At 71.5% G+C, this 57,671-nt stretch carries 44 protein-coding genes and 2 pseudogenes (2 of these 46 cut by a window edge); 19 read left to right on the top strand and 27 right to left on the bottom strand.

All coding sequences use genetic code 11. The features are described 5' to 3' along the window. Positions 1 to 342 carry the 3' end of an NAD(P)/FAD-dependent oxidoreductase gene (locus tag H4W80_RS11975; protein WP_192785162.1) on the top strand. Its footprint begins 591 nt before the window's first position, so 342 of the gene's 933 nt are visible here — the last part of the coding sequence; its start codon lies off the left edge, out of view; the stop codon is at positions 340 to 342. 43 nt (positions 343 to 385) lie between these two features. Here the strand turns inward: H4W80_RS11975 and H4W80_RS11980 are convergent, their stop codons facing one another. The 9 genes from H4W80_RS11980 to H4W80_RS12020 are packed head-to-tail and all read right to left on the bottom strand — an operon-like array spanning position 386 to position 19,723. Next, on the bottom strand, positions 386 to 2,332 hold the full coding sequence (locus H4W80_RS11980; protein WP_192785163.1) for a condensation domain-containing protein: 1,947 nt from the start codon (positions 2,330 to 2,332) through the stop codon (positions 386 to 388). Then, a complete protein-coding gene (locus H4W80_RS11985) occupies positions 2,329 to 3,639 on the bottom strand; it encodes a class I SAM-dependent methyltransferase (protein WP_192785164.1) in 1,311 nt (436 codons plus the stop codon). The genes H4W80_RS11980 and H4W80_RS11985 overlap by 4 nt, the downstream gene beginning before the upstream one ends. Next, the gene (locus H4W80_RS11990; protein WP_192785165.1) at positions 3,629 to 4,900 is read right to left on the bottom strand and encodes a class I SAM-dependent methyltransferase; all 1,272 of its coding nucleotides are present in this window, start codon (positions 4,898 to 4,900) and stop codon (positions 3,629 to 3,631) included. The genes H4W80_RS11985 and H4W80_RS11990 overlap by 11 nt, the downstream gene beginning before the upstream one ends. Positions 4,901 to 4,925: 25 nt before the next feature. Beyond that, on the bottom strand, positions 4,926 to 6,347 hold the full coding sequence (locus tag H4W80_RS11995; RefSeq protein ID WP_192785166.1) for an ABC transporter ATP-binding protein: 1,422 nt from the start codon (positions 6,345 to 6,347) through the stop codon (positions 4,926 to 4,928). Further along, positions 6,344 to 7,126: an ABC transporter permease subunit gene (locus H4W80_RS12000; protein ID WP_192785167.1), complete on the bottom strand. Its 783-nt coding sequence runs from the start codon at positions 7,124 to 7,126 to the stop codon at positions 6,344 to 6,346. The genes H4W80_RS11995 and H4W80_RS12000 overlap by 4 nt, the downstream gene beginning before the upstream one ends. After that, on the bottom strand, positions 7,123 to 8,058 hold the full coding sequence (locus tag H4W80_RS12005; RefSeq protein WP_318786822.1) for an ABC transporter permease: 936 nt from the start codon (positions 8,056 to 8,058) through the stop codon (positions 7,123 to 7,125). Before H4W80_RS12005 ends, H4W80_RS12000 begins: the two co-directional genes overlap by 4 nt. A gap of 16 nt (positions 8,059 to 8,074) precedes the next feature. Further along, positions 8,075 to 9,586 (bottom strand): ABC transporter substrate-binding protein, encoded by a 1,512-nt coding sequence (locus H4W80_RS12010; protein ID WP_192785169.1) that lies wholly within the window; start codon positions 9,584 to 9,586, stop codon positions 8,075 to 8,077. Between the two features lie 19 nt (positions 9,587 to 9,605). Further along, on the bottom strand, positions 9,606 to 16,040 hold the full coding sequence (locus H4W80_RS12015) for a type I polyketide synthase (RefSeq protein ID WP_225963378.1): 6,435 nt from the start codon (positions 16,038 to 16,040) through the stop codon (positions 9,606 to 9,608). After that, entirely contained in the window at positions 16,037 to 19,723 is a 3,687-nt protein-coding gene (locus tag H4W80_RS12020) for a non-ribosomal peptide synthetase (protein WP_318786823.1), read from the bottom strand. Before H4W80_RS12020 ends, H4W80_RS12015 begins: the two co-directional genes overlap by 4 nt. A 405-nt stretch (positions 19,724 to 20,128) precedes the next feature. On the opposite strand from H4W80_RS12020, the pseudogene H4W80_RS64505 reads away from it, so the two are divergent. The 6 genes and pseudogenes from H4W80_RS64505 to H4W80_RS12050 form a co-directional block, all read left to right on the top strand. Continuing rightward, positions 20,129 to 20,826 (top strand): annotated as a pseudogene (locus H4W80_RS64505) (transposase); the annotation flags it as partial. A gap of 491 nt (positions 20,827 to 21,317) precedes the next feature. Beyond that, positions 21,318 to 22,232, top strand: coding sequence for an SDR family NAD(P)-dependent oxidoreductase (locus tag H4W80_RS12030; protein WP_192785170.1), 915 nt, complete (start codon positions 21,318 to 21,320; stop codon positions 22,230 to 22,232). A 205-nt stretch (positions 22,233 to 22,437) separates the two neighbouring features. Then, a complete protein-coding gene (locus H4W80_RS12035) occupies positions 22,438 to 23,814 on the top strand; it encodes an LVIVD repeat-containing protein (RefSeq protein WP_225963380.1) in 1,377 nt (458 codons plus the stop codon). 90 nt (positions 23,815 to 23,904) lie between these two features. After that, entirely contained in the window at positions 23,905 to 24,888 is a 984-nt protein-coding gene (locus H4W80_RS12040; RefSeq protein ID WP_318786824.1) for an AraC family transcriptional regulator, read from the top strand. 102 nt (positions 24,889 to 24,990) lie between these two features. Continuing rightward, complete coding sequence (locus tag H4W80_RS12045; protein ID WP_192785172.1) at positions 24,991 to 26,214, top strand: styrene monooxygenase/indole monooxygenase family protein; 1,224 nt, start codon at positions 24,991 to 24,993, stop codon at positions 26,212 to 26,214. Beyond that, the gene (locus tag H4W80_RS12050; RefSeq protein WP_192785173.1) at positions 26,211 to 26,708 is read left to right on the top strand and encodes a flavin reductase family protein; all 498 of its coding nucleotides are present in this window, start codon (positions 26,211 to 26,213) and stop codon (positions 26,706 to 26,708) included. Before H4W80_RS12045 ends, H4W80_RS12050 begins: the two co-directional genes overlap by 4 nt. Positions 26,709 to 26,756: 48 nt before the next feature. Here H4W80_RS12050 and H4W80_RS12055 read toward each other — a convergent pair whose 3' ends face one another. The 4 genes from H4W80_RS12055 to H4W80_RS12070 are packed head-to-tail and all read right to left on the bottom strand — an operon-like array spanning position 26,757 to position 33,070. After that, positions 26,757 to 28,130 carry an NAD(P)/FAD-dependent oxidoreductase gene (locus H4W80_RS12055; RefSeq protein ID WP_192785174.1) on the bottom strand — a complete coding sequence of 458 codons (1,374 nt, stop codon included), beginning with the start codon at positions 28,128 to 28,130 and terminating at the stop codon, positions 26,757 to 26,759. After that, a complete protein-coding gene (locus H4W80_RS12060; protein WP_192785175.1) occupies positions 28,127 to 29,407 on the bottom strand; it encodes an MFS transporter in 1,281 nt (426 codons plus the stop codon). Before H4W80_RS12060 ends, H4W80_RS12055 begins: the two co-directional genes overlap by 4 nt. Then, positions 29,404 to 31,065: a hydantoinase B/oxoprolinase family protein gene (locus tag H4W80_RS12065; protein ID WP_192785176.1), complete on the bottom strand. Its 1,662-nt coding sequence runs from the start codon at positions 31,063 to 31,065 to the stop codon at positions 29,404 to 29,406. Before H4W80_RS12065 ends, H4W80_RS12060 begins: the two co-directional genes overlap by 4 nt. A 1-nt stretch (position 31,066) precedes the next feature. Further along, positions 31,067 to 33,070, bottom strand: a complete 2,004-nt coding sequence (locus tag H4W80_RS12070) for a hydantoinase/oxoprolinase family protein (RefSeq protein WP_192785177.1) — start codon at positions 33,068 to 33,070, stop codon at positions 31,067 to 31,069. Positions 33,071 to 33,146: 76 nt separating this feature from the next. On the opposite strand from H4W80_RS12070, the gene H4W80_RS12075 reads away from it, so the two are divergent. Next, the gene (locus H4W80_RS12075; protein ID WP_192785178.1) at positions 33,147 to 34,934 is read left to right on the top strand and encodes an ABC transporter substrate-binding protein; all 1,788 of its coding nucleotides are present in this window, start codon (positions 33,147 to 33,149) and stop codon (positions 34,932 to 34,934) included. A 314-nt stretch (positions 34,935 to 35,248) separates the two neighbouring features. Here the strand turns inward: H4W80_RS12075 and H4W80_RS12080 are convergent, their stop codons facing one another. The 6 genes from H4W80_RS12080 to H4W80_RS12105 form a co-directional block, all read right to left on the bottom strand. Next, the gene (locus H4W80_RS12080) at positions 35,249 to 36,502 is read right to left on the bottom strand and encodes an SGNH/GDSL hydrolase family protein (RefSeq protein WP_192785179.1); all 1,254 of its coding nucleotides are present in this window, start codon (positions 36,500 to 36,502) and stop codon (positions 35,249 to 35,251) included. Positions 36,503 to 36,688: 186 nt separating this feature from the next. After that, positions 36,689 to 37,099: a MarR family winged helix-turn-helix transcriptional regulator gene (locus tag H4W80_RS12085; RefSeq protein ID WP_192785180.1), complete on the bottom strand. Its 411-nt coding sequence runs from the start codon at positions 37,097 to 37,099 to the stop codon at positions 36,689 to 36,691. 4 nt (positions 37,100 to 37,103) lie between these two features. After that, complete coding sequence (locus H4W80_RS12090; RefSeq protein WP_192785181.1) at positions 37,104 to 38,123, bottom strand: hypothetical protein; 1,020 nt, start codon at positions 38,121 to 38,123, stop codon at positions 37,104 to 37,106. A gap of 256 nt (positions 38,124 to 38,379) precedes the next feature. Next, on the bottom strand, positions 38,380 to 39,555 hold the full coding sequence (locus tag H4W80_RS12095) for a GDSL-type esterase/lipase family protein (protein WP_225963381.1): 1,176 nt from the start codon (positions 39,553 to 39,555) through the stop codon (positions 38,380 to 38,382). Positions 39,556 to 39,561: 6 nt separating this feature from the next. Beyond that, on the bottom strand, positions 39,562 to 40,146 hold the full coding sequence (locus H4W80_RS12100; RefSeq protein WP_192785182.1) for a TetR/AcrR family transcriptional regulator: 585 nt from the start codon (positions 40,144 to 40,146) through the stop codon (positions 39,562 to 39,564). Between the two features lie 165 nt (positions 40,147 to 40,311). Continuing rightward, on the bottom strand, positions 40,312 to 41,220 hold the full coding sequence (locus tag H4W80_RS12105; RefSeq protein ID WP_192785183.1) for an alpha/beta hydrolase: 909 nt from the start codon (positions 41,218 to 41,220) through the stop codon (positions 40,312 to 40,314). A gap of 110 nt (positions 41,221 to 41,330) precedes the next feature. On the opposite strand from H4W80_RS12105, the gene H4W80_RS12110 reads away from it, so the two are divergent. Then, complete coding sequence (locus tag H4W80_RS12110) at positions 41,331 to 41,747, top strand: MarR family winged helix-turn-helix transcriptional regulator (protein ID WP_192785184.1); 417 nt, start codon at positions 41,331 to 41,333, stop codon at positions 41,745 to 41,747. Positions 41,748 to 41,757: 10 nt separating this feature from the next. After that, complete coding sequence (locus H4W80_RS64510) at positions 41,758 to 42,075, top strand: DUF2255 family protein (RefSeq protein ID WP_378526107.1); 318 nt, start codon at positions 41,758 to 41,760, stop codon at positions 42,073 to 42,075. Positions 42,076 to 42,363: 288 nt separating this feature from the next. On the opposite strand, the gene H4W80_RS60590 is transcribed toward H4W80_RS64510, so the two are convergent. The 4 genes from H4W80_RS60590 to H4W80_RS12130 form a co-directional block, all read right to left on the bottom strand. Then, the gene (locus H4W80_RS60590) at positions 42,364 to 42,930 is read right to left on the bottom strand and encodes a zinc-binding dehydrogenase (RefSeq protein WP_318786825.1); all 567 of its coding nucleotides are present in this window, start codon (positions 42,928 to 42,930) and stop codon (positions 42,364 to 42,366) included. 100 nt (positions 42,931 to 43,030) lie between these two features. Then, positions 43,031 to 43,174 (bottom strand): alcohol dehydrogenase catalytic domain-containing protein, encoded by a 144-nt coding sequence (locus H4W80_RS62635; RefSeq protein ID WP_318786826.1) that lies wholly within the window; start codon positions 43,172 to 43,174, stop codon positions 43,031 to 43,033. Between the two features lie 34 nt (positions 43,175 to 43,208). Continuing rightward, positions 43,209 to 43,631, bottom strand: a complete 423-nt coding sequence (locus H4W80_RS12125; protein WP_192785185.1) for a (4Fe-4S)-binding protein — start codon at positions 43,629 to 43,631, stop codon at positions 43,209 to 43,211. A gap of 30 nt (positions 43,632 to 43,661) precedes the next feature. After that, positions 43,662 to 43,970 carry a GNAT family N-acetyltransferase gene (locus H4W80_RS12130; protein ID WP_192785186.1) on the bottom strand — a complete coding sequence of 103 codons (309 nt, stop codon included), beginning with the start codon at positions 43,968 to 43,970 and terminating at the stop codon, positions 43,662 to 43,664. Positions 43,971 to 44,380: 410 nt separating this feature from the next. Here H4W80_RS12130 and H4W80_RS12135 point away from each other — a divergent pair, with 410 nt between their 5' ends. Continuing rightward, positions 44,381 to 44,848 (top strand): MarR family winged helix-turn-helix transcriptional regulator, encoded by a 468-nt coding sequence (locus tag H4W80_RS12135; RefSeq protein WP_192785187.1) that lies wholly within the window; start codon positions 44,381 to 44,383, stop codon positions 44,846 to 44,848. Between the two features lie 359 nt (positions 44,849 to 45,207). Here the strand turns inward: H4W80_RS12135 and H4W80_RS12140 are convergent, their stop codons facing one another. Further along, positions 45,208 to 45,840, bottom strand: a complete 633-nt coding sequence (locus tag H4W80_RS12140) for a TetR/AcrR family transcriptional regulator (protein ID WP_225963382.1) — start codon at positions 45,838 to 45,840, stop codon at positions 45,208 to 45,210. Positions 45,841 to 45,877: 37 nt separating this feature from the next. On the opposite strand from H4W80_RS12140, the gene H4W80_RS12145 reads away from it, so the two are divergent. Both H4W80_RS12145 and H4W80_RS12150 read left to right on the top strand, forming a co-directional pair. Beyond that, positions 45,878 to 46,831: a zinc-binding dehydrogenase gene (locus H4W80_RS12145; protein ID WP_225963383.1), complete on the top strand. Its 954-nt coding sequence runs from the start codon at positions 45,878 to 45,880 to the stop codon at positions 46,829 to 46,831. A gap of 166 nt (positions 46,832 to 46,997) precedes the next feature. Then, positions 46,998 to 47,388 (top strand): annotated as a pseudogene (locus H4W80_RS12150) (IS5/IS1182 family transposase); the annotation flags it as partial. On the opposite strand, the gene H4W80_RS12155 reads toward H4W80_RS12150, so the two are convergent. Then, positions 47,346 to 47,615, bottom strand: a complete 270-nt coding sequence (locus H4W80_RS12155; protein ID WP_192785189.1) for a hypothetical protein — start codon at positions 47,613 to 47,615, stop codon at positions 47,346 to 47,348. The pseudogene H4W80_RS12150 and the gene H4W80_RS12155 overlap by 43 nt on opposite strands. Before the next feature lie 556 nt (positions 47,616 to 48,171). Here H4W80_RS12155 and H4W80_RS12160 point away from each other — a divergent pair. The 6 genes from H4W80_RS12160 (at position 48,172) to H4W80_RS12185 (ending at position 54,719) form a co-directional block, all read left to right on the top strand. Further along, entirely contained in the window at positions 48,172 to 48,687 is a 516-nt protein-coding gene (locus tag H4W80_RS12160) for a hypothetical protein (protein WP_192785190.1), read from the top strand. A 45-nt stretch (positions 48,688 to 48,732) separates the two neighbouring features. Beyond that, on the top strand, positions 48,733 to 48,969 hold the full coding sequence (locus H4W80_RS12165; RefSeq protein ID WP_192785191.1) for a hypothetical protein: 237 nt from the start codon (positions 48,733 to 48,735) through the stop codon (positions 48,967 to 48,969). A 12-nt stretch (positions 48,970 to 48,981) separates the two neighbouring features. Further along, positions 48,982 to 51,570: a lantibiotic dehydratase family protein gene (locus H4W80_RS12170; RefSeq protein WP_192785192.1), complete on the top strand. Its 2,589-nt coding sequence runs from the start codon at positions 48,982 to 48,984 to the stop codon at positions 51,568 to 51,570. Next, the gene (locus H4W80_RS12175; protein WP_192785193.1) at positions 51,563 to 52,624 is read left to right on the top strand and encodes a lantibiotic dehydratase C-terminal domain-containing protein; all 1,062 of its coding nucleotides are present in this window, start codon (positions 51,563 to 51,565) and stop codon (positions 52,622 to 52,624) included. The genes H4W80_RS12170 and H4W80_RS12175 overlap by 8 nt, the downstream gene beginning before the upstream one ends. Then, entirely contained in the window at positions 52,621 to 53,697 is a 1,077-nt protein-coding gene (locus H4W80_RS12180) for a thiopeptide maturation pyridine synthase (protein WP_192785194.1), read from the top strand. The genes H4W80_RS12175 and H4W80_RS12180 overlap by 4 nt, the downstream gene beginning before the upstream one ends. A 536-nt stretch (positions 53,698 to 54,233) precedes the next feature. Further along, the gene (locus H4W80_RS12185; RefSeq protein ID WP_192785195.1) at positions 54,234 to 54,719 is read left to right on the top strand and encodes a hypothetical protein; all 486 of its coding nucleotides are present in this window, start codon (positions 54,234 to 54,236) and stop codon (positions 54,717 to 54,719) included. A gap of 364 nt (positions 54,720 to 55,083) precedes the next feature. On the opposite strand, the gene H4W80_RS12190 is transcribed toward H4W80_RS12185, so the two are convergent. Both H4W80_RS12190 and H4W80_RS12195 read right to left on the bottom strand, forming a co-directional pair. Next, positions 55,084 to 55,536 (bottom strand): hypothetical protein, encoded by a 453-nt coding sequence (locus H4W80_RS12190; RefSeq protein ID WP_192785196.1) that lies wholly within the window; start codon positions 55,534 to 55,536, stop codon positions 55,084 to 55,086. 473 nt (positions 55,537 to 56,009) lie between these two features. Continuing rightward, positions 56,010 to 57,671, bottom strand: partial view of an RHS repeat-associated core domain-containing protein gene (locus tag H4W80_RS12195; protein ID WP_192785197.1) — the end only. 4,461 nt of this gene lie beyond the right edge of the window; the window shows 1,662 of its 6,123 coding nt (coding positions 4,462-6,123); its start codon lies off the right edge, out of view — the gene reads right to left on this strand; it ends in the stop codon at positions 56,010 to 56,012.

The following is a 57,671-nucleotide window of genomic DNA, read 5'->3' on the forward strand; positions in this document are numbered from 1 at the left end:
GAGGTACGCGGCGAGTTCGGCGCTCTTGAGCTGCGCCTGGAAGGCGGGCGGCCGCTCGCCCGCGGCGCGGTGTTCCACCGGACACGCATCAGGCAGCACTCCGACCTGGCCGAGCGCCTCGGCTGTGAGTTGCTGCCGGACGGGTGCGTGCGGGTCGACGAATTCCAGCAGACCTCCGTACGCGGGGTGTACGCCGCGGGTGACATGGCCCGGCTGGAGGCACTGCCGGACGCGATGACCTTCGTGGTCATGGGGGCAGCAGACGGCGCCAGAGCCGCCATATGGGTGGACCAGGAGCTGTTCCGGGAGGACGCCGGGCTGCCCGCCCCGAACGCGAGCTGAACGATGGCACGGCCCGGCGGCACGCGGCCGCCGGGCCGTCAGGTCAGCGCTTCGTGCGGATGGCCGCGGCCAGGCCGGCGACGGTGGGCGCAGTGAGGAAGGCCCGGGGTGTGACGTGCGGGAGTCCTGAGCGGGCCAGGCGGGTGAGCATCCGGATGGCGATGAGTGAGTCCCCACCGAGCGCGAAGAACTCCGCCGCCCGGTCGACTGGATGGTGCTCCGGCAGGTCGAGGAGCTCGCGCCAGCAGTCGGCCACCGCCTGTTCCAGCTCGTCGCGCGGCGGGCCGCCGTCCTGCCCGGCGGTCACACGGGGTTGGGCACCGAGCCGGAGGCCGCCGTCCGGGTCCACTGCCCCCGGTAGGTCACAGCTGCTCTCCCAGCCCTCCGGCGTTTCCAGGGATCGCAGGAGCGCGGTGAACGTGGCGAACAGCCGCTCCACGTCGGCGGCGTGGAAGAGCTCCTCCACCAGCGACAGCACGATCACCAGCTCGCCCCTGGCCTCGTACAGGCGCCCCTCCATGGCCACCTGCGGGGTGCGCAGCTCCTGCCGGTGGTCCGCCAGGTCGATGCGGCCCAGCGGTCCGGCCTCCTCCGGAATCGAGCTGCCCATGGCCGCGTCGACCCCCAGCGTGCTCTGGAAGACGACGGGCGCGACCGGCCGGGTCGTACCCCGTCGGCGGGCGAGCTCTCGGGACACCTCGACGCCTGAGACGAGGTTGTGCGCGAGCGCCTCGCCGGTGAGCGTCTGAAGATTGCGGGCGAGGTCGGCGAACGAGGCCTGCTCCGGCAGTTCGACCGGCAGCAGCACGGTGGAGGAGAACGCGCCCACCATTCGGTGCACGTCGGGGTGCAGCGGGAGCCGGTTGAGCTGGAGGCTGTTGAGCAGGAAGCGCCGGTGCCCCGCGGCACGCGCGAGCGCGACGGCGTAGGCGGCCAGGGCCGCGGCGGACGGCGTCACCTCGTGTGCGCGGCACAGCTCCTGGACGCGGGCCCAGCGCTCGGGAGCCAGCCGCGCTTCGAGGCTGCGCATCACGTCGGCCCGTACGGCGTCCGGCTCGGCCGCGAGCGGCAGCGCGGGCGGCTGGGGGAAGGCGTCGAGCCGCTGCCACCACCAGTCGCGGTCGGCCTGCCACTGCGGTGTCTCCGGCAGCCGTTGGACGGCGGTGACGTAGTCGCCGAAGTCGATGTCCAGCGGCGCGAGCACGGTGTTCCAGTCGGCGGCGAACGCGAAGAGGTCGCGGTAGAAGACGCCGGACGACCATCCGTCCACCAGGAGCAGGCTCATGGAGGAGTGCAGCCTGCCGCGCCCGTCCGGCAGGAGGCTGAGGCGCAGGTCGATGCCTGGTCCGATGGCCGGGTCAGGGCCGTGCGCGCGCATGCCGGCGCGGAGCCCGGCCAGTTGCCGGGCGGCCTCCTCGGGGTCGAGTGCGCGCCAGTCGTGGACGGTCAGGGACGGGATCGCGCCGGACGCGTCCAGGTCGAGGATGCGCTGGCTGCCGTCGGGCAGAATGCGTGCCCGCAGCGCGGGCTGGTGTGCGGCGAGCCGGTGCAGAGCGTCGCTCAGAGCCTCGGCGGCCTCGTCGCCGTCCACGCCGGTCAGGCCGAGGTCCGCGTAGTGGTGCGCGGACTCGTACGACAGCTCCCAGCCGTCCTGCTGGCCGACGAAGTAGCCCTGCTGGAGCGGCAGCAGGGGGAACGGCGCGAGCGGGTCGTCCCGGCGGGCCACCTTGAGGTCGGGCACGTCGGCACCGCGTACAGAGCCGCGCTCGCGGACGACGGCGGCGAGGTCGGCGAGCGTGTGCTGCACCGGGAGGTCGGACATCGCCAGCACCACCCCCAGCCGCCTGCGGACGAGGGCGGCGGTGCGGACGGCGAGCACGGAGTCGCCGCCCAGGGAGAGAAAGCTGTCACCCGGAGAGATGCCGCTCTCGGGGAGGTCGAGGATGTCCGCCCAGATCCGGCGCAGCGTGGGTTCGAGGTCTAGGGTCACGGGCGGTGGCTCCGATCTGTGATGAGGGCGTCGACGGTGTGGATCTCGCGAGGGACGAGGTGCGGCGGCAGCGCCTCGGCCGCCTTGGACAGCAGCGGAGCGGGGGGCGAGTGGCGGTCGCCGCGTACGGCGGTGAAGACGTACTGTCCGGCCGCGGCGAGCGGGTCGCCGGGAGCGGGCTCGACGCGCGCGTCCCGGTACCCGGCCGCCGCGAGCTGCCGGATCCATTCGGTACGGCCCAGGAACACGCGGTCCTGGTCCTGCCGGACGTCGGCGAAGCCGGGCAGGAGCGCATCGGCCCGCGGGGACATGAGGAAGTGCATCGAGGCCGACACCAGGTGGTGTTCGACGCACGACTCGATCAGCACGAGCGTGCCGCCGGGTGCCAGCAGCTCGCGGATCGCGGCCAGAGTGCGGCCGGCGTGGCGGGCGTTGTGCAGGACGTTCGCCGCCAGGACGACGTCGAACGGCTGCTCGTCCAGCGCCATCGGGACGTTGACGTCCAGGAGGGCGTAGCGCAGTCCCGGCCGGTGCGCGAAGCGTTCGCGCGCGGCGTCCAGGAAGAACGCGGAGACGTCGGTGAACAGGTAGTCCACCTCGCCCACGGCGGCGAGGACCGCGTCAGTGGTGGCGCCCACCCCCGCGCCGATCTCCAGCACCCTGGCGGGGGCGCGTGCCGCCACGGCCTCGGCCGCCGCCCTGTTGAGGTGGCGGCTGATCAGGTTGTCGCGGTAGTTGCCCCGGGCGGTGGTCATGCCTCCGCCGGCGAAGAGCAGGGACTGCAGACTGATCTCGTCACGCACGAGCCGCGGCAGGCTGCGCAGCGCAGTCTGGAAGAAGCGGCCCATCTCGGCCGGGTATCCGAGCTTCTGGCGGGCGGCGTCGAGGTCCCGCATGGCGCGGGTCAGCTCCTGGCGGGACGGGGGCACCGGCAGGTTCTCGGAGGCGAGCGCGGCCAGCCAGCGGCGGACGATCCACCGATGGCGGGGGGCGGCTCCGAGCGCGTCCGCGCTGTCGCTCAACGACCCCATGGTGTGCACGGTGTGGGCGATGGCCAGCACGGCCGCCCGTTCCATGGCCGCCAGGCAGCCTGGCACGACCTGCGTCTCACCATTGCCGAGCCGTGCCGGTGGCAAGGCGGCGACCGTGGGTTCCGGCAGCGGGCGGCCGTCGGAGACCAAGGCTGACACGGCCGCCCTGGGGCCGTCGGCGATGAGGAGGACCTCCGCCTCGCCCACGCCGGGCAGGGCTTCGAGAGTGCAGCGGACCAGCCGGAGATCCTCGTACGAGGGCAGATCAACGGACATCGCCGGGCGCCTCCTCCACGCCTATGACAGGAAGCGGCGTGCCGGGAAGGGCCGCACGCAGGTGGTCGTACAGCACCTCGGGCAGCCGCCGGGCCACGAAGGCGGTCATGGGCTCGTGCGCGAGCCGGCCGGGTTCGACGCCCTCGGCCAGGGCGGCGACGCTCTCGGCCGTGAACCGCCCGGCCGACGCAGGACGGGCCACGGCCAGCCGGGCCGGATCGACGAGATCGAGCAGGACCGATCCTTCAATGCGCAGGGCGTGGGGGGTGCTCGCGCCCGGGGAGTCGTCCAGGAGCGCGTTGGGGAGGCCGTCGCGCAGCCCCGAGCCGGGCCAGCCGGGAGCCTGCTCTGCGTCGGCGTGCAGGACGAGGTCGTAGCGGTAACGGGTGAGCTCGGTGTCGTCGGCCATGGTGCGGGCGTGGGCCGACACTGCGACGGGCCGGCCCGCCTCCAGGCCGATGCGCGCGATCGTGCGCGGGTCGAGCAGCATCTCCTCCTCCTGCGCGGCCCGTCGCGCTGCCCGCCGCTCAATCTCGGCTGAGTCCGCTTCGGGGTCCTTGACGCGTTCGACCCAGCGGCAGTAGTGGCCGAGGAGCCCGGCGTGCCGGATGTCGCCGACGATCACCGTGCCGCCGGGGGCGACCAGGTCGAGGGCGTCGAGCAGCACGGCCCGCAGGTAGCCGAGGTGGGGGAAGCACTGGGTGACGGAGTTCAGCAGGACGCAGTCGGGCCGGGCCTGTGGCCCCATGGTGCCGGCCAGCGCCCTCGTCACCTGTTCTGAACGGGCCTCGTGAGCTGCGGCGCGGACGACCGCGACCCTTGATGTGGTCACCGGGCCGAGCCGCTCGACGGCGGCGGCGGAGACATCGGTGCCGACATATGCGGTCAGGTGCTCGCGCAGCGCGTGCAGCAGAAGCCCGCTGCCGCAGCCGAGTTCGAGCACGCGTGAGGGGCGGCAGCTCAGCACCAGGTCGACGGTGCACCGGAGCCAGTCGGCCATGTGCTCCTCGGGCAGCGGCCGGCCGGTGTCGGAGGCGCGCCAGCCGGAGAAGTCGGGCTCGCCGGGCTTGGGAGAGCCTTCGTACACCCAGTCGTAGACGTCTCCCCAATGCTCCAGGAACTCGCGCAGCAGCGCTCCCGGGCGGGGGCGCGCTTCGAGCGTCTCGGGACGCGGGCGCACCAGGATGCCCTGGGGGCCGCGGCGTGCCGTGGCCACCCATGGGTGGTCGCGCAGCAGGTCAAGGATGGCTTCGTCGGTCAAGGCCGGTCCTCCGTCTGGATGGTGTTCATGGATGCGCGTTCACGTCCTGCTCGTGCAGGGCTCCGGCGCTCAGGCGCAGGACCCGGTCGGCGCGGGCCGCCACGTCCGGGTCGTGCGTGGCCAGGAGCACGGCGAGGCCGTCGGCGCGGAGCCGGTCGAGGAGATCGAGCAGCCGCGTCGCGGTGGCCGCGTCCAGGGCCGAGGTGATCTCGTCGGCGAGCAGGACGGCGGCGCCCGGGGCCACCGCGCGAGCCACGGCGACGCGCTGTCGCTGGCCGCCGGAGAGCCTTCCCGGGCGGCGGGCGCCGTGCTCGGCGTCCACGCCGAGGTCTGCCAGGAGGCGGAGGGCCTGCGCCCGTGCGGGGGCGCGCCCCAGGCCCGCGAGCGTGCGCAGCGGGCGGGCGACCGCCGTCACGGCCCGGTGGGCGGGATTGAGCTCGTCGCGGGGGTTCTGGCCGATGAACTGGATACGGCGCAGCTGGGCGCGGCTGCGTTCGCTCGCCAGGTGCGGAAGGGGTTGCGAGACGTCGGCCGCCGACAGGATCAGGGTCCCTGCGGCGGGCGCGTGCAGCCCGGCGAGGGCGCGCAGCAGGGTGCTCTTGCCGCTGCCGGACGGTCCGAGCAACGCGACGAGCTCTCCGGCGTGCACAGCCAGGTCTGCGGCGAGGAGCGGGGGCCCGCCCACCGGGTGGTCCAGGACGAGCCCGCGTACGGTCAGCACCGCGGGCGTGCCCGTCCGCCGGGATGCGATCGCCGGACTGCGCGGCGGGGCGACGGCGGCGATCTCCGTGACCTCGTCGGCGAGGTCCTCCACGAGCCTCCGGTCGTGGGAGACCAGCACTGTGACCCGCGACGGGTCAGCGCGCCGCCGGCGCACGGCCTCGGCGGCGAGCCGGGCGCAGTCCGGGTCCAGGCCGCTGGTGGGTTCGTCCAGCACCAGCAGGGGCGGGTCTCCGGCGAGGGCGCGGGCCAGCGCGGCCCGCTGGGCCTGCCCGCCGGAGAGCCGGCCCGGCGTCCTCGCGTGCAGGGCGGGATCGAGGCCGAGGCGTTCGAGCAGCGCGGCGGCCTGGGCGCGTACGGCGGTTCCCGTGGCGCCACGGTCGGCGAGGGCCTCGGTGACCTGGTCGAGCACCGGCTGCCAGGGATCGAGCGTGGAGGCGGGGTCCTGGGCCAGCCAGCCGACCTGGGTGAGACGCCATCGTCGGCCGGCCCGTCCGTTGGGCACCGGGCGGCCGCGCCAGCGCACCGCACCGGCCGCGAGCCGCAACCCGGGCGGCAGGCAGCCGAGCAGGGCCCTGAGCAGGGTGGTCTTCCCGCTGCCCGAGGGGCCCGTCAGTGCGAGGACGCGGCCGGGTGCGGCATGCGTACCGAGACCGTCGAGGACGACGCGGCCCGAAGGGCCGGTGACGCGGATCCTCTCGGCGCGCAGGCCCTCGTGTGCTGTCACCAGGAGTCCCCCGTTCCGAAGGCGTGGCGGAGCCCCGCGTGCGCGGCGGCGGCGACGGCCAGGGAGAGCAGGGCCAGCAGCAGCGCGGGACCTGCGAGGGCCGCGGGGTTGAGCGCGGCGCCCGCCAGGTTCTCGCGGAGCATCGCGGCCCAGTCCCCCGTGGCAGGCGCGTCGGTGAGGCCGAGCACGGCGAGCGCGGAGGCCAGCTGCAGCGCGGTGACGAAGCGCAGCCCGAGGTCGGCGGCCAGCACTCCGGCCACGGCCGGAAGTACCTCGCGCAGCAGCACCGCGAGAGTGCGCTCGCCCCGCAGCCGCGCCGCCCGGACGTATCCGCGTTCCCGTACGCCCGCGGTCGCGTCCCTGACGACGCCCAGCGTCAGCGGCGCTCCCGCCACGACAGTGGCGACCACGACGGCCGCGTTCCCGGGCAGGGACACGGCCAGCACCAACGCGGGTAGCAGCACCGGCACGGCGAGCAGCAGGTCGGCACCCGCCGCGAGCACGCGGGACCCGCCCCACCCGGCCGCAAGCCCGCCGAGCGTGCCGACGAGGGCGGCGGCCGCCGCCGCCACGAGCGAGAGGACCAGGAGGTGCCGCCCTCCCGTCAGAAGCCGCGAGAGCACGTCCCTCCCGAGCACGTCGCCTCCCAGAAGATGGCCGGCGGAGCTCGCCTGCCAAGGCGCGGTCACGGGTGCGGCCGGATCGTAGGGAGCGAGGGCCGGCCCCAGCAGGGTGACTGCGATGAGAAGGGCCACGAGCGCGAGGGAGATCCTGCTCACGACGGCCGCCGCACCGGGACCAGGTCGGCGAGCAGCAGCACCGCCAGGACGGCCGCGGCCGAGCCGAGCCCCAGGAGTTGCACCACGGGCGTGTCCCGGACTGCCACCGAGCTGACCAGCAGCTCGCCCGCCCCCGCGTACCCGAAGACCGTCTCGACCAGGGCGCTGCCCGCGGTGATCCCGCCGACCACGACGGCCAGCACCCGCAGCGCGGGCGCGGCGAGGACGGGCAGGACCTGACGGCGCAGGATGCGGCCGTTCGGCACGCCACGGATGAGGGCATCGGTCACGTACGGCCTGCGCAGGGCGTCGGCCACGACACCGGCGAGCAGCGCGACGCCGAACGCGGCCGAGGGCAGGACCAGCGTCAGGACGGGAAGGACCAGGATCGACGGATCCGGCGAACCGCCGCCCGGAGGCAGCAGGGACACCGGCGGCACCCATCCCAGGATCCCGCTGAGCAGCGCCGCGAGCGCTGCCGCCACGACCACCTGGGGCACCGCGGTGAGCGCCGTCGCCAGGCCGCCGCCGGCGTCTCCCGGACGCCGCAGCGCTCGGCGGCCGGCGAGCACGCAGCCCAGCACGACGAGCAGGGCGGTCAGCGCGAAGGCCGACCCGGCCAGCACCGCGGTGGCGGGCAGCCGCCCGCCGACCAGGTCCACGACGGGGCGGCCGGTCAGCAGGGACCGGCCCGCGTCGCCGTGAAGCAGCGCCCAGGCCCAGCTCGCCCAACGCTCCCAGCCAGGCCGGTCGAGCCCGCGCTCGGCGCGCAGTTCGGCGAGCTGCGCCGCCGAGGCCCGGCCGGCGCCCACGGCGTCGGCGGCATCTCCCGGCAGCAGCTCGGTGGCGGCGAACACCGCGGCCGAGACCGCGACCAGCAGGACGACCGCCCGGAAAGGCGCCAAGACGGCGCGGGACAGCCCTGTCGTCACGGAGAGACGCACCGGCTCAGCCCGCGTCGCCGAGCCGGACGCCATCGAGGAGGAAGCGCTGGAACCCCGGCCCCGTGGGGAGGCCGTGAACGGCGGGCGAGGTCAGGTCCAGTCCCTCGCCGAGGCCCCACACGACGTAGCCGCCGTCCTCCCACAGTTCCTTCTGCAGCGCCCCGAGGCGGCCGTTGCGGTCGGCGTCGTCGCGAACGGCGAGCGCCTCGGTGAACGCCTTGTCCCACGCGGGCCGCTTCCAGGCGGTCTCGTTCGTCGGGGACGTCGACAGGAGCGCGACCCTGGCCACGTCGGTGAAGGGGATACCGCCGAAGTAGCCGGTGTAGAAGTCGGCCTTGCTCCACACGTTCGTGAAATAGGTGTCCGGCGGCTCGTTGCGGACGGTGGCGGTGACGCCGATGTCAGCGAGTTGGCGGGCGTACAGGGTGGCGGCGGCGTCCATGCCCGGGTAGGACGTGGTGGTGCGCAAGGTGACCTCGAGCCCGTTCCCGTGTCCGGCGGCGGCCAGGAGCTCCTTGGCCCGGGCCACATCACGGGGCCGCTGCGCCAGGTCCTTGGGGTAGGAGGCGTCGTACGGGGTCGGCAGGTCGTTGGCGACCTTCCCGTACCCGAGGAAGACGGTGTCGACCAGGGCCTGGCGGTCGGCGGCCAGCTTGAACGCCGCGCGTACGCGGGGGTCGTCGAAGGGTTTGCGGTCCAGGCGCATCACGAACGGGTACTCGGTCACGGGCGTGCGGCGCACCACCCGGACGCCCGGGCCGGCGGCCTTCGCGGCGGCGGGGCTCACGCTGCCCGCCACGTCTGCCTGGCCGGAGGTGACCGCGGCGGCCCTGGCCTGCGGGTCGGCCACGGCTCGGATCTCGACGCCGTCCAGGCTCGGGCGGGGGCCCCACCATTTGGGGTTGCGCTTCAGCACGGCGGTCTGCGCGCCCCCACCCTCCATCTGGTACGGACCTGAGCCCGGCACGGGTTTGCCGAAGTCCTCGCTGCCGTCGGGGACGACGAACGTGACCGATTCCAGCGCCTCCGGCGCGAGGGCATTCGGCGTCCTGCTGACCAGGACGACGGTGTGGTCGTCGGGCGCGGTGGAGGCCTGGGTGTCGAACGACGCGAGCCTGCCGTAGTTCTCGGCCGCCTTGCGCTCGATGCGTCGCAGGGAGTAGAGGACGTCGGCGGCCCGTACGGGGCGGCCGTCGGAGAACGTGGCCTCCGGGCGCAGCCGGAACGTCCACCGGGTGAGCGTCCGGTCCGGCTCCCACGAGGCGGCCAGGCGGGGTTCGGCCGTGCCGTCGTCCCCGGGCACGGTCAGGACGTCGTAGAGCAGGGAGAAGCGCAGCGCGTCCGACTCGTTGGCCAGCCCGCCGTGCGGGTCGTTGCTCGCGGCGGCGGGGCTGCCCGCGGCCACGTACCGCAGAGTGCTGGTGCTGCCCGAGGTGGGCGGCGGCGGGGCCGAGCAACCGGCGACGAGCACCGCCGAAGCGATCAGCAGGGCAGGTCGTCGCTGCTTGAAGGTCATGGATTCCTCTTCCGGAGGGTCAGGACTCGCGAAGGAGCTCGTCGAGCAGTTCCGCGACCCGGCGTACGGCGGGCCCGCGGAGCAGGGAGTAGTGGTGCGCGTCGACCGGCTCCGCCCGAAGCCCGGGCAGGAACGGGCTCCAGCCGAGGTCGTGGCGGTTGGGCACGTCGTCGATGCCCATGCCGATCCCGCCGTTGAGCGGGGACGGCAGCGTGGCGCAGACGAGGAGGGTCCGGGTGCCGCCGCCGAGCCGGCGGGCCCGGTAATCGCCGAGGACGCGCAGGTGGCGGGTGAAGACCTCCAGCCGTTCCGCCGCCGAGTCGCGGGCGCCCAGCAGCCCTGCCCGCCGCAGCAGACTGGAGACCTCGCCCGGCAGGTCGGCCTCGGGCAGCGCCGCCAGGTCCGGCGGGCACAGGTTGAGGTCCGCGCCGCGGAACGCCTCCAGGGAGCGCAGGTAGCGGGCGGCCGCGTGCGCGTCGGGTCTCTCGGTGGGGAGCGGGCGGATCCGGTCGGGGACGTTCGAGTCCAGCATCACCAGCAGCTCGACCCGCTCGCCCGCCTCCGCCAGGCGGCAGGCCATGAGCTGGGCCAGGGTGCCGCCCATGGACCAGCCGCCGAGCGCGTACGGACCGGCAGGCTGCCAGGCGCGCACCGCCCGCACGTAAAGGTCGGCGAGGGCCTCCATGTCGCCGGGCGGCGAGATGCCGGCGAAGACGGGGTCGGTCAGGCCGACGACCGCACGGTCGGTGTCGAGCAGGCGGGCCAGCTCGGCATAACAGAGCACGTCGCCGCCGGACGGATGCACGAGGAACAGCGGGCGCGGGTGGGTGCCCTCCCGTAGCAGCAGGGTCACGTCGCCGTACGTGCTCTCCCATGCCGAGGGGTCGTCGGCCAGGCGGCGTACGTCGGCCACGTAGCGTTCGAAGGCGGCGGCGGCCTCGTCGGCAGGGAGCGCGGTCTCGGCCACGTCCCACTGCAGGAGCAACTCTCCGTGCTGGACGAACGCCTGGTGGTCAAGCCAGACCTGCGGCGTCTGGCTGACCCCGTAGACGGGGGTGCCGACCCAGTCCAGATCGTGGGCGTCGTCCAGGCCGAGGGCGCTGGTGAAGACGACGGGCGCCTGGGCCAGCCGCCCTGTGCGGGCCGACTGCTCGGCCAGCACGTCCAGGGCGGAGAAGTCGCGGTGGTCGAGATCCTGGAACAGCCTGCGCTGGGCCATCCTGGCGCGCTCGGCGAAAGTAGCCGGAGTCGCCCGGTCCACCTCGTGCAGCAGGAGCGAGGTGAAGTCGCCGACGACCTTGCCGACGTCGGGATGGATGCGCGGCCGGTCGAACAGGGTGAGGTTGACGCAGAACCGGTCGCTGCCCGACCAGGCGTGCAGCGCGTCACCGTACGCGGCGAGCAGCGCGGCGGTGGGGGTGACCGCGTGGTCGGCGGCCCGCCGCTTGAGCCGCTCCCAGACCTCGGCGGGCAATGTGGCGCTGCGTCTGGCGAACCTCGGGGCCGCCGCGTCGCCGTCCCGCACGGGCAGCGCGGGCGGGCCCGGCAGGTCATCGAGCCTGGCCCGCCAGTACTCGGCCGCCGGTCCGGACGCTCGCTCCTCCATGGCGCGTACGCAGGCCGCGAAATCCGTGCCGATCGGGGGCAGGTCCGGGCCGCCGTCGTGCTCGTAGAAGTGCCTCAGTTCCCGGTCCAGCAGCAGGTAGCTGGCGGTGTCGCAGACCAGCACGTCCACGCCGACGAACAGGCGGACGGTGCCCTCGGGCAGCTGGGCGGCGCGCAGCTCGACCAGCGGCCAGCGGTCGGGGCGCGGCGCCCGGTGCGACAGCTGTTCCCTGAGCGCAGCCAGCCGGGCCGCCGGATCGGCGTCCTCGCGCAGGTCGTGCACCCGGATGCGGTATTCGGGCACCCGGTCCAGGATCCGGTTGCGGCCCTCGGGGGTGATGACGGCGCGCAGCATCGGGTGACGGGCGATGACCCGGTTCCACGCCCGCTGGTATCGCGGGATGTCGAGATCGGGGCAGTCGTATTCGAGGTAGAAATGGCAGGCCGTGCCGCCGTGGCGGTACCCGCCTCCGCCACCGACCCAGTACGCGTGCTGCACCCGGGTCAGCGGGAAGTCGGTCTCCCCCGTCCAGGCGGGTTCCGAGACCTGGCCTGGGCCCCCGGACACGCTGTCCGGCAGAAGTTGGGCGAGCGCGGTCACCGTCGGCCTGGCCAGCAGGTCGCTCAGCCGCAGCGGCACACCGTGGTCGTCGGCCAGCCGGGCCAGCATGCGGGTGGCCAGCAGGGAGTGCCCGCCCAGCGCGAAGAAGTCCGCCTCTTGGTCGGTCACGGGGAAGCCGAGCAGCTCGGACCATAGGGCGGCCACGAGCCGCTCCGCCGGACGCCAGTCACCACTGTCTCCCTCCGAGCTCGCTTCCCCGGAGTCCGGTGCCGCGGCGTCGAAGGCCAGGCGTGCGGCCAGGTCGGCGGGTGACACGGCCACCACGGGCGGCGCGCTGCCGTCGGCCACGGCCGCCAGGATCCGGTCCAGGGCTCCCATGCCGTCGACGGCGCCGACGGAGTGCGCAGAGGCGACTGTGCGTTCCCGTCCGGCCGGGCCGACCCGCCATCCGTCCCAGGCCACGCTGACCCACCGGGTACCGGTACCGGCTCCCGTCTGCTCGGCGACGGCGTCGAGCGCGCGGTTGGCCGCCGCGTACGGGCCGAGGCCGAGCCCGCCGACGGCGGCGGTGACCGACGACATCAGCAGCACGGCACGCGGTCTGACCTGCTCGGGCAGCGCGTCGATGGCCTCCCGCAGCGCGACGGCCGCGCCGACCTTGGCGCGGGCGTGCGCGTCGGCGACGTCGACGCCGGCCTCCCGCAGCGGCCCGATCCCGGCGGAGGCCACCACGCCGGCGCCGTGGACGACGAGGTCGAGCCGCCCGTGCCGGCGCGCCACGCCGTCGAGGAGCGCGCGGGTCGCCGCAGGGTCGGCGGCGTCCGCGACCTCGATCTCCACTTCCAGCCCGAGCCCGGCCAGCCGCCGGAGCCAGGCCGCCCGCTCGGCGTCCCTGCTGTCGGGAGCGGCCTGCGCGGGGACCCCGGTACGGGACGTCAGGACTACCTTGACCCCCTGACCGGCCAGGTGCTCTGCCATCGTGAACCCGACATCGCCCAGTCCGCCCAGGATGACCGCCACCGAACCCCGGCGGGACCCGCCCGGGGCCGCAGCAGGCCGCCAGGGCGCGAAGGAACGCAGCCACCGAGTCCCACCTCGCACGGCGATCTCCGCGGCGGTGGGTCCCGGCTCGGCCGCGCTCCCGGGCTGCCTGGTCTGGGCGGCGGCGAGGTCGGCGGCCTCGGCGACCACGGCGCGCACGTCGACAGGACCGTGTGAGAGGTCGAGGGAGCGCCAGGTCAAGCCTGGGCTCTCCTGGGCGAGGACGCGTGGCAGCGCGCGCACCGCCGCCGCTGCCGGGTCGAGCATGTCGGAGCTCTCCACCCGTTCGCCCCCGGCGGTGGCCAGCAGCAGGCGTCGCGGCGGGTCAGGGTGGGAGGCAAGCAGGGCGGCGAAGTCCGCGAAGCCGACGACGGCATCGCGGACCCGATCGTCAAGGCTCTCGCCCTGGTCCTGGCGATCGAGGACGTAGACGGCTCCAGCACAGCTCGCGCCGGGGAAATCTGCGGCGGTGACGGGCTCGGCCCCGGCCCGCGCGAGGGTGTCCGCCAGCTCGGCGGACCCGCCGACGACCAGCCACCACTCGCCGTCCGGGAACCGGGGAGCCGGAGCCGGGACCGCCCGGTGCCACACCGGGATCTGCAGCGGGTCCCCGGTGTACGGCACCGGCGCCGCTGTCCGAGCGGGCGGGTCGATCCACAGGCGACGGCGCTGGAACGGGTGGCCGGGCAGGACGACGCGGCGACGTCCCGGCCGGTGCAGGACTGCGGCGTCGAGTGGCACGCCGTGCGTCCACAGTTGTCCGGCGGCCGACAACGCGACGGTCCGGTCATGCTGGTCCTCGCCGGGCGCCGGGAAGGTGGCCAGGACGGCGCGCAACGCGGGCAGGCCTTGGCGGCGGGCGGCGGTGACCAGTCCGCTGCCGGGTCCGACCTGGACGAGCACGGTAGGCGACTCCCCCACGGCCGTCCGCACCGCACGGGAGAAGCGCACGGTGGAGCGCAGGTGCCGTACCCAGTGCTCGGGATCGAACAGCACGTCGCCCGCCCAGTCCCCCGTGAGCGTGGTCACCAGCGGCACCGTCGGCTTCTGCGGCGAAAGACGTTCGGCGGCCCGGCGCAGCGCGGGCACGACGGGCTCGATGAGCCGCGAATGGGCGGCGGCGTCCAAGTGCAGCCGCGTGGCGTCGACGCCTTCCGCGCGCAGCTCCTCATTGAGGCGTTCCACCGCCTCGGCCGGCCCTGAGAGCACGCACGAGTCGGGGGCGTTCACGACAGCCAGGTCGAGGTCGGGGTGGCGGCCGAGCAACCTGACGACCGCTTCCTCTGGCAGGGACACCGCGAGCATCGCTCCCGCAGCCATGGCCATGCCGGTCGACCGGACCGCCACCAGGGACGCCGCGTCCTCCATCGACAGCGCGCCCGAGACCACGGCCGCCGCGTACTCGCCGAGGCTGTGGCCGAGCACGACGTCCGGCAGGATGCCCCACGACTCCAGCAGCGCAGCGGTGGCCACGCTGATGGCGAACAGCGCGGGCAGCCCGATCCCGGGGTTTCGGGCGGCGGTCCGTGCCGCCGGGTCGTCGCGGCGGGCGAGGATCAACTCGCGCACGTCAGCGCCCAGGAGCGGTGCCAGCGCCTCGGCGCACCCGTCGACGGTCTCGGCGAAGACCGGCTCGTCACCGTAGAGGCCGGAGCCCATGCCGGCGTACTGCGCGCCACCGCCGGGGAAGGCGAACACGACCCGGGGCGCGGTCTCCGGCACGGTGACGGGTACTGCGGCGCGCAGCGCGCCGGCGATGTCGGAAGGGGCGGTGACGGCCGCCGCGAGGCGGTGGGCAAACGCTTTGCGTCCGGTGTGCAGCGTGTACGCGGCGTCGGCGACATCCTGCGGCTCGGAGGCCACGAGCTCCTCGGCGGCCTGCGTGAGCCCCGGGGCGGAGCGAGCCGAGACCAGCAGCAGCTGAGGCCGGTCGTCCGCCGGGCTCGGCGGGCGGGGCGGAGCCTCTCCGAGGACCACATGGCAGTTGGTGCCGCCGATGCCGAACGCGCTGACGCCGGCGTACCGGGGCCCCTCCCACGGCTGGGTCGCCACCGCCACCTCGAACGGCGAGCCGTCCAGCTCCAGCGCCGGATTGAGCGGCTTGGCACCGAGCGAAGCCGGGATGACGCCATGGTGGACCGCGAGCACAGCCTTGACGAACCCCGCGATGCCGGCCGCGGAGTTGGCGTGCCCGATGTTGCCCTTGACCGAGCCGAGCGCGCACCACGCCGGTCCCTCCACTCCGAACACCTTGCGCAGCGCGCCCACCTCGACGGCGTCGCCCAGGCGGGTGGCAGTGCCGTGCGCTTCGACGTACCCGATGGCGCGAGGCTCGACCGCGGCGACGGACAGCGCCTCCGCGATGACCCTGGCCTGCCCACGCACCGAAGGGGCGGTGAAGCCGACCTTGTCCGCGCCGTCGTTGTTGACCGCCGAGCCGAGCATGACAGCCAGCACCTCGTCACCGTCGGCGAGCGCGTCGTCCAGGCGGCGCAGCACGACGGCTCCCACGCCCTGGGAGAAGACGATGCCGCTGCCCTCCGCCGAGAACGGCCGCACCCGGCCGTCTGCGGAGAACATCGCGTCGGGCACGTGCAGGTAGCCGTGCCCCTGGGGGACCGTCAGCGACACCCCGCCCGCGAGCGCGGTGTCGCACTCGCCGTTGAGCAGCGCCTGCGCGGCGAGGTGCACGGCGACCAGGGAGGTCGAGCACGTGGTGTTGATCGCGAGCGCCGGCCCGGTGAGCCCCAGCCGGTATGCGACGTGCAGCGGCAGGTAGTCGCCGACGGTGGCCATCGCCGTCTGCAGGCTGCCGACCGGATCGGCGCCGCCGCCCGTGGGGTCGTAGCGGTGGTGCAGGTTGGCCATGAGATAGGAGCTGTGCGCGGCCCCGGCGTAGACGCCGACCGTGCCCGCGCCCGCGCCACCCCCGTGACCGGAGGACTCCAGCGCCCGCCAGCAGCACTCCAGGAAGAGCCGCTGCTGCGGGTCGGCGAGCGCGGCCTCGGCCTCGGTCATGCCGAACAGGTCGGGGTCGAACAGATCCTGGCCCTCGATCAGCCCTCCGACCGGGACGTATCCCGGACTGCTGAGCAGAGCCGGGTCCACGCCCCTGGCCGGCAACTCGGTCCGGTCGAAGCGGACCAGGCCCTGCCTGCCCTCGACCAGCATGCGCCAGAACGACTCCACGTCAGGCGCGCCGGGAAAGCGGCAGTCGAGGCCGACGACCGCGATGGCGGTGCTCAACGGGACACCTCCTCGGCGTGCGCGCGGGCCCGCAGCCGCGACCCGCGAGCCGTCGACGGGTCCACGTCGTAGGCAGGCTCTGAGTCCGCGACGCGGGCAGGCTTCGGTGGCGCCGTGCGGCGGGCGATGTGGGCCGCCAGGGCGCGGGCCGTGGGCCGTTCGAAGAGATCCACGACGGAGAGTCCGGGAGCCAGCCGGCGCAGCTCTCGGTGGGCCATGACAAGAGTGATCGAGGTGGCCCCGAGGTCGAAGAAGGTGGCGTCGGGATCGACGGGGTGACCCAGCAGTTCCTCGAAGACGGAGGCGACGGACCGCAGCACCTCAGGATCAGCCGGGGCACCGCTCTCGCCGCCGGGTCCACGCGGGCCGTCTGGCCCGGTGGGTGCGGGCTCCGGGTCCGAAGTCCGGAACGTCGCGGAGGGCTCCAACACACCCGGGCGTATCGTCAAGACCAACTCGAGGCCGCGTTCCTGGGCCTCGCGAAGGACCCGCGCCGCCCAGTCCGCCAGGTCCCGCGAGCCATCCGACCGCACGTCCACGTGCTCCTCAGCGGCTTTCTCGGCGGCGGGACGGCTCGCTCGCGTGTACGGGTCGGGCAGGGCGGCATGGTCCACCTTGCCGTTGGCCGTGACCGGCAGCCGGTCCAGGATCACCAGCCGGGCGGGAACCATGTACGCCGGCAACCGCTCCCGCAGGGCCGCGGTCAGCCGTTCCTCGGACAGCGACTCCTTCCCGACCACGTACGCGACCAGCCTCGGCCGCCCGTCCGACCCGCGGACCGTGGCCGCGACGCACGCTCTGACCCCCGGCTCGCGGGCCAGCACGGCCTCGATCTCGCCCAGCTCGATCCGGTGCCCACGGATCTTGACCTGCCGGTCCACCCGGCCGAGGAACTCGATCGTGCCGTCCGGCCGCCACCGGCCCAGGTCACCAGTGCGGTACAGCCGCTCGCCGAGCCGCGGGTGCACGGCGAACCTGACCGCGGTCTGCTCGGGGTCCCCTAGGTAGCCGCGGGCCAGCCCGTCACCGCCGATGTACAGCTCCCCCGGCTCGCCCAGCGGCACCGGCACGCCGTCCTCGTCAAGGATGCGGAAGCTCTGCCCTCGGAGCGCTCGCCCGTACGGGATGCTCTTCCAGGCCGGGTCCACCTCCTCCACCGGATAGGAGATCGACCAGATCGACGCCTCGGTGGCGCCGCCCAGGCTGTACAGGCGGGCCTGGGGCGCGAGCGCGCGCAGCCGTTCGGGGAGGGTGACCGGGATCCAGTCGCCGGACAGCATCACCAGCCGCAGCGAGCGCAACTGGCGGCGGGCCGCGTCCGGGTCCAGCTCGGCGTACTCGACGAGCATCTCCAGCAGCGCGGGCGCGGTGTTCCACACGGTGACGCCGTGCCGCTCGGCCAGCTCCAGCCAGTGCTCCGGGTCGCGCTGGCGGGCCGGCTCCGGCAGCACCAGCGCCCCGCCCGCGCCCAGGACTCCGAAGACGTCGAAGACCGACAGGTCGAAGCTGAGCGCGGACAGCCCCAGCACGCGGTCACGGTGGTCGATCCCGAACCGGTCGACGATGTCGTCCACGGTGGTGCGGGCCGCCCGGTGCTCGATGGCGACGCCCTTGGGCGTTCCGGTGGAGCCGGAGGTGAAGATCGCGTATGCCAAGTCGCCAGGCGCGGGTCGTTCCAGGACCTGGCCGTTGACCGGGGACAAGTGGTCGCCGACCCGATGAACGGTCACGCCGTCGGGCCAGGTGACCGGGCCGCCGTCGGCGGCGATCGCGTGCGCGACGCCCGCCTGGTGACACACGGAGGCCACCCGGGCGGCGGGCCAGGACGGCTCGACGGGCACATACCAGGCGCCCGCGGCGGCGACCGCCAGGACAGCGGTGATCTGATCGAACCCCTTGTCGAGGGCAACGGCGACCGGTTCGCCCGGCTTGACCCCCGCCGCCAGCGTGCCAGCCGCCTCCGCCAGCTCGCCGTGCGTCATCGCGCCGCCAGGCCCTAGCAAGGCCGGGGCACCAGGGTCACGGCGGGCCGCCTCGGCCCACGGGTCGTCGAGCAGCGGTCCGGCTCCGGGGAACGGCACGCACTCCAGCGGCTCATCAGCGTGGAAGCCCGGATCGGCGGCCAAGGTCGCGGACGTCCAGGCGGCCGGGTCGGTCAACCTGCGCAGCAGGCGTACCTCGGCGTCGAGACATCCCTGGACCCACTCTTCGGGAAGCGCCGTCTCCACGGCGTCCCAGGCAATCCTCAGCGGCCCGCCGTCGTCGCGCACGATGTGGTCGAGCAGCACCTGCGGGGTCTGCGACACGCCGAACACCTCCTCCCCCAGCCAGGCCGTGGCCTCGTCATCGGCGAGCCCGACACCGCTGGTGAAGACGACCGGGTGAGCCGGCATGCCGCTCGTGCGTCCCGCCGCCCGCAGCGCCTCGACACCGGAGACGGCACGGTGCTCCAGATCGGTCCAGAACCGCTGGTTCACCTCGGTCGCCCATTCGGAGAAGGTCCACGGGCCTGAGAGATCGGGGACCGGGATGCCGACGAGGGCCGTCGTGGTGAAGTCACCCACCACGTCACGCAGTTCCGGACGGTCGGGGCGGTCGAAGAGTGTGACGTTCAGGCAGAAGGGGTCAGATGCGGCCCGCCGATGGAGGGTGAGAGCAAAGGCGGCGAGCAGCACGCCGGTCGGGCTGAGCCCATGCTCGGCCGCACGAGCCCGCAGCAGTTTCCATTCCTCGGCGGCGAGCCGGCCCTCGTACCGGGCGAACCTGGGCACGCCGACCTCCTCGATCGGCACGGCCAGCGGCAGCGTTGGCCCAGGCGGCAGGTCCGGCGCGCGTTCGGCCCAGTACGCGCCGGCCAGCGCCCGGCGCTCGCGTTCCTCAGGGTCCGACTCACGTTCCCTGACCACGGTGGGGAAGTCGGTCGCGCATGGCGCGGGCCGGGCGGCGGGGTCGGCGACCAGTTCGCCCCACTGGCGCATCACGAGCAGCCAGCTCGCCATGTCCAGCGCCAGGATGTCCATGCCGACGAAGAGCCGCGTCCGGCCGTCGGGCAGCAGCGCCGCGTGGATGTCGAACAGCGGCCAGACGTCGGTCGGGCGGAGCTGGTGGGACCGTTCCGCGCGCAGCCGGTCGAGCACCTGCCGGGCCTCTTCGGCGGACGCCTCCCGCAGGTCGGTGCGGCCGATGCGGTACGGCCCCGGCGACGCGAGTATGCGCTGCCTGCCGTCGTCGCCGACCACCATGCGCAACATGGGATGGTGCTCGACCAGCACGTTCCACGCCTGCTCCAGCCGATCCAGATCGGCTGGCCGGTCATCGGGACGGCGGTCGTACTCATGGAAGAAGAAGGTCGCGACGCCGCCCAGCGGGAACGCGGGATCCCGGCCCACCCAGTACGCGGACTGGGCGGCGGTAAGAGGAAAGGCGGCGTCCTCCGGCGTGACCCACCGCGCGATCGAGCGCGCGGACGCCTCACCCAGGAACGACGCGATGGGCAGGTCTGCCCCAATGCGCTCGTGCAGCCTGCGGCGCAACCGCACAGCAGTGAACGACTCCAGACCCAGCTCAGTGAGCCTGGCGTCCGCATCCACCTCCCCTTCCTCGATCCCGAGCACCTGCGCCACACACGAGACGACCTCGTCCAGCGACGGGCACGACACATCAACCAGCGGAAAAGGGGTCACCAGACCTCCACGAACGTGGGCGGGGGCATCGATGCGAGGGCCGACCAATCAGCCGATGTCATGTCTAACATCAACGAAAACGATTATCAACACCATTGTCATGATGTGAGGGATTCCCGCCCGCCTGTGCGGCACCCCTGCCGTGCAGGGGTGCCGAACCCCTGCACGCACGGCTGAGCAGGGGATCCGTGAAGCGATCAGGCGGTTCGGCAGCATTCGTTGATCAAGCTCTTGACCTTGCCCGTCCGCCAGATCGGCACGCTTCAATCCGTAGGTTCCGGGTTCGAACCCGGTCGCCCTACCGCTCTGACCTGCAGATTCACCCAGCCCCTGATCAAGAATCACGACGTGGGTCACACCTGGGACAAACCGACACCGTGGCACCTTTTCGGCGAAGCGCTCAGCGTGGCGGTCGGTTCGTGGGGCGACGCCGGAGCTGGATCGTCCGTTTCTGCAGCCTGTGACCTGGTGGCCAGGCTGGTCGACCAAGCCCGCGCCGAGGGCGTGGAGTCGGTCGGGGAGAACGGGCTGCCGGGCCGGCCGACCAAGCTTGTGCCGGAGTCCGCTCTCGAGGACGAGATCAGCGTGCCGCGCGATCGGGACGGCAGCTTCGATCCGAAGATCGTACGCAAGCGGCAGCGGCGGCTGTCCGGCGTCGCCGAGATGGTCATCTCGCCGGCCGTCAAGGGCCTGGCCATCGGAGAGATCTCCGCTCACCTGGCCGAGATCTACGGCGCCGAGGTGTCCAAGCAGCGCGACGGCCAGGTGGCCAACCGGCCCGTCTACGTGGCGATGGCGGTCACCGTGGACGGTGAACGCGACATCCTCGGGCTGTGGGCCGGCGGCGGCGGCGAGGCCGCCAAGTTCTGGCTGCACGTACTGACCGAGATCAAGAACCGCGGCGTCGGCGATGCGCTGATGGTGGCCTGCGACGGTCTGAAAGGGCTGCCGCAGACCATCGAAAGTACGCCGCTCGCCAGCGCTGGGACGCCATCGCCAAAGCCCTCAAGCCCGTCTACACCCGCGCCTACCGAGGCGGCCGCGCTGGAGCGGTTCCTGGAGTCTGGGGCGGCAGGTATCCGGCGATCGTGAAGTTGTGGGAGACGCCTGGGCGCCGGGCTTGCTCGTTTCAGGATGCGGCGGATCGTCGCACCGCTGAGTGCTGACTTCGAGCACCGGAAGGCACGAGGCGGAGACCTCTCCAAGCTCGGATGGAGCGACAGAGTCGTGGACCTACCGGTTCATCCACCACTCCGGGAAGCGCAGCTTCGATCGCGATTCCCCCGACGACACGATCTGGGCGCACGTTGAGCGCATCGCCGGACGCCGCCGACGCCGCGCCTCAACTGGCAGGCAAGCGCTCCGGCCGCTGTCACCCTGACGCGGAGCCAGCCGTGGCCCACACCGAGAAAATCACGGGGCGCCACGACATCGGCGGCCGTCTCCTCGCCGTGCAGATCACCACCTGGGCCGGCGACTCGCTGTAATCGAGAAGCCGGTCATAGACAACGGTTATAACCGCAGCTATTGGACCGCAGTGTCGCCTGCGGACGACCATGATGATCGATTCGGACCCACCGAGCGGAGAGACATCATGACCGAACAGCCGCAGCCGTCGAGACGGGCCATGCTCACGAGCGGCGCCATGGGCGCGGTGGCGCTGGCCGCCGGAGCCGTGGCCGCCGCCGCGCCCGCCTCGGCCAACACGCAGAACCCGCCCGCCCCTTCCACGGGCAAGGCCGACAGCCGCGGGCGCTTCGCCGGCAAGGTGGTGCTCATCACCGGCGCGACGTCGGGCATCGGACAGGCCACCGCGTACGAGATGGCCAGGCAGGGCGCGCGCGTGTTCTTCTGCGGGCGGCGGGAGGAACTCGGCCGGCGGCACGAGCGGGAGATCAGGGGGTTCGGCGGGGAGGCCACGTACATGCGGGCCGACGTGTCGAAGGAGGACGACGTGCGGGCGTTCGTGAGCGAGTGCGTACGCCGGTACGGGCGCGTGGACATCGCCTTCAACAACGCCGGCATCGAGAGCCCCAAGGCCTCGCCGCTCCACGAGCAGACGCTGAGCGACTTCGAGCAGGTCTGGCGCACGAACGCGGCCGGGGTGTTCCTGGCGATGAAGTACGAGATCCCGCACATGCTCCGGCAGCGTGCGGGGATCATCGTCAACACCGCCTCCATCTCGGCCGAGGTCGGCTTCGCGACGATCTCGCCCTACAACGCGAGCAAGCACGCGGTGGCGTCGCTGACCAAGGTGGCCGCGCTGGAGTACGCGGACAAGAACATCCGCATCAATGCGCTGGCCCCGGGCGCCGTGGACACGCCGATGCTGGAGCGGGCGGCGAAGGCGTTCGGAGTGACGTACAAGCAGATCGCGCAGGACTACCCGATCAAGCGGATCGTGCAGCCGCAGGAGATGGCGCGGGTGGTGATGTGGCTGGCCTCCGACGACGCCACCGCCGTCCTCGGCACCGACATCGACGCCTCCGGCGGCTACCTCACCGGCTGACACCGAAGCCGGTCGCGGCCGCCGAGCCATGACACGCCGTTGCCAGACCTCGCGCAAGGGCGTGTCCCCCGGCGGTCAGCTCACCGTCACGGATGCCAACGGCACGCTCCACGTCCGACCGGATCGTGTGTCGGGCAGGTAAAGATGATCTTTCGCCCTATTTTCCGGGTGATCCGCTTGGCTGGTCGTGATCTTGATCACCTACGTGAGGAGAGATGTGGACGTCCAGCACCCGTCACGGCGGCAAGCGTTGCGCGCCTCGCTTACGGCGGCCTCAGCCCTGGCGGCGACCCAGGCAGTCGCCACGCCTGCCCGACCGGACGCCCCGCAGGCGGTTCCGGGAGGCCAGTACGCCCGCAACGTCGAGCTCGTCGGATACACCGACATGGACCACAGGCCGGCCTTCAAGATGGCGATCCGCCGGGTGGGCAACCGGTGGTACCTCTACACCGGCCACTTCTGGGACTCGGGCTGGAGCGTCGTGGACGTCACCGACCCGCGGCGGCCGGAGGTGGTGGCGTTCGTGCCAGGGCCGAAGGACACCTGGACACTGCAGGTCGATCTGCACGGCGACATCATGGTGACGGCGCTGGAGCAGATCTTCCCCAACTTCGGCGGCGATCCCGAGGCCGGCTTCGAGGAAGGGATCTACATCTGGGACATCAAGGATCCCGTACGCCCGCGCCGGCTCGGCCACTACCGGACCGGTGGAACCGGCACGCACCGCAACCTCTACCCGGGGGGCCGCTATGTGCACGTGGCAGCGGGCGCGCCGGGATTCCGGGGCAACATCTACACCATCGTCGACATCGAGGACCCGGCCCGGCCCAGGGAGGTCAGCCGCTGGTGGGTGCCGGGCCAGCGTGACGACGAGCAAGGCCCGCCGCCGGCCGAACGGCCGCACACGCACGGCTTCTGCTGCGCCAACAGCGCCGACGTGTCCCTGCACGGCCCCCCGTACGTCGCCGGCGACCTGGCCTACCTCCCCTACGGCGCGGCCGGGCTCATCGTGCTGGACATCTCCGACGTGACCACGCCCGTACCCGTCGGCGGCCTGAACTTCAGCCCGCCCTTCCACTCCCGTTTCGGCGTGCACGGCGTGTTGCCGGTCCCGGACAGGAAGATGGCGTTCGCCAACTCCGAGGACGTCTCCTACGGCAAGGGAGCCGCTCCGCACGCTTCGATCGTGGACATCTCCGACCCGGCGCACCCGTGGCTGTTGTCCCTGTTCCCCACGCCCGAGCCGCCGCCGGGAGCACCGTACCCGGACTTCTCGAGCAGGGGCGGCTGGAGCGGCCCGCACAACATCAACCACCACCAGCACCATCCCGACGTGCAGCGCCAAGGCGACCTCTTCTACATCGCGCACTTCAACGCCGGGCTACGGGTCTACGACGTGTCCAATGCCCGGCTGCCCCGCGAGGTGGGCTACTTCGTGCCACCGGACCCCACCCGCAGGTACGGCCCGATGCCCGAAGGCCGGCTCGTGGCGCAGACGGAGGACGTCGTGGTGGACCGGCGCGGCTACATCTACATCTCCGACAAGAACCAGGGCGTCCATATCCTGCGCTACACCGGCTGACGAAGCATCGAGTGGACCACCGGGTCGTGCAGGCTCTCTTGTGCGTCTTTTTGCATGGAACAGCGGGGTCGGGAACGACGATCATCTGGTGTGCTACTCAGCAATCGTGCCGTCTTCGCCAGCTCCGACCTCGACGAGGTCCGCGGCGAGGTCGCCAAGGTGTTCTGCCCGCACCGGCTGGACCTGGCCGGGGACGCGGACCTGCTGTCGGCCCGGTTCAACTCCGTCCAGCTCGGCTCGGTCCGCGTCAGTTACCTCGACTACGGGGCCGACGTGCACATCGAGCCAGGCGACCTCGACACGTTCTTCCTGGTCATGATCCCGCTCGCCGGGCGCAGCCTGATCCGCGCCGGCGACAAGGAGATCGTCTCGACCCCGTCGCTGGCCTCGCTGGCCTCGCCGACCCGCCACCTCGACATGCGCTGGGCCGCCGGCTGCCCGCAGTTGGTGGTCAAGTTCGAGCGCACCTCGATCGAGCGCTCGCTGGAGCAGATGCTCGGCGAGCAGCTCGACGGCCCGGTCGTCTTCGACCCCGGCATGGACCTGACGACGGGCTGGACCCGGTCCTGGCGGGACATGGCCGACCTGCTCGTCAGGGAGGCCGAGCGTGACGACGGCCTGACCGGCCATCCGCTGGCCATCGCGCACCTGGAGAACGCGCTGATCACCCTGCTGCTGACCATGCAGCCCTCCAACTACCTGGAGCGGCTGACGGCGCCCAGGCCGCCCGCGCTGCCGAAGGTCGTGCGCCGGGCGATGGAGTTCATCGAAGGGCACGCGCACCTCCCGCTCACCACCACCGACATCGCCGGCGCCGTCGCGGTCAGCAGCCGCTCTCTGCAGGAAGGTTTCCGCGCGCATCTCGGGCTGACCCCCATGGCCCACCTCAGGCAGGTACGGCTGGCGCGGGTGCACGACGAGCTCAGGACGGCCGACCCCGCCAGGGCCACGGTGACCACGGTGGCCGCCCGATGGGGCTTCCTGCACCAGGGACGTTTCGCCGCCCAGTACCGCGACAGGTACGGGCAGCCGCCGTCGGAGACGTTGCGCAGGGGTTCCGCGTCAGGTGGATGAGATCCGCGCTCAGTGGATGGCTCGGGCGGACGCGCCGGCCGTACCTTCGGTGTCAGGCGCCGATCGCAACCTCCACTCCTGATACCGAAGGGACCCACCACCATGCGCGACATCCTCATCGTCGGTGCCGGTCAGGCCGGCCTCCACCTGGCCATCGGCCTGCTCCAGCACGGCTACGACGTCACCGTGGTCTCCAATCGCACCAGCGAGTCCATCCGCGACGGCCGGGTGATGTCCGGCCAGGCCATGTTCGGCACCGCGCAGGCTCACGAGCGTGAGCTCGGCCTGGACTGGTGGGCCGACGTCTGCCCGCCCATCGAGGGCATCGCGCTCACGGTTCCGAGCCCGGAGGGAGGCAAGGCACTCGACTGGGCGGCGCGGCTGGACGTCCCGGCCCGTTCGGTCGACCAGCGGCTGAAGATGCCGGCCTGGATGGGCGAGTTCGAACGGCTCGGCGGCAAGCTCGTCCTGCACGACGCCACCCCGGAGGACCTGGAGAGCTATGCCGCCCGGTACGACCTGGTCCTCGTCGCCGCTGGGAAGGGACAGATCGCCTCGCTCTTCGAGCGGGACCCCTCGCGCTCCCCGTACGCCGCTCCGCAACGCGCGCTGGCGGTCACCTACGTCAACGGTCTCGCCCCCCGCCCCGATCACTCGGCGGTCTGCTTCAACCTGCTCCCCGGCGTGGGCGAGTACTTCGTCTTCCCCGCGCTCACGCACGGCGGCCCCTGCGAGATCATGGTGTTCGAGGGCGTGCCGGGCGGTCCCATGGACTGCTGGGGCGACGTGCGCGGCCCCGCGGAGCATCTGGCGCGCAGCCGCCAGATCCTGGAGACCTTCTTCCCGTGGGAGGCCGAGCGCTGCGCCGGGATCGAGCTCACCGACGCCAACGCGGTCCTGACCGGGCGCTTCGCCCCCACGGTCCGCCGTCCTGTCGCCGTTCTGCCCTCCGGCGCACCGGTGCTCGGCGTCGCCGACGTCGTGGTGCTCAACGACCCGATCACCGGGCAGGGCAGCAACAACGCCGCCAAGTGCGCCGCCACCTACCTGCGGGCCATCGTGGAACGGGGCGCGCAGCCGTTCGACGCGGGCTGGATGCGGCGGACCTTCGAGCTCTTCTGGACGCAGGCCCAGCATGTCACGAACTGGACCAACGCCCTGCTGGCGCCGGCCGAACCCCACCACCTGGCGCTCCTGGGCGCCGCCGGACAACGTCCGGAGATCGCCTCCCGCTTCGTCAACGGCTTCGACGACCCGGCCGACTACGCCGACTGGTTCATGGACGCCGGCCGAGCCGAGGCCTACCTGAGCAGGACCGCGGCATGAGATCGCTGCGTGAGGCCTTCGGGCAGTTCGCGACCGGGGTGGCGGTGATCACGACGGTGACCGCCGACGGGGAGCGGGCCGGCGTGACCGTCAACTCCTTCACCTCGGTCTCGCTCGATCCGCCGCTGGTTCTCTGGTGCCTGTCGAACCGGGCGCCCAGCGCGCCGCTCTTCCTGCGGGCCGGGCGGTTCGCCGTCAACGTCCTCGCCGCCGACCAGGACCACCTGTCCAGGCGCTTCGCCACGCCCTCGGCCGACAAGTTCGCCGGGGTGGAGCTGCTCGGCGCGCCCCTGCCGATACTCGCCGGGACGCTGGCCAGTTTCGTCTGCCGTACGGAGCGCGTCCACGACGGCGGCGACCATCACATCTTCGTCGGGGCGGTGGAGCGCTACCAGCGGGCCGAAGGGGAGCCGCTCGTCTTCCACTCCGGCCGCTACCGGGAGTTCTGGCCCGACCTGGCCATCGGCGAGGGCCGCGTGGCCAGCCGTGCCTGAAGACCCCGGCCGGGACGAGCCGACCGTCAGGAGCATGGCCATGGGGTCTCACTCGCGGCGTGCCACCCAGTCCGCCACTTTGGCGACGGGCGAGGTGGTCACGCGGCCCCCGGCCGTCTCCTGCCGGTCCGCCTCCCGGTACGCCGCGTACATCCCTCTCACCCCCAGCCACCGCAACGGCTCGGGCTCCCACCGGCGGACCCTCCGCCCCACCCACGGCAGGCCCGTCAGCTCCGTCTCGTCGCCCAGCACCAGATCACGCAGGGTACGGCCGGCGAGGTTGGTGGTGGCCACCCCGTGCCCCACGTAGCCGCCCGCCCAGCCGAGGCCGGTGCGCCGGTCGAGCCCCGCCGTCGAGCACCAGTCGCGCGGCACCCCGAGCACGCCCGACCAGGCGTGCGCGATCCCCGCACCGAGCGTGGCGGGAAGCAGCCGCGCGAGCGCGTCCCGGAGTTGGCGCACCGTGGAGGCGTGGGTGCGCCCATCGGAGTCGGTCCTGGACCCGAACCGGTACGGGCGCCCGCGACCGCCGATCGCGATCCGGCCGTCCGCGGTGCGTTGCGCGTAGATGTAGGCGTGGGACATGTCCCCGAGAAGCTCTTCACCTGCCCACCCGATCCGGTCCCAGACCTGGTCGGGGAGCGGCTCGGTGACGATCAGCGAGGAGTTCATGGGGAGCCACGTGCGCCGCTCCCCGGCCAGGCCCGCCGTGAAGCCCTCGGTCGCCCTGATCACGTACGAGGCGCGGACCGTCCCGTACGGCGTCTCGGCCGTGTGCGGCGCGATCCGCGTCACCGGCGTGGACTCGTGGATCGGCACGCCGAGACGCTCGACGGCCCGCGCCAGCCCCCGCACCAGCTTGGCCGGTTGCAGGCGGGCGCAGTGGGGTGTGAAGGACGCGCCGAGTGCGCCCGCGACGCCGATCCTGGCGACCGTCTCCTCGGCGTCGAGCAGCACCACGTCGTCGTCCCACGCCTGTGCGGCGTTGACCTGCGCGCGGAGCCTGGGCAGCTGAGCGGGCGCGTGCGCGACCCTGAGCATGCCGTTCTTGACGATGTCGGCCTCGATGTTCTCGGCCGCGGCGACCGCGATGATCTCATCCACGGCGGCGTTCATGGCTCGCTGGAGGCGGATGACGCCCTGGCGCCCGTGGGTGGCGGCGAAGCGGCGGCGCGAGCCGGCCAGGGCGGCGGTGATCCAGCCGCCGTTGCGCCCGGAGGCGCCGTAGCCGGCGAACTCACGCTCCAGGATCACGATCCGCAGCCCGGGGTCGGCCTTCTTCAGGTAGTACGCCGTCCACAGGCCGGTGTAGCCCGCGCCGACCACGCACACATCGGCCTCGGTGGACCCGTCGAGCGGCGGGCGCCTGGCCGGAAGTCCGATCTCGCGGTACCAGTGCGAGACACCTCCGTTGAGCGTCACAGTGCCGCCTCCACGGCGGGGGCGGCGACGCGTACCCGCCCGATGAGCAGGCCGGCCAGCGTGAACACGTAGAACAGCGCGGTCACCAACGCGACCGGCCAGTACTGGCCGTCCGTCCACTCCAGCGACGCCGTGGCGAACAGCGGCACGAGCCCGCCGCCGATGGCCCCGGCGAGCTGGTACGACAGCGACATGCCGGTGTAACGGACGCGAGGCGCGAAGAGTTGGGCCACGTAGGCGGCGCCGACGGAGTACGTGGCGGTCACGCCGATCAGGCCGACGCCCACGCCCACGCAGAGCCAGAACGTGCTGCCGGTGCCGAAGAGCCAGAACGGCGGCACCGCCCACACGAGCCCGGCGACCGCGCCCCACGCGATGACCTTGCCCTTGCCGTACCGGTCACCCATGGAGGCGAAGACGAACATGAGGGCCGCCTCCACGGCGGCGGCCACGATCTGCCCGGCCAGCGCGGCCGACTTGGGCAGCCCGAGCTGGGTCGTGGTGTAGGCGAGCATGAACGTGGTGAGCACGTAGTAGGCCACGAAGCCGCCGACGAAGATAGCGAGCCCGACCACGATCTGCCGCCACGACGTGCGCAGGCACTCGACGATCGGCAGCGCCTCGGAGCGGGCGGAGCGCTCGAAGTCCGGCGTCTCCTCGATCTTCATGCGCACGGCGAACCCGACCACGACCAGCGCGATGGACACGAGGAACGGCACCCGCCACCCCCATGCCTCGAACTGGCCGGCGCTCAGCACCCCGTTCAGCACCGCGAACATGGTGGTCGCGAGGAGCAGCCCGACCGGCGAGCCGATCTGGGCGAACGCGCCGAAGAACGTGCGCCGCCCCCGCGGCGCGTGCTCGACGGAGATCAGCGCCGCGCCGCCCCACTCGCCGCCCACCGCCAAGCCCTGGACGAAGCGCAGGAGGACCAGCAGCAGGGGCGCGAGCGTGCCGATGGTCTCGTGCGTGGGCACGCAGCCGACCAGGAATGTCGCGCCGCCCATCATGAGCAGCGTCCAGACCAGCGACTTCTTGCGTCCGATCCGGTCGCCGAAGTGGCCGAACACGATCGCGCCCAGCGGTCTGGCGACGTAGCCGACGGCGTAGGTGGCGAAGGCGGACAGCACGCCCGCGACCGGGGACAGCGTCGGGAAGAACAGCTTGTTGAAGACCAGCGCGGAGGCGGTCGTGTAGATGAAGAAGTCGTACCACTCGATGCTGGTGCCGAGCGCGGACGCGAGCGCGACCCTGCGCATCTGCGGTGATGTGGTCATTGGGGGGTCTCCTTCACGGGCTCGTTCACGATCAGGCCGTCCCGCAGGTCGGCCTCGCGGCGCACGGCCGGGCGTTCGGCCGGCGGGCCGTAGCCTCCGCCGCCGCCGGTGCGCAGGCTGACCCGCTCGCCCGCGGCGAGCGTGACCGCGTCGATGTGGGACAGCCGTTGTACGGTTCCGTCGGATCTGGTCACCTCGAGCCCGCCGGTGGCGCCGTCGCCGCCGCCGAAGAGGCCGCGGGCGCCGTAACGGTGCCGGTCGGAGTAGGCGGAGAAGGTCACGCCGTCCCTGGTGGCCTCGTACGTGCGGACGAAACCGAGGCCGCCGCGGTTGCGCCCGTCGCCTCCCGAGCCGGGGATGAGCGCGAACTCCGTCACCCTGAAATGCGAGTAGTCGATCTCCAGCGCTTCGACGGGAGCGCTGGCGCAGTTGGAGATGGGGTTGTCGAGCGCGTCCGCGCCGTCGCCCGCCGCTCCGGCGCCCCAGCCGCCGCCGAGCACCTCCAGCACCACCTCGTACTGGTGGCTGTGGGGGTCGAGGTAGCTGAGGGCCGCCGCGCTGGTCGTGTCGTAGCCGGTGGCGACGACCCGGTCGGGCAGCGCCTCGGCGAGCGCTCTGATGACGGCGTCGAACGCGCGGCTGGCCGGAGTGAGCCGGGCGCGCACGGCGGCGGGCGCGGCCGGGTTGAGTATGGACCCGTACGGCGCGCTCACCCTGATGGGCCGGTTGCAGCCTTCGTTGAACGGGATGTCCTTGTCGCGCAGCAGGCCGCGGATCGCGCTCTGCACGGAGGAGACCGTCGAGGCGAACGGGCAGTTCAGGTTGGCCGGCACCTGCGGGTCGGTCCCGGTGAAGTCGACCTCCAGGTCGGAGCCCCGCACCCGGACCGCGACCCTGACGTGGTGCCGGTCGCCGCCCCAAGTGGAGGCGTCGATGATCTCCTCGGCCGTGTAGTCGCCGTCGGGGATCTCCGCGATGGAGTCGCGCAGCCGCCGCTCCGCGTAGTCCTGCAGCTCGTCCATCACGGCGGCGGTCAGCTCGTGGCCGTGCCTGGCGACCAGTTCGCGCAGTCGTTCCGCGGCCACGTTGTTGGCCGCGAACTGCGCGTTGAGGTCCCCGACCACCAGGTCGGGCACGCGTACGTTGAGCCGGAAGAGCTGCTCCACGAAGCCGCCGTGCCAGTCGCGCGAGACCGAGAACGGCCGGCCCGGCAGGCGGATGCCCTCCTGGTAGACCTCCCTGGCCTTGATGGTCAGTCCGGGCTCGCCGCCGCCGATGTCGACGTGGTGCGCCACGCTCGCCGCGAAGCCGGCCAGCGTGCCCTCGTGGAAGATCGGCGTGAACAGGTAGATGTCCTGCAGGTGCTGGCCGCCGCGGAAGGGGTCGTTGTAGAGGATCGCGTCGTCGCCGGTCAGCGCCGCGGGGTCGATCTCGGCCAGCACGGCGGCGATGGCGTGCGAGATGCCGGCGGTCATGATGGGGATGGCCTCGGCCTGGCTGACCACGTTGCCGCGCGGGTCCACGAGGGCCACGGCGTAGTCGCGGGCCTCGCGCACGACGGAGGAGAACGCGGCCCGCCGCAGGTTCGCCGCCATCTCGCGCGGGATGGCCGCCAGGGCGGTGCCGACGATGTTCAGGGTGATGGGGTCCACGGTCATGTCAGGCTTCCCTGGTGAGCAGGAGGTTGGTGGCGGGGTCAACGGTGGCCGTCCAGCCTGGGGGCACGTACGTGGTGGCGGTTTCCTCCTCGACCACCGCCGGCCCCTCGGCCGTGAAGCCGGGCGGGAGCGACGCCCGCCACAGGAAGGCGCAGCTGCGCTCCTCGCCGCCGATCACGACCGGCAGGTCCTCGCGGCGCGCGGGCCCTTCCACCGGTACGGCGGGCAGCGCGGTGTCCTCGCGCGGCACCCTGAGCGTCAGCCGGTACGTCACCACCTGGACGGCCTTGTCCGGCGTGCTGTGACCGTACCTGAGCGTGTGCGCCTCGTGGAACAGGCCCGCCGCCTCCCCGGGGGACACACCCTGCGGCACCTGGACGGTGAGCTCGAAGCCCTGACCCCGGTAGCGCAGGTCCAGCTCGTACTCGGCGACCACGCCTCCGAGGTCGACGCCCTGGGCGGTGATCTCCTTCCCGGCCTCGGCCAGCAGCTCGGCGAACACCTCGTCCAGCTCCTGCGGTGCCAGCCCGTCCAGGTCCGCGACGCGGGTGACCGCGAAGCGGCGCTGGAAGTCGGAGCTGAGCAGCCCGTACGCGGACATGAGCCCGGCGTGCGGCGGGACCAGCACGGACGTGATGCCCAGCTCGTCGGCGACCGCGGCGGCGTGCAGAGGGCCGGCGCCGCCGTAGGCGACCAGCGTGTGGTCGCGCGGGTCGTGGCCGCGCTCGGTGGACACGAGCCTGATGGCGCCGGCCATGGCGACGTTGGCGATGCGGAAGACGTCCTCGGCGAGCTGGGCGGGGATCCGTTCGAGCTCCGCGGCCAGGGGCGTCAACGAGGAGATCGCCGCCTCGGGGTCCAGGGCGTGCCGGCCGCCGAGGAAATGGCCGGGGCGGATGAGGCCACGGGTGACGTTCGCGTCGGTGACCGTGGCCGCGGCGCCGCCCCTGCCGTAGCAGGCCGGGCCCGGATCGGCGCCCGCGCTGCGCGGACCCACCTGGAGCATGCCGCCGGGGTCGAGGCCGACGATGCTGCCCCCGCCCGCGCCCACGGTGGCGATGTCCACCATCGACAGCTTGACCGGGATCCGGTCGATCATCGACTCGGTGGTGATCTGGGGGCGACCGCCGGTGACCAGGCAGACGTCGGTGCTGGTGCCGCCCATGTCCATGGTGACGATGTCGGCGAAGCCCGCGGCGGCGGCCACCGCGACGGCGCCCGCCACCCCGGCGGCCGGGCCGGAGAGCAGGACGTGGATCGGCCGCCGCCGCACGTACGCGGCGGGCACGACGCCGCCGTTGGACTGCATCATCGACAGCTCGCCCATGCCGCGATCGGCGAGGGAACGTTCCAGGCGGCTGAGGTAGCCGTCGACGGTCGGCTTGACGAAGGCGTCAACGGTGGTGCTGCTGGCCCGCTCGTACTCGCGGAACTCGGCCACGACCTCGCTGGACAGCGACACGTCCAGGGCGGGCGCGACCTCCGCGGCGATCTCGCGTACCCGCTGCTCGTGGGCGGGGTTGCGGTAGCTGTGCAGGAAGCACACGGCGATCGAGGTGACGCCGAGCCCGGCCAGCTCGGCCACCGCGTCGCGTACGGCCGGCTCGTCGAGCGCCAGCAGCGGCTTGCCCGTGGCGTCGAGCCGCTCGGGCACCTCGCGGACCAGCTCGCGGCGGACCAGCGGACGCGGCTTGCGGTAATGCAGGTCGTACATCACGTCCCTGTCGTGCCGCTGCAGCTCCAGCACGTCGCGGAAGCCCTGGGTGACGATCAGGCCCAGGCGCGGCCCCTTGCGTTCGAGCACGGCGTTGGTCGCGACGGTCGAACCGTGCAGGAGCGGCGCGCCGGTGAGGTCCACGGCCTCCAGGCGGGAGATGGCCTCCAGCACCGCGACCGAAGGGTCGGACGGGGTGGAGAACACCTTTCCCGTGGCCGCGAGCCTCCCGGCGTCGTCCAGCAGCACCAGGTCGGTGAAAGTGCCGCCACACTCCACACCAAGTCTCATCGCGTTCCTCCCTGTTGAATGGAGAAACGGTCACATAGGCCACTATCTGCGGCAATACGTCGTTTAACCTATGGAGATGCCGCACGCGCCGAGATATGAGGGCACGCCCCGCCCCGCCAAGGTCCCCCCTGGAGGGCCGGCCGAGGGCATGGCCGAGCCTGGGATGGCGCGGGTCTCCCCCGACGGCGAGATCCAGCCGCTCGACCGCATCGGGGCCGACCTGCGCGGGCGGCCGGTCCTGGCGCGCGCCGCGACCGCGTTGCTGCGCTCGGGACGCGACGCGGTCACATTCCTGCTGGTCGAGGGGGACGAGCTGTGGACGCACGCCTCCATGACGGTGGCGTGGGAGACGGGTGACGTGGTGGTCTCCGCGGCGGACGTGCCACCTCCGTTCGGGCTGACGCCGCGGGAGCTGGACGTGCTGACGCTCATGGCGGGCGGGCTCACCAACACCGCCGTGGCGCGTTATCTCGGCTCGAGCCCGCGTACCGTGGCCAAGCAGGTGGAGAGCGTGCTGGCCAAGCTCGGGCAGGCCACGCGCGGCGGGGTCGCGGCGTTCGCGGTGGACCACGGGCTGCTGAGGCTGCCGGTTCCCCACGGGTGCCCGGAGCTGACCGCGCTGGCGGTGGGCGCGGTGGACCGGCTGATGCGTTCTCCCGGACCGCTGCCGAGCTTCACCACCACCGGGGTGGCGCGGCGGCGGGCGGTCTCGCCATTCGAGATCGGGCTGCTGCTGCCGCTGGTCGGCGGGTCGAGCGACGACGGCGAGCAGATGCGGCGCGGGGCGGAGCTGGCCGTGGAGGAGCTGAACGCGCGCGGCGGCGTGGCGGGCCGGCCGGTGCGCACGCATGTGAGCGCGGTGGACGCCCTCGACGCGGACTCGGTCTCCGCCGGGCTCGCCGAGCTGGCCGCCCGGGAGGTGCCGGCCATCGTCGGCGGCTACCTGCTGACCGACGAGCGGGCCTCGTACGAGATGGCGGCCGACTACGGCGCCCCGTACCTCAACATCGGCACCAGCGACCTGCAGGCCGGCTGGGTGCGGCAGGAGCCGGACCGGTTCGGCCGGATCTTCCAGACCGGCCCGACGCGTGCCAACTACGGCAAGGGCTTCGCCCGTTTCCTGCGCGGTCTGCGGCTGCGCAGGCGCAGCGTCGGCTTCGTGGAGACGACGATGCCGGACACGCAGGCGTTCAACGAGGAGACGGCGCGGCTGGTGGAGCAGGCGGGGCTGGCCATCGACTTCGTGGTCCGGCTGACGCCTCCCTACCGTGACTGGAGCCCGGCCCTGGCCGCGATCCGCGCGCACGCGCCCGGCGCGGTCATGGTCACCCACCACCTGGCCGAACAGGCCGCGGCGTTCCAGCGCGCGTTCGCCCAGGAGCCCTCGCCGACGCTGGTGTACATGGTCTACACGCCCGCGGTGCCGCAGTACCTGGAGCTGGCCGGGCAAGCGGCCGAAGGCGTGGTGTGGGCGACGGTCTCGGGCCTGTACGGGGACAGCAAGGGACGGGCGTTCGCCGAGCGCTTCAGGGAGCGGTACGGCGCCTCACCCGGGAGATCGGTGGCCGGGGCGGCCTACGACCAGATCAACCTGCTGGCCCTGGCGTGGTCGGCGCACGGCCGCCCGCACGACTTCGGCCTGGTGGGCCGGGATCTGCGGACGATGGTGTATCGGGGGGTGAATGGCGCGTACGACCTGGACAGAGGCGGGCAGACGAGCGTGGCGTTCCCCGACGAGATCCTGGATCCGTCGCTGGGGCAGGCGCACCTGGTCTTCCAGATCCAGGATGGGGCGCACCGGGTCATCGGGCCGACGCCGTACGCGGAGGCCACCTTCCGCCGGCCCCCGTGGATGGTCGCATAGGCGCGGGTCGCCGACCCTGCTTGGCGGATGTGGCCGCCCGGTTGGCTGCCCGGTTGGCTGCTCGGTGCCCGGCCCGGCGCGGTTCGTCCAGTGCGGTGCGTGGTGTCGGCAGCGATGGTTGAGATCCGGTTCGTCGGGTGTGGTTATGTCCCCGGGGTGGTATCGCCGAGCGGGCCAGTGCTGGCAGCAACACCCAGCGGTGCGCCTGCGCCGACGGCAGTTCGGGCGGCGCCGTACCCGCCGCGCTGCCCGGACCGATCGCCTGTCTCGCGACGCGTCCGGCCCGGACAGCCGGACGCGAAGCTGAGGAGACGTCAGGAGATGGTGAGCGTGCCGTCCGTGTCGCGGGCGCACGTGACGATCGCGCGGGGCGCCGCGGCGAAGGCGCCGGTCAGGCACTGGCCGAGGACCGTGTGGCCCGCGGCGTTGGGGTGCCACGACTCCTGGCAGGTCTGGAAGTAGGTGACGCAGGTGTTCGCCGCCCGCTGGATACCGATCTTGTCCCAGCCGGACAGGCTTGTGATGAACGTGCCGGACGGCCCGTCCTGTACCCGGACCGGCGTCGCGAGCGCGCCCGCCGGGCTGCCGGGGTTCTCGCAGAGCCTGGCCCCGTCGAAAGCCCTCTGGACGTCCAGCACGCGCAGGTCGGCCGCCGGGCGTTCGGCTGCCAGCGTGGCATACGCGTTCTTGACCAGGGAGCCGAGGTTCTGGGAGAACACCTGCCCAGGGGCGAGGCTCGCACGGTGGATCGGGCACCCGGCGGCGTAGCGCTCGGCGCCGAGGGCGCGGAACTTGTCGCGGGTGTCGGTGCGGCCGTCCTCTTCGTGGTACTCCGGGGCGATGTCGGGCGGCAGCGGGTTGGTGTAGGTCTGCAGAATCACCTGGTGGGTGCCGTCGGCGTCGATCTCGGCGAGGGTGTCGAGGATCTGGCGCAGGGCCGCGGTGGTCTCGGTGGTGGCGGCGGCGACCTCGGCGTCGGTGGCCAGGTCCGAGGCGGTGCAGGGCCTCTGCGGCACCTCGCCCTTCAGATAGGCCCAGAACTCCCACCAGCCTGTCCAGGCGTCGGCGATGAAGCGGTTGGCGCACAGCGTGGCCACGTCGCCGAAGGTGAACTGGGTGTTGTTGGAGCCGAGGCCGACGAGGACGACGTCGATATCGTGCGTCTGGGCGAGGGCGCGCAGCTGATCGAGTTGCGAGGCGACGGCGCGGCCCTCGGGCCGGACGCTTGCGGGGTTGGCGATGTCGGCGGGCTGGGCGCCGGAGCAGGCGAGGTTGAAACGTTGCTGAATGCCCGGGAGCGACGCCGTGAACACCGAGGCGTTCGCCGACCGGTGACAGAAGTAGGCGTTGCTGTTGGCCGCCGACCAGCCGGGGAAGTCCTGTGCCGTACCCGAGGCGTCGACGACGGGCTGGTAGTCCCCCGCGCCCTCCCCGCTGACGAAGCTGTCGCCGAGCGCGACGGCGGCGGTGGGCAGAGCCGCCTGCGCCGGTCCACCCTGCACGACCTGGAGGCCCGCCGCGCTCACCAGGAGCATGACAGCCGCGGCGGCACGCTGAAGAAACCTCATAACCACCTCATTTCCTACTAAATAAGTACGAAATGCGCATGTGTGGATCACAACATGCCGCACCAACGGCGTCAACATTGCTCCTGCCGAAACGGGACTCCGCCGAGCCGATCTCGTCGGCGTACGCTCAGGTTGACGATTGCCGCGGTCGGGGGGCAGGCCGGCCGGTGACAGGATGCCGCCTGCTCAGGCGATGCTGATCAGCTTGATCAACTGCTGCCTGAACTGCTCGTAGTCGTCCACGGCGCCGAGCAGTTGCTCCGAGGTGCGCTCGGCCTCGTGGGCGAGCGCCAGGGCCGCGGTGCCCGTCTCGGTGATGGTCACCGAGACGCGCCGCCGGTCCCGCTCGTCGGCCCGCTTGCCGACGTATCCGGCGTGCCGCAGGTGCTCGATCGTCCGGCTCATCGTCTGGTCGGTCACGCGGCACAGCCCTGCCAGCTCACGCTGGGTGAGCGGCCCTTCGGCCAGGTGATGCAGGGCGATCAGGCCGGCGTGAGTCAGCCCGTGGGCGGCGAGGAATTCCTGGAAACGCCCCTCCACCAGGCGCGCGGCCACCGACAGCAGCCGCCCGGTGGGCCAGGAGTCGATGTCGGCCACCGGCTCATTGTCCCACCCCGCGATCGTGAACCGGCTCAGGAGGTCGCCGCCTTCTCGCGATCGCCAGGCAGAGCCAGATCATCGCGGCCAGTACGGCCACCAGGAGGTATTCGATCGCCGGGATCCGGCCCACGGCCGGCACGCCGGACAGGTCGTGGCGCAGGCCGTACACCAGGAGGGCGCCGAAGGCGTACGCCAGCCCGAGCGCCCAGCGCACCACTCGCGCCAGCCCCAGCCCGTGCATCTGGGTGATGACGAAGACGCCGAGGAAGCCGAACAGGAACATGGGCCACGCCCCGTCCGGTCCGCTGGTCATGACGGCGACGAGCGTGCCGTGGACGGCGACGGCCAGCTCCAGGGTGAGGGTCCACCACCGGTTGGTGTGGGCGCGGGTGAGGAACAGACTGCCCTGAAGGAGCAGCAGGAACATGTAGAAGAAGCCGATCAGGTGGCCGCTGGTGGCCTCCATGGGGTGGTACCAGAAGGTGTAGACGGCCGCCCAGCTGAACAGGTAGCCATGGTAGCGGCGGGCGAAGCGCGCCACCTGGGCGCTGATCGGCAGCGGCCTGCCGAACAGCAGGCCGCGCCGGCGGTTCTCCATGAGCAGGACGACCACCAGCAGCAAGATCACCGATCCCTGGGAGCTGAAGATGGACACGTCCTGGGCCAGGCCGTCGTAGAACAGCTGCGTCTGCGCCATGTGCAGGGCGATGAAGGCCGTGTTGACGCCGAGCGCCATCACGTTGACCGGATGCAGGCCGCGCGAGTAGCGGCCCACCCTGGTCTGCGCGTAGAAGATGAGGGCCCACAGGGCGAGCTGGTGGGCGGCGTAGGGAAGCCAGGCCGACAGCCGGGTCCACACGGTCGGCTCGGGCAGCTTCCAGTAGTACCAGGATGCGCCCTGGTCGGGCAGGAGTGTGATGCCGTGCAGGCGCTGGCCGAGCAGCCAGATCAGCCCGGTGATGAGGGCGCTGGCCAGCACGCCCGAGGTGAGGATCCGGCCCACGCCCCAGTTGTTCAGCATGCTGACTATTATGCGAATGCTCAGTCTGCTGAACAAATTTGCGGGAGAGGGCGGCCCTCCGGCCTGCCGGCTCCGCATATGCCTTTGTGGAGACCGTTATCGTGCTGTTCGACCCGGGAGCATGCTGTCCAGGAGTTCGCGGGCGTAGCGTGCCGATGAGCCTTTCGCAGTGCGCAGACGCGCATGGGGCGGTCACCGGCGTCAAGGGCGAACGCGATCGGGGGCAGGATTCGCCACCGCGCCGCTGCCGAAGCCTTCATGAACTCGTGAACGGTCCCTTCTCGGTGAAGGCGTACCGGGCGAACCGCTCGCCGATCAGGCGGTGGGTGGCGGTGTCCGGGTGCAGGGCGTCGGGCAGCGGGTGCTCGGCGGCGTCGTCCTGGCCGTAGAGCGTGGTGCCGTCCAGGTAGTGCAGGTTCGGGTCGTCCGACCGTTGCCCGGCGATCTCGGCCAGCGCGTCGCGGATCACCCGGAGGGTCAACTTGCCCTGCGCCTGCTCCTCGCTGCGGCCGGTGGCGACGAACCGGACGTGGTCGGTGCCGAGCGTGTCCGGGTCCACCGCGCCCGGCCCCGGGGTGTCCTCGTGGATGCCGCAGAAGATCGGCGAGGCCAGGACGAGCGGAGTGGTCGGGTGGCCGTCGCGGATCGTGTCGAGGAAGCCGTGCACGGCCGGCACGAAGGTGCGCAGCCGCATCCCGTCGAGGTTGACGACGTTGATGCCGAGCTTGAGGCTGATCAGGTCGGCCTGCGAGTCGCGGATGACACGGGCGAGGAACGGGTCGAGCAGCGCGCTGCCGCCCAACCCGAGGTTGCGCAGGTCGACGTCGCCGAGCCGGGCCGCGACGGCGGGCCAGATCCGGGTGGGCGCGCTCGCGTTCGACCCGTGGCTGATGGAGCTGCCGTGGTGCAGCCAGACGCGCCGTGCCGGCTCCACGGGGGCGACGGGCGCGTCCGACCAGAGCTCGATCAGCTCGACCGACTCGTTGTGGGGCAGCCAGATCTCGACGAGCTTGTCGCCGCTCGGCAGGTCGCTGAACGTCGTGGTGTGTGACGGGCCGGGGCGCAGCTCGGTGGCGCCCGTGCGCAGGTCGGCCTCGATGACGTCGCCGCCGTCGAGCACGCTGCTGGCGACGGATTCGCCGTCGACCACCAGGTCGACGGCGCCCCGCGGCCGGTCCGCGCCCCGGTAGGCCACGCGCAGGGGGTGGGTCACGAGCGAGACGGTGCGGGCGGCGGTGGTCACCACCACGCGGACGCCCGAGGGCTGGCCCTCGACCATCAGGAGCTGCGGGTCCGGGAACCGTTCCCGGACCCAGCCGGGAAGGCGGTGGGGGCGCAGGCCGCGCGCGGTGCGTTCGAGCTCGGCGGCGCCGTGCACGAACGGCGCGGTCAGGGACGTGCTGGGCATGACGTTCTCTTCCTTCTTCTCCATGAGTGCCTACGGGGCGGCGGCCGGGGCGGTCGGCCATGCCCGCAGGAGGGCGTCGAGCGCGTCGATCGTCCTGCGCCACGACACCTCGGGGGCAGGTTCCCTGTGGTCGAAGCTGCCGATGTGTTCCAGTGAGAGGTAGCCGTTGATGGTGCTGCCCAGCAGCCGGGCGGCGTGGACGCGTTCGCTCGGCGGGACGTCGTAGTCCCGCAGGACGGCGTCCGTGAGCGCGACGACCGTCCGGGCGGCGTCGGAACCGACGACCGCGGGCCCCGCCCGGCGCTGGAGCGCCTGCCATCGACCGGGACGATCATGGGCGAACGACCGGTGCGCCTGAGCAAGCCCTTCAAGCGCGGGGCGACCCGCCCGGCCGGCGACGGCCTCGGCGATGCGCGCGGCCAGCTCCCCCAGCGCGATGGTGCTGATCCCGTCCAGCAGTGCGGCATGGTCACGGACGTGCGAGTAGAGGCTGGGCGTCCGCACACCGAGGCGCCGTGCGAGCGCCGACAACGTGACCGATTCCAGGCCGTGCTCGTCGGCCAGCACCGCCGCCTCTGCGACCACGGAGCCTGGGGTGAGCGGAGCACGGTTCATACTGCGAGCCTACACCCTTTAGGCATTCGCCTATATGCAGAAGGGGACGCGTTTCAGGGACGGTCTCACCGCAGGCACGGGGGCAGGATCCGCCCCGGTCCGACGGCTCGGCCTGACGGCGAAGAAACTCGGACGGCGCCGATCCCGCCCGGGCGACCCTCCGACCTACAGGTTGTCCGAGTAAAAGCCGACGAGCCGGTCTACCGCCGCATCGACGTACTCCGGCTCGTCGTACATCTCGTAGTGGCCGGCGCCCTCGATGACCATGAGGTCTACCGGGTTGGGCGCCAGGCCCCACAGCCGCATGCCCGACTCGTACGAGCCCGTGGTGCCGCGTCGTCCGGCGAGGACGACCTGGAGGGGTTGGGTCATGAGCTGGTCGACCAGGTGGAAGGCGTCGAAGCCGAGCAGCAGCGCGTCGCTCCGGGTGAGGCGGCGGTTCGTCGAGTGCTCGTTGCCGCCCCGCTCCGTGCGGTAGTAGGTGATCGCCTGGAGCGTGTCGACGTCGGTCACGCCGAGCGCCTCGGCATCCGCCAGGGTATCGGGCAGCCAGGCCACGCGCGCCGGCTCGCCGGTGCGGGCCTCTTCAGCGCGGGACTTGGCCAGGCCGTCGAGGGCGGCTGCCGGGCCGTCCGGCTGGAAGCCGCGGAACGCCGCCCCGATGTCGCTCGGCACGACGGTGCCGACCGCCCTGATGCGGTGGTCCGTGCGGGCGGCGTGCACCGCGTAGCTTCCACCGGCGCAGATGCCCAGGACGCCGATGCGCCCTGGGTCGATGCCCGGGACGGCGCCGAGGGCGTCGATCGCGTACGAGATGTCCTCGGAGCGGCGGTACGGGTCCTCGAGGTCGCGCGGCTCGCCGCCGCTGCGGCCCTGGTGCGCGGGGTCGAACACGAGCGCCGCGATTCCCCGGGCCGCGAGACGGGCGGCGTAGTTCGCGCCGATCTGCTCCTTCACGCTGCTGCCCGGTGTCGACAGCACGACGGCGCGCCGCGGCGCGGCGTCGTCGTCGGGGAGGTGAAGGTCGGCGGCGAGCTCGATCGGTCCGCGCGGGATGGTGATGTGCTGGAGCATCTGACGGGTCCCTTCGCGTAGGGTTCGTGCGATAGCCGGTCAGTTCGATGCGGTCGATAGTACGATATTGAACCAATACGAGACTGTATCATCTGGAGGAAGGGGCGCGCGTGTCGATTGACGCCGCACAGCTGTGGACGCTGAACCATCGCCTGCTGACCGTCGTGCTGGACGCCTGCAGCGCCGAGCTGGCCGAGCTCGGGCTGGAGTCGAAGGAGTTCTTCGTGCTCGCCGAGGTGGCGGCGTCGCCGTACCCGGCAGAGCTGGCGGCGAAGCTGGTGATTCCGAAGGCGAGCGTGACGGTCTACGTGCGCAACCTCGTCGCCAAGGGGTTCGTGCGGCGCGAGATCGACGATGCGGACCTGCGGCGGCATCGGCTCGTGCTGACCGACGAGGGTGAAGCGGCGCGGGACCGCGCGCTCGCATCGCTCGCGACCGAGTTCGACCGCAGGCTGGCGACGATCGCGCCTCGTGATCGCGCCGAGCTGCACCGGATTCTCCTGGCCTTGCTAGAGCCCGCGCAATAGCTCGACCCTGATCCGCGTCGCAGGAGCACGCCCCGACGGGACACTACGACCCCTCGTACTGGTCGGACACGTCCGCCTCGGCCAGGACGAGCTCATCCGCTCGCTCCACGGGACGCACGGCGCCTGGCACCAAGGTGCGGTGCGTTCAGGGCAGGGCGAGATCGACGTCGACGGGCGACGGTTCGCAGTGGCCTTCATCCCCGGCCGCGGGCGTGAAGCGGCGGTCGACCAGGCCCTGCGTTCGCGTTACGGCAACGACTCCGGTGTCTGCCGGATGACCCGCTCACCAGCACGCGAAGCGACACTCCGAGTGGTCCCGCTCGCATGAGCCGGCCGCTCCACGCGATCCTCGCCGGCGGATCACTCGCCGGTCTGGCCGCCTCGCCAGCACTCGCCGACCGCGGGCTCGGCGTGACCGTCCTCGAACGGGCCGGGTACGCGCCGAGGAGCGGCGGCGCCGTCGGCGTCAACCCGACTTCATCTCCAGCGCGTCACGGGAGTCGGAGCCGAGACGAACGGGACGGTTTCGCCGCCGAGTCCTGGCAGGGGCTGCACACCCGCCTCTCGGCGGCCGCCGCACAGCACCCGAGCATCACGATCGCGGGGCGTCGCGCCCTTACGCAGGGAGCAGTACAAGCTTGCCGCCCAGGTGCCCCGACTGGCTGACCTCCAGCGCGGCCGCCACCTCGCCGAGGGGGTACGTCCGCTGGATCGGCACCCGCAGCCGCCCCGCTTTGATGAGGGCGAGGATGTCCCCGAGCGCTTGGGGCCCGCTCGCTCCCGGCTCGGTCATGTGGATCTGGATACCGCTCCCGGCCGCGTCGAAGGCCACGAGGGAGAGGACACGTTCCGGGCCGCCGGCGAGTTCGATCGAGTCCGGGATCTCACCGCGACCGGAGGCATCGAGGACCGCGTCGACTCCCTGCGGAGAGACGCCCCGCACGTGCTCGACCAGCCCCTTGCCGTAGGTGACCGGTTTCACTCCGAAGGAGCGGAGCTGCTCGTGGTTGCCCTCGCCCGCGGTGCCGATGACGTGCACCCCCCGGTCGACGGCAAGCTGCACGGCGAACGTGCCCACGCCACCGGCGGCGGCATGGACCAGCAGCGTCTCACCCCTGGCGACCTTGAGCTTGTTCAGCGCTTCCCAGGCGGTGATACCCGCGCCGGCCAGGGTTCCGGCCACCTCCCACGGGACAGAGGCCGGCTTGGCGACGAGCGCGGCCGGGTCGGCGAGCGCGAACTGGGCGTAGGACGGGTGATGGAGGTTCCCAGCACCTCGTCGCCTACGCGGTCACGCCCTCGCCTACCTGGTCGACCACACCGGCCACGTCGGATCCGAGCCCACCCGGGAGGCCGAGGGGCATCACCTGGCTCATGTAGCCACGCAGGATCTTCCAGTCGATCGGGTTGACACCCGCGGCCCGCACCGCGAGCCGCACCTGTCCAGGCCCAGGGGGCGGGTCAGCCCGACGCTGTCTGACCGCATGGTCCCGCGTGGTCGCAGTACGGCTGAAGACGGCTCTGCCCGCAACCACACAGAACGGCCCTGGTCTCCGCGCGTGGGCCTGCCGCCGCGTCCATGCTCAACTCGCCGCGCGCGATCAACTGTCCGACGGTGTTGCGCGTGATCCGCGTGGGCCGTTCCGGAATCTCCGTCCCTCCGTCCACGAGTTCGTACTGCAGCGCACCCGAGGGACAGCGCCGCACCACTTCGGCCAGGCGCTCGGCCTCGGCGCCGTCCGGCCGGATCCACGGGCGCTCACCCGGGTCGAAGACCTCGGGCAAACCGTGGACGCATTCGGCGGCGTGCAGGCAGCGCCTGGCCTCGAATGTCACGGTGATCGACCGGCCCACGTACGCCTTCTTCTCGGTTCCGCTGCTCATGCCGCCCTCCGTCGCTGCCATGCCCGGTGTTCAGTCGCTGACTCTGCTGCGGGACTGATACAGCAGGTCCTGGTACTCGGGGTGCCGGGCGATCCACCCCGCGAAGAACGGACAGGTCGCCAGCACCCGCAGGTTCGCGGCGCGCGCCTCGTCGAGGGCGGTGCGAACCAGCGCCGCCCCGATCCCCCTGCCCTCGTACTCCGGCGGAACCTCGGTATGAACGAACGCGACGAGTTCTGTCGTACGGATGTACTCCGCGACGCCCGCGACCTTGGACCCTCCCTCGACCCGGGCCTCGTACCGCTTGGCCTCGGGAACGTCAATCACTTCCACTGACACGTGTCCTCCATACGGCTTGTTCCACCAATCAAGTTGATGCATCAACTTCTAAATCAGCAAGCAGGCCTCAGGCGGTGCACCGACATCTCGATGCCTGCAGCGAGCCGGGTACAGGCCGGCCGGTTGACTACCCCAGCCTATTTTGTTGATGTGTCATCTACATTAGATGCCTGGTCGTTGAATCGTCAACTGGTTGCCAAGTCGTCGCCCTGTCGACGCTTGCCGGGCGCATGGACACCTGGCCCAAGCGGCCCCCGCTGGAGCCGTCCACTTCCCCAACTTGCCGCAAGCCATGAGGCGTCAAGGGTGTCGGTGCCGGCGGCGGTTCCGGACATTCTGGGCATTGACTCAGAATCGGCCGCGACAGGGAGGGATGGATGAGCTGTCAACGATCTCGCTACGCTCCCTCCATGGACGCAACGCCTCGCTGGCTGACCTCGGAGCAGGCGGCCGCCTGGGACAGTTTCATCCGCATGCAGGAGAAGCTCATCGGACGGCTTTCCCGCCGAGTCCAGGCTGACTCCGGAATGTCCGCCTCCGACTACATCGTGTTGGCCAAGCTCACCGAAACCAGCGGCGGGCGGATGCGCTTCATGGACCTGGTGAAGCTGGTGGAGTGGGAGAAGAGCCGTATGTCCCACCAGGTCGGGCGGATGGCGAAACGCGGACTGGTGACCAAGGAGGAATGTCCCGACGACGGACGAGGAGCGTTCATCGTCGCCACCACGGCCGGCTACAAGGCGATCGAAGACGCCGCGCCCGTACACGTCGAACACGTCCGCCGACTGTTCATCAACGCCCTCACCCACGAAGAACTCGACACGCTCGCCCGGATCTCGAACCGCGTCCTCGCACATATGGAGAAGCAGCCCGACTGACGGATCAGACAGCAGGCCGCTTCCGGCGAGGCGGAATGGAACCTCAGCGCCGTGAAAGCCACGCTCGACGGCGAGGCCGATCCTGTCGACTCCACCATCGTCCGTACCCACCGGCACGCCGCCATGCGCACGGCCACCCGGCCGGACGAGGTGAAACGGGTTGATCATCGGACCCGAGCCCGCGTCGCGGTGGAAGTCGCAGAAGCCACGCAGCACGCTCTCACTGTGGCCGCGGTGGTCGCCGCGCACCTTCGGCCCGGCTTTGCCTTGCCCGCCACCGGATTCGGTGGGGCCGCCGCCACGCCACCGGAGCGCGCGGACTCGGACCGACCGGCAAGGCCGGGCGGCACAGAACGAGCTCAGGCCTCCAGGCTGAGGGCGGAGTGCATGGTTGAGCGGGCCCGGCGCAAGAGCGCGGGCAGTTCGCCCGGTGTGCAGTCGGGCAGCCATTCGTCCAGAGCGCAGCGCCAGGTGGCCACGAAGAACTCGATGAGGAGCCGCAGTTCGAGACGGTTTTGTTCGTCAAGCCGGCACGCGATCTCGGCTTGGACTTCGGCGCAGTGCCGCAGCGTGTGCCCGTCGAGGGCGGGTGAGTCGGCGATCAGCCGGAGCGTGAGCGGGAAGCGCCGGTACCAGTCCTCGTCCATGCGCTCCAGGGTGGTCAGCATGGCGGCGAGGAGAACATCGGCCAGCGGCCCGGATTTCTCGATGCCGTCCAAGACTTCCAGGTAGATGTCCCAGAGCTGCTTGACGGCGGTGAGCGCCACGTCTTCCTTGGAGTGGAAGTTGCGGAAGAAGGTCCGCCGGGACACCTCCACCTGCTCCAGCAGCGCGTCCAGCGGAGTGTCGTCGAACCCGCGTTCGCCGAAGAGCGTGATGGCGGTGTCGATCAGTGCCTGGCGAGTACGCAGCTTTTTGCGTTCGCGCAGGGTGGCGGGCTGTTCAACGGTCGTCATCACCATCACTGTACCAAGGACGCCGGGATCGTGCATATGCTCTACTGGAGCAAACGCCACACTGTGGCACTTTATGAAAGGGAATCTTCCTGTGCGTGCACTCGTCGTGGATCACACCTCACCTGGACACTTGTCACTGACGGACGTCCCTGCCCCGCGACCCGCCGCCCACGAGGCGCTCGTGCGGGTCGAGGCGGTCTCGCTGAACTTCGGTGAGGTCCATGAGGCCGCCCGTCCGGAGATGCCGGACGGCACCGTGCTCGGATGGGACGCGGCCGGCGTGGTCGTCCAGGCGGCCGCCGACGGTTCGGGTCCGGCCGAGGGAGAGAGGGTCGTCACCCTTGGAGGGGAGGCCGGCTGGGCCGAGTTGCGGGCCGTACCCGCCGCCCTGCTCGGCACCGCGCCGAAGGACGCCGATCCCGGCGCGTTGAGCACCGTTCCCGTTGCCGGGCTGAGCGCCCTGCACGTGCTACGTCAGATGGGATCGCTGCTCGGTCGCCGCGTGATGGTCACCGGTGCTTCCGGCGGCGTCGGCCGCTACGCCGTCCAGCTGGCTGCCCGCGCCGGCGCGCACGTCGTTGCCATCAGCCGGAGCACCGCTCAGGCGGACGGGCTGCGGGCCCTGGGCGCCCACGAGGTCCATCCGGAGCCGGCCGCCGTGCAGCAGCCCGTGTCGGCCGTTCTTGACAACGTCGGCGGACAGCATCTCGTCGACGCCTTCGCCTCCCTGTCGGCCGGCGGCAGCCTCATCAGCGTAGGCCGCTCCTCCGAGGCCGACGCGGTGCTGTCACCGGATGCTCTGCTGGGCACCGGAGGACGGCACGACCGGTCGATCCGCACCTTCTTCCTCTTCGGCGACCCCACCACCGACTTCTCTGCGGATCTGACCTGGCTGGCCGGAGAGATCGCCGCAGGCAGCCTCGATCCGGGCATCAGTTGGCGCGGCCCCTGGACTCGCCACTCCGAGGCGGTCGAGCTTCTGCTCGACCGTCGCCTCCACGGCAAAGCCGTCCTCGATCTCAAGTAACCGGCTGGTGTGACGCCGTCACAACCTCCGTCCGTGCCGTACGGCGCCGATGGAGGTTGAAGACGGGCTGCTGTGCCATCTTGCCTGCTCGCCCCCTGCGGGACCAGATCGCCGCCCTGCTACCCGCGCGCGATGACCATGCGCCGACCCACCCGCGAGGCTCCCTTCGCAGATGGGCATATCGGAGCAGTTCCACGCCCTGGCGCTGCAAGCGGATGATCGGATGCTCGGCCTCCGACGCGACCGGGGTCCCCTTGAGAATTGTCGCCGCAGGCGCCGACCAGCACGACTCACCACTGCTCGGCCCTACCCTCGAAGCAACGAAAGCCCAGGTAGGACCACTCCCCGAGCAGGTGAACGTCGATCTCGACTACGACAGTGCCAAGACCCGCGCCTTGCTCGACGAGTCGGCTTCACCGGCGAGACAGCCCGTAAGGGTGTGCCCGCACTTCTCCCTATACCTCACCGCCGCTTTCGTCACGCTCCCCATGCTCATCCGACGCTCGACGACCCGCTATCGCTGGGACCACCGCCCCACCACCCGGCGTCTGAAGTGATCCATTTGCCGGTCGGTCTTATCGGTGATCTGGATCCACCGCGACAAGTCACGGGCCTCGGTCCGGGTGGCCTCATTCCACGGCATGTCGATCGCCCGCACAAACCGGAACCAGCGCAGCAGGTTGTGGGCGTACGAACGCCGCATCGTCGCCGGCCGACCGATCGCCTGCACCCGCGGCACGAGCAACGCTGCGAGATCCCGTTCGGAATCGTCCCCTTCGATCATGAGCCGGGACCATAGACATCCCCCGCAGCGCCTGTCTTCTGAACTGGACAAACACCCTCATTAGTTCAGTCGCTTCAACCACCGGTCTCTCTCGTTCCGCAAGCGAAATCATGACGTGGTGTCACTGGTGGACTCGGCGAGGTGGAAGCACACTGAGGCGTGCCTCTGGCGCCTGATCACGGAGAGCATCCCTATGTCGGCGTGGTCTTCGCCCATATCCAAGAGGGCCGTCGTGTCGTCCGTTCGCAGGGGCCCCTCCTCCGTGGCTCGGGCCGCCGCCTCTGCTTCAACAGCCGAAGCCCGGGATGGAGGACTGTATGTGGTGGCTGTGGACACGAGCCTGGAAGGGACACGCGTTGACCTCCGAGCAGACCGAGCAGACGCAGGGCCAGCTACGCAAACTCAACGTTGGCATCGTGTCCGGCTCGATCTCCGCTGTCGCCGCGCGGGCGGCCCGTCGGGTCGCCATCAGGCGAGGAGGACGGGGCGGCCGTATACAACGACGTCTTTCCCTCGGGTGGCCACTACGCCGTTGGGCCCCTGTGACGTGCCCGTCGTGCTGGTGATCATGGAGGGTGACGAGCTGGGCGATGGCAGCGCCCGCCGCCATGAGGAGCTGTATGTCGGCCGCGCCTTCCAGGGCGTGCGCCGGCTCCAGCCGATGCAGCTCCCGCCCACTGGCCCGCGCGGCCTCGGACGCCAGTTCGGCGGCGGCGAACGGGCGTTTCAGCAATCCCATGGCCACCAGAGCCGCAGCCGGCTCCGCCGGATCGGCCATCGTGCCCAGGCCCTCGCGCCGGCGGATCCCACGGGCGGCAGCAGCAGTCCTCGTGTCACGGCCGCGTGGCAGCGAAACAAACATTTAACATTTAATCGCGTCGACCTTCCGAAGCTTACTCCAGGACCACCCTTCCGCCCGTCTGAAATCTTTCGACGGGCATCGGTGATACTTCGGCGGACAGCAATCTCTTACCATCGTGAAATTGACTGGTTCTGTCATCACACTTACGGTGACGCCTGCCTGGTCGGAAAGGTGGCGACACTCGTCACCGCAGCGCGGAGGGTCGATTAATGTTCGACCTCCGTGCTTTCTGCCCATTTATTGCCCCCTTGTCGGATGGACGAGATCGTCGACCGTGCTTATGGTGGTGATCGTCACCGATATGGCCCGCTCCGGCGGGTCAGAATGGGAGTGCAGATGGCGACCAATGAACCGCTCCGCCTCGATCTGGACGCGCTCGACGTGATGACGGTCGAGCTCCCCGGCGAGGATCTCGTGAAGGCCCTGGGCATGGGTCTCGGCAACACCGAAGTGGGTGCCTCGGGCATTGCCCGTACGAGCTGGCTCATCTAAGCCTTCCCGGACATGGTCTCGACCCGTCGTGGCCTGCCGGGACGTGTCGGGATCGACGCGGCTCGCCGCACGGTGGACGCGAGCGTGGTTGCCAGGGTCGCCGCGCTACCGGTGACGGCGCTCGCGGAGCTGAGGTGCACAGCCACGTGGCGGAGCGTCCAGGAGATCCTCGCGGCCCGTGGCCGGCTGGCCGTCGAGGGCCGGCGGCTCGCGGACGAACTGGAGCCGGTGATCGGAGCGGTCGGGCCGGGCCCGGCGCGCTCGGCGCTGGTGGCGTTGCGGCGGGCGCTGTACAACGCAAGGCGGCCGGCGGGCCGTGCCTGGCCGGTGGAGATCGCTTCCGGCCTCGGTCCGCGCGTCGCGGCCTGGCTCACGGACCTCGATCGGCATGACGCGCTCGTCCGGCAACTGCCGGACCTGCTCGATCAGGAGCGCCGGGGCACCTACGAAGTGCTGCGCCGGTGGGTCGGCACCGACGCCTTCGGCTATGGCGTGCTCCAGGCGGGACCGGCGATGTCCGCCGCGCTGCGCCAGTGGCTGGCCTCGCCGCCCGGAAGCGTCCCGCCGCGCCAGGTCGCGCTCCGGCTCACCAGGTACGTGGCCCGCGTCGTGGCGAAGACCAGCCCGCACGCGACCTTCATGATGGCGGCTCTGGGGCAGTGGAGCGACGACGGCGAGCCGGTCCGCTGGGACGGGCCATGGGCGTGGCGGAGCGCTGTCGAGCCGAACGTGCCCCTGCTGCTGCGGCTGCTCACCGACCTGGCCCGCGCCGACGGCGGGCTCGCCGCCCTCTTCGAGGTCAGGCCCAACCCGAGCCTCGAGGAGGACGACGGGCGCCTGTGGTACGTGACCGGCCAGGAGGCCGCGTACAGCGGCATCGCCGCGTCCCAACCGCTCCGGCGGCTGCTGCACCCGCCGTACGACGACCTCCGCACCCAGGCCGGCGGCGCGCTCGACCGGCTGGTCGACCTGGGAGTGCTGGAACTCCACCCCCCGGTCGCCGACCAGGCCGCCGCGCACCTCGCCGACCTGACCGATCGGCTCGGCACGCATCCGGCGGGCAAAGCGCTGGCCGCCGTACAGGAGGCGCTCGCTCGTTACCCGGAGGCGGCCCGCGTGTCCGAACGTGAGGCGCTGCAGCGGAAGGTACGGTCCGCGTTCGCCGAGCTTGCCGGAGACGATGCCGATCGCCTGCCGGACCGCAACCTTTTCCACGAGAACGCCGTGGTCACCACACCCGGCCCGCGGCTGGGCCTGGCCGCCTGGCGTCCCGTCCTGGGCGACCTGCACGCGATCGTCGACTTCGCGGCGGTCTTCGATCGTGATGGCGTCGCCCGGCTGCTCGCCGCCGACCTGTTCGCGGAGTGGTTCGGCGCCGGCGCGCAGGTGCCGTTCGGGCGGTTCCACCGAATGCTCGCACAGCGAACCCATCCGGCCGCACCCGGCACCCCGGCCGGTGAGCTGCACGCGCTCATGTACCCGTGGCAGGAGCGGCACCCGCCCGGCCGGACGCCCGCCGTGCCCCGGCTCGACGAGCTTCGAGACGCCCGGACCGCGGCGCTGGCCGCGGTGCGCGAGCTGCTGCCCGAGACCCCGGACGCGCTTACCATCGACCCGACGGTGCTGGCCGCTCTCGCCACCGACCGCCCCGAGTTCGTCCGTCCGGTGGGGTCGCTGTCGTGCTTCGTGCAGACGATCAGCTCGCCGGAGGGCACGCCGATGCGGCTGGTGCTCAACGGTCTTGGCCCGGGGCACGGCGCGATGCGCAGCCGCGTGCACCGCCTGCTGCGGGTCGCCGGAGTTCCTGCTGGCGAGAACCGCCTGCTCGAGACGGAAGGCGGCATGCCGGTGGAGATCACCGGGCTGTTCGGCAGCAACGTCAACCTGCGTTCCCCGGTGGCCGCCCAGGAGATCGGCTATCCGGGCGTGGTCCCGAGCGGCCCGGCCACGTTCGACCTGCGGGACCTGGCCGTCCGGCACGAGTGCGGCGCCGACGGCCTCGTTCTGGTGCACGCCGGGCACGGCACCCGGCTCCGGCCGGTGTACACCGGGATGGTCGCGCCCATGCTGCTGCCGCGTACGGCCCGCCTCTTGCTCCAGCTCTTCGGCGACATGCCCAGCCCGGTGATGGAGCTGGCGTCGGTCTTCTCCCGTCCGCCGGAGTCGGTGCCGGCCCGTGTCGAGCGTACGGCCCGGGTGTCGGTCGGGCGGGTCACCGTAGCCCGTGCCGCCTGGTATGTCCCGGTGCGCGAAATCCCGCGCCGGGGCAAGAACTCCGCTGCAGCGCACCTGCTCGCGCTCGCGGCCTGGTTCGCCGAGCACTCCCTGCCGGAACGTTGTTTCGTCTCCTCGGGCGATCCCGGCGCGCCGGTCCGCGAAAGGCTGCACATGATGCGGCTCGCCAAACCGACCTATCTCGATCTGGCCGACCCAGCGCTGGTCACGCTGTTCGACCGAGGGCTGGACGCGAGCGGATCGGTGGTCGTCTTTCGTGAGCTGCTCCCGGACTTCGAGGCGGCGCTCGGCCTGGAAGGAGACGGCGGCCCCCCTGACCGCCGCCGCCATGTGACCGAGTACGTGGTCGAGGTAGGCCATGCCTGACCGCTGGATCTCGCTGCACGCCTTCCATCAGGCCGGCACCGACCTGCTGCTCGGCACGGCCGTCGACGGCCTGGTGCGGGAGCTGGACGGACGGCTCGACCGGTTCTTCTTCCTGCGGTACTGGGAGGGCGGCCCGCATCTGCGACTCCGCCTTCTGCCGCGCGTCCCCGACGACGCGGTGATGATCGAGAAACGCGCCACAGCCGTGCTGGAAGAGCACCTCGCGGCGTATCCGACGACGGTCACGTGGGACCGCGAGCGCTACGCGCTGCTCGCCCAGGAGTTCGCCCGGCAGGAGGGCCTGGTCGCCTACGACCGCCGGCTGCGGCCCGACGACCACGTGGAGGCCATCGCCTACCGGCCCGAGTACGCGACGTTCGGCGGGCCGCAGGCGGTCGCCGCCGTCGAGCGGCACTTCACCGACTCCAGCTGGATCGCGCTGGCGATCCTGCGCGGCGAGCACGACCGCCGGCGGCGGCTGGGCCACGCCCTCGCCGCGATGATGCTCGCCCTCGTGGCCTGGGAACCCGACCCCCGCCGCCTGGGCCCCCTGCTGGCCAGGGAACGTGACCGCTGGGATCCGGCACCGGCCCGCGCCCGGCAGGTGGAGATCTTCACGAAACAGCGCGAAGCCCTCACCGCACAGGCCGAACGGTGCCGGCTCATCGCCGGCCGCACCGTCTCGTCCGAGAGCCACGCCCCTGCTCCATCCGCCGACGGGCCGCCCCCGGGCGGTGTCCTCGACGCGCGCGACGCTCACGACTCGCTCGGCGCATGGTGGCGCTCGATCGACACCCTGCACCGGCGCCTTGTCGCGCTCCAGCGGGCCGGAGGCTTCCATCCGGCCCGCAGGGAGGGGGCATCGCGCCCCTCTGGCCTCGCCGGCGTCAGCACCTCGGTGGATGCGGAACGCCACGACGTCCTGATCGTGCTGAACCGGTGCGTCCACCTGTTCTGCAACCGGCTCGGCCTGTCGATCGTCGAAGAAGCGCACCTGCGCTACCTGACCGCCGTCACCCTGGACGGGCCGGCGCAGAAAGAGGGAACCTCGTGAGCGACCTCCCCTGGCACAGCATCCAGATCCGCTACTACGACCAAGACAAGGACGGACTGATCCTGGACTGCGTCCGCCCGCTGCTCGAGCACCTGGACGGCCTCTTGCAGCAGCCGTACCTCGTCCGCCACTGGCGCCAGGGACCGCACCTGCGGCTCAACTTCCGCGCGACCCTGCGGGACTGGGAACGCGAGATCCTCCCCGTCGCGACCGAAACGATCAGCAGATATCTGCGCGAGCACCCGTCCACCACCCGCCTCGACGAGCACGAGCAACTCGCCGCCCACCGCCTGCTGGTCGTACTCGAGCACGAGACCGGCCCGCTGCAGCCCTGGTACCCGGACAACTCCCTGCAGACCGAGCCGTACGACGACCGGCTGCGGGTCTTCGGCGGCCAGCCGCTGGCGAACCTGATCGACGCGGCCGCCGCGGAGAGCACCAGGCTCGCCTTCGGCACGCTGGACAAGATCCGCCGGGGCGAGCTCGCGCTGTTCGCGGTCGCCATCGACCTCATGATCGCCCTGGCGCACGTGAGCGTCCCACCGATCGGCCGCGGCTACATGTCCTACCGCTCGCACGCCGCAGCGGCCGCCTCGTCCTGCGAGGACCGGGACGCGGTCACGGCCGCGTTCGAAGCCAGGTATCGCAAGAACGCCAGGGAAATGCGCGCGACGGTGGTCGACCTGGTCGCGTCGATCGACGCGGGCGACCCGGCGCCGCACGTACGCGACTGGATCGCCTTCACCCACCGCCAGAAGGAGATCGCTCTCCCGCTGCTGGCCCGCAAGGAGATCGACCTGGACCTCCCCGACCAGCCGGTGGTCGACCGCCGCCACCCGGTCGACTATTTCGACGTGCTCATGTCTACCGACCGGTACCGCACCGAGATCCTCGAATCGGACTGGTTCCTCGCCCACCGCCTCGTGGCCAACATGCTCTACGCGCACCTGGCCAGGCTCGGCATCACCCCGATCCAGCGGTACCTGTTCTGCTATCTGATCGCCTCCGCGGTGGAGGAGGAGTATGGCATCTCCTCTCTGGAGAAGGCCCGCGATTACCTGCTCAGCGGCTGAGTCGCCTTCGGCGCATCCGAACGGAAGGTCACGGTAAGCCGCTCAACTCTGCGCCGTTAACGGGACTTTCGTTCCGATGCTCGTCATGCCCCTAGCCCTGTCGCTCAGGGGTACTTTCTTCCCTCGTCGTCCAGGAGGACGGCCTCACCGATTCGCGGCCGCGGTCGGTGAGCTTCTTTCACCACTTCGGCTCGGCAACGAGGGTGTTTGTCCAGTTCAGAAGACAGGCACTGCTAGGGACGTCTATGGTCCCGGCTCGTGATCGAAAGGGACGATTCCGAACGGGATCTCGCAACGTTGCTCGTGCCGCGGGTGGGTGCGTTCGTCGAGACGGGCGATGTGTGGGAGCCCTACCGACTGGCTGATCCGGCTGGGGAGGTAGTTGGGCCGGTCGCGGTGTACCTGAGCGATCTACAGGCAATTGGACGGCCGACGACGACGCAGCGTTCGTACGGGATGGACCTGCTGCGCTGGTTCAGGTTGTCAAGCTGGGCTCGCCCACGTCGCCGCCGCGGTAGTTGTGCGACGATCCCAAGATGCTGCGCAGCCTTGAGATCAAAGCCACCCTGTCTGAGCTTGAGGACGCCCATCGTGACCACGTGTTCTGGGAGCCCACGATTGAACTGAGCTTGGATTGCTTCATCTGTGAGCGGGTGGGCCGGACGACCGCGTTGAAGTTGGGGGACGAGCGGGCCGTCTGCATCAGCAGGAGGGACTACAAGCACTTTGCCGCGGCGCGGATCTCGGCGTTCGACGTGACAAGCCAGGACGCTCTGTTGGTTTTGAGGGCCGTGATCGACTTCTGGTGGGTGCCGTTCCAGGATGCCAAGCGGGGTGGGAATGCGACGCCCCTGAGCAGGTGGGTCCGGCTGCAGTACGGCTGTTACTGCCCCCACCAGGAGGCCTCGGGCAAGGGATCGATTCAGACGAACGTACGTCGTCCTTGGAGTCCACGGTGCGGCGAATGCAAGAAGGAGATCGCGGTTGATGCCGAGGTTCCCTCGATCCGGCTCTTGGTCTGAGTCCCAGATCGGATGGTACGCGGGCATGATGACCGCGACCCGGTGAGGGCATGTCCAGATCCGCCTGTGGCTCGCCGGGCAGGGCATCAATGCGATGCTCAGGGTTGATGCGGAGAGGCTGGCGGAGGGTCGGCATTCCTGGACTTTCGCGGCGAGCGGCGGCCCGCTGGAGGCGGGCATGCGTGCCGACGGCGCCAGCGCCGCGCTGTGTCTGTCGACGGCAGTCGCCCGGCTGCGCGAGCTCGGCGGACATGGGATGACGCGTTGCGGGGGGCCGCGTAGGTGCGGGTGAACTCGGCGGGCGGAACCCTCACCGCAGCCAGTCGAGCGACTGTACTTCGGCCCCGTTCACGCCGGGGAGGTGTCAAACGCCGACGGTGCGCCCCGCGCAGAACATGGTCTTGCCCTTCTTCACGAACGTGGAATCAACGACGAGATAGAGCTTCCTCTTGGCCGGGACCTTGACGTCGACGACGATGTCGTAGGAGACGTCGTTGGAGGCGTGCTTCTCATGCAGCGTCTCTCCGAAGACCTTCCCGTCCTTGCCGCGCCGTTCGACCATCAGGCGAAGGTGTGCGGTCTTCAGGCGGATCGGCGCCTCGGAGCTCCATCGGTAGATGATGTCGGAGACGCGGTGGTACCCGCCGGACGTCCTGTACTTCATCTCGAAGTCCGCCTTCTGGCCATCACTCATCGTGCAACTTGCCTTGACGTCATGCCCCGGAACAGCGGTGGCGTGCACGGCGGAGGCCAGCAGGACGAGTGACAGGCCGGCCCCGCCGAGCATTGCCGCGGCCTTCCCGACGATGTGCGTCATTTCGCAATCCCCTTCACGTGGCTCGTGTCTGTGATCAAGATTGGCGGGGGGTTTGTTGAGGATGGGTTGAGGATCTGTTGGAGCGGGCTGAGGTGGTCGGAGTGGACATGGATCCCCTGCTCCTGGGGTTGGCCGGAGCGGGTCATCCGGGCCGTTGCGGACGCCGGTGAGCACCGTGTGAATACCGACACCAGATTCCTGACGGCCCGCGCGACCCAGCTCGCGGTCGGATGCGCGGTGGTGCCGAGTACGCGGTCGCGTCTGGCGCCGTGCTCGATGACGGCCAGGATGCGCTGACGCCGTCCATCAAGGGTGGCGGTCTCAATGACGTCGCACGTCCGCCGCGTTGCCGGGCGCACCCATCCATCTGGTGAGGCTGACCCACCATGCCCGCGCCCGGGGATCCGGGAACATCACCGGCGCGGGGCCGCGAAGGCCCCGCGCCGGTCATCGATCAGCTGACGACGGCAGGATCAGCCGAAACCGCCACCGAACCAGCCGTCGAAGAAGTCGGCGATGTCGTCGCCGAGCTGTCCACCGCGGAAGCCCAGGTGCGTGGTCGCCCCTCTCTTGGTGTTGACCTCCATCTCGATCTGCTCCGGCTTGAAGATCTGCTTCTCACCCTGTCCGGTACCGCCGCGCGGGAGGTTCGACGGCGGCCTGCCCTGCGGATACATCCGGCCGTTGCCGTAGACGGTGTAGGACTGGGTCGGCTGGACGCTGCCGTCGTTCCGGTAGACCTGGCTGGGCCGTGGCCGCGCCGGCTGCCGGTTCGCCCTGGGCGGCGCCTGCCGCTGCGTCGACCTGTGGCTGGTCGGACGCCGTGCCGGACGCGAGCGCGCCAGCTGGATTCCCCTGGGTACGTAGCCGATCCGACGGTGGCGTCGGCCTATCGCCGCCCGCCTCCGTCGCTCGGCCCTCAGCTCGCGAACCGCCTTTTGCCCCTCTCTGCGGACCGCGGCCGCGGCCCGTCGCTTCGCCGCGGCCTCCCGAGCCCGCCTGGCAGCCTCCCGAGCCCGGATCCTGGCGGCCTCCTGGGCACGCTTCAACGCCTTCGCCTCGGCCCGCCTTCTGGCCTCCTCCCTGGCTCGCTTCCTGGCGGCCTCCAAAGCCCGCTTCCTGGCCTCCTCCGCGGCCTTCTCCTTGGCCTTCGCGATGGCCCTCTCCCTGACCCTTCGGACGTACGCACGCCTCGCGGCGCGCTGGGCCGCCTTCTTGGCGAGGTAGCGGGTCCCGAACCTGACGCCGATGGCGAGCGCGACCCAGAACCACTGCCCGTCGGGGTCGGTCATGGTGACGGGGCTGTTGTTGGCGTAGGCGTAGGCGTTGAGGGTCCGCGGATCGACATCGTCGATGATGGGGTCCACCGACATGAACCGGCCGAGCTTGGGGTCGTACTCGCGGGCGCCGAGGTGGACCAGCCCGGTCGTGGAATCCTGCGTGCCTCCCACGAATCCGCGCTGCCCCGGCCAGAACGCCGGTGGCGATCCCCGGTTCTCGCCGAACGGCGTCGTCCTGCGTACGGCCAGATCGCCGGTGTCCGCGTTCACCGCGGCCTGCGCGGTGCCCTGGTGGTCGTTGGCCAGGAAGTACACCTGGTTGTCCGGCGTGCGTACCGCGATGGGCTCGTCGTTGACGGTGTAGTAGCGGGTCTGCTCGACGACGTCCTTGGCGTAGTCGAGGCGCAGCTCCATGTCGTCGATGTAGAGGGTGGCGTCGGTCGGGGTCTTGCGGATCAGCCGGTCGCCGTCCGCGTCGTAGATGAAGGACGTGGTCTTGCCCGCCTCCGTCACCGACTCGAGGTTGCCTTCGGCGTCCCAGACCAGGGCCTGGTCGGAGGTGCCGACCTTGCGCCTGGTGGTGTTGCCCGCGGTGTCGTACTCGAACAGGTCCGACCCGACGGTCTGGAGCGCGTGCGGCTGCTTGCCGCCCGGCGCCGGGTAGGTGTAGTCACGGACGGTCTCACCGGCGCCGCCCCAGGCGTGCCTGGTCTCCTTGATCCGGTTGCCGGTGGAGTCGTAGGCGTAGCTGACCGCGTACGGGGCCACACCGCCGATCTTGCCGGACTGCGGGCTGGCGCTCGCGCAGTCGTCGGTGGCCGTCCAGGCGGAGGTCATCCGGCGCAGATGGTCGTA

It is taken from the genome of Nonomuraea angiospora (assembly GCF_014873145.1).
Classification (GTDB): domain Bacteria; phylum Actinomycetota; class Actinomycetes; order Streptosporangiales; family Streptosporangiaceae; genus Nonomuraea; species Nonomuraea angiospora.

Coding starts and splice junctions, on each gene's coding strand:
- H4W80_RS12125 (WP_192785185.1), bottom strand. CDS start 43,631: ATGAGCAGCGGAACCGAGAAGAAGGCGTACGTGGGCCGGTCGATCACC.
- H4W80_RS12095 (WP_225963381.1), bottom strand. CDS start 39,555: ATGGAGAAGAAGGAAGAGAACGTCATGCCCAGCACGTCCCTGACCGCG.
- H4W80_RS12010 (WP_192785169.1), bottom strand. CDS start 9,586: ATGACCTTCAAGCAGCGACGACCTGCCCTGCTGATCGCTTCGGCGGTG.
- H4W80_RS12100 (WP_192785182.1), bottom strand. CDS start 40,146: ATGAACCGTGCTCCGCTCACCCCAGGCTCCGTGGTCGCAGAGGCGGCG.
- H4W80_RS12050 (WP_192785173.1), top strand. CDS start 26,211: ATGAGATCGCTGCGTGAGGCCTTCGGGCAGTTCGCGACCGGGGTGGCG.
- H4W80_RS12070 (WP_192785177.1), bottom strand. CDS start 33,070: ATGAGACTTGGTGTGGAGTGTGGCGGCACTTTCACCGACCTGGTGCTG.
- H4W80_RS12140 (WP_225963382.1), bottom strand. CDS start 45,840: ATGCACGATCCCGGCGTCCTTGGTACAGTGATGGTGATGACGACCGTT.
- H4W80_RS12090 (WP_192785181.1), bottom strand. CDS start 38,123: ATGCTGAACAACTGGGGCGTGGGCCGGATCCTCACCTCGGGCGTGCTG.
- H4W80_RS12045 (WP_192785172.1), top strand. CDS start 24,991: ATGCGCGACATCCTCATCGTCGGTGCCGGTCAGGCCGGCCTCCACCTG.
- H4W80_RS12155 (WP_192785189.1), bottom strand. CDS start 47,615: ATGATCGAAGGGGACGATTCCGAACGGGATCTCGCAGCGTTGCTCGTG.
- H4W80_RS12060 (WP_192785175.1), bottom strand. CDS start 29,407: ATGACCACATCACCGCAGATGCGCAGGGTCGCGCTCGCGTCCGCGCTC.
- H4W80_RS12190 (WP_192785196.1), bottom strand. CDS start 55,536: ATGACGCACATCGTCGGGAAGGCCGCGGCAATGCTCGGCGGGGCCGGC.
- H4W80_RS11985 (WP_192785164.1), bottom strand. CDS start 3,639: ATGTCCGTTGATCTGCCCTCGTACGAGGATCTCCGGCTGGTCCGCTGC.
- H4W80_RS12065 (WP_192785176.1), bottom strand. CDS start 31,065: ATGACCGTGGACCCCATCACCCTGAACATCGTCGGCACCGCCCTGGCG.
- H4W80_RS12145 (WP_225963383.1), top strand. CDS start 45,878: ATGAAAGGGAATCTTCCTGTGCGTGCACTCGTCGTGGATCACACCTCA.
- H4W80_RS12135 (WP_192785187.1), top strand. CDS start 44,381: ATGGACGCAACGCCTCGCTGGCTGACCTCGGAGCAGGCGGCCGCCTGG.
- H4W80_RS12080 (WP_192785179.1), bottom strand. CDS start 36,502: ATGAGGTTTCTTCAGCGTGCCGCCGCGGCTGTCATGCTCCTGGTGAGC.
- H4W80_RS12185 (WP_192785195.1), top strand. CDS start 54,234: ATGCTGCGCAGCCTTGAGATCAAAGCCACCCTGTCTGAGCTTGAGGAC.
- H4W80_RS12175 (WP_192785193.1), top strand. CDS start 51,563: ATGCCTGACCGCTGGATCTCGCTGCACGCCTTCCATCAGGCCGGCACC.
- H4W80_RS12105 (WP_192785183.1), bottom strand. CDS start 41,220: ATGCTCCAGCACATCACCATCCCGCGCGGACCGATCGAGCTCGCCGCC.
- H4W80_RS12030 (WP_192785170.1), top strand. CDS start 21,318: ATGACCGAACAGCCGCAGCCGTCGAGACGGGCCATGCTCACGAGCGGC.
- H4W80_RS12075 (WP_192785178.1), top strand. CDS start 33,147: ATGCCGCACGCGCCGAGATATGAGGGCACGCCCCGCCCCGCCAAGGTC.
- H4W80_RS12165 (WP_192785191.1), top strand. CDS start 48,733: ATGGACGAGATCGTCGACCGTGCTTATGGTGGTGATCGTCACCGATAT.
- H4W80_RS12170 (WP_192785192.1), top strand. CDS start 48,982: ATGGTCTCGACCCGTCGTGGCCTGCCGGGACGTGTCGGGATCGACGCG.